At 62.6% G+C, this 57,671-nt stretch carries 51 protein-coding genes (1 of these 51 running past the window's edge); 41 read left to right on the top strand and 10 right to left on the bottom strand.

The window, feature by feature from the left end:
• The 11 genes from EGJ68_RS15090 to EGJ68_RS15040 all read left to right on the top strand — a co-directional run.
• Nucleotides 1–1,005: the 3' portion of a hypothetical protein gene (locus EGJ68_RS15090; protein WP_123035399.1), read on the top strand. Its footprint begins 588 nt before the window's first position; the window shows 1,005 of its 1,593 coding nt (coding positions 589–1,593); its start codon lies off the left edge, out of view; the stop codon is at nucleotides 1,003–1,005.
• Between the two features lie 95 nt (nucleotides 1,006–1,100).
• The gene (locus EGJ68_RS15085; protein WP_123035398.1) at nucleotides 1,101–2,009 is read left to right on the top strand and encodes a peptidylprolyl isomerase; all 909 of its coding nucleotides are present in this window, start codon (nucleotides 1,101–1,103) and stop codon (nucleotides 2,007–2,009) included.
• A 23-nt stretch (nucleotides 2,010–2,032) separates the two neighbouring features.
• Entirely contained in the window at nucleotides 2,033–3,226 is a 1,194-nt protein-coding gene (locus EGJ68_RS15080) for a sulfotransferase family protein (protein WP_123035397.1), read from the top strand.
• A 41-nt stretch (nucleotides 3,227–3,267) separates the two neighbouring features.
• The gene (locus EGJ68_RS15075) at nucleotides 3,268–5,454 is read left to right on the top strand and encodes a glycosyltransferase (RefSeq protein WP_158283694.1); all 2,187 of its coding nucleotides are present in this window, start codon (nucleotides 3,268–3,270) and stop codon (nucleotides 5,452–5,454) included.
• An 11-nt stretch (nucleotides 5,455–5,465) separates the two neighbouring features.
• Nucleotides 5,466–6,572 carry a hypothetical protein gene (locus EGJ68_RS15070; RefSeq protein ID WP_123035395.1) on the top strand — a complete coding sequence of 369 codons (1,107 nt, stop codon included), beginning with the start codon at nucleotides 5,466–5,468 and terminating at the stop codon, nucleotides 6,570–6,572.
• Between the two features lie 11 nt (nucleotides 6,573–6,583).
• Nucleotides 6,584–7,828: an AmpG family muropeptide MFS transporter gene (locus tag EGJ68_RS15065; protein WP_123035394.1), complete on the top strand. Its 1,245-nt coding sequence runs from the start codon at nucleotides 6,584–6,586 to the stop codon at nucleotides 7,826–7,828.
• Nucleotides 7,825–8,523: a sulfotransferase family protein gene (locus EGJ68_RS15060; RefSeq protein WP_123035393.1), complete on the top strand. Its 699-nt coding sequence runs from the start codon at nucleotides 7,825–7,827 to the stop codon at nucleotides 8,521–8,523. Before EGJ68_RS15065 ends, EGJ68_RS15060 begins: the two co-directional genes overlap by 4 nt.
• Nucleotides 8,524–8,615: 92 nt before the next feature.
• Nucleotides 8,616–9,608, top strand: coding sequence for a glycosyltransferase family 2 protein (locus EGJ68_RS15055; protein WP_123035392.1), 993 nt, complete (start codon nucleotides 8,616–8,618; stop codon nucleotides 9,606–9,608).
• A gap of 9 nt (nucleotides 9,609–9,617) precedes the next feature.
• A complete protein-coding gene (locus EGJ68_RS15050; RefSeq protein ID WP_123035391.1) occupies nucleotides 9,618–10,406 on the top strand; it encodes a class I SAM-dependent methyltransferase in 789 nt (262 codons plus the stop codon).
• A gap of 2 nt (nucleotides 10,407–10,408) precedes the next feature.
• On the top strand, nucleotides 10,409–11,473 hold the full coding sequence (locus tag EGJ68_RS15045) for a phytanoyl-CoA dioxygenase family protein (RefSeq protein ID WP_123035390.1): 1,065 nt from the start codon (nucleotides 10,409–10,411) through the stop codon (nucleotides 11,471–11,473).
• A gap of 23 nt (nucleotides 11,474–11,496) precedes the next feature.
• A complete protein-coding gene (locus EGJ68_RS15040; protein WP_123035389.1) occupies nucleotides 11,497–12,390 on the top strand; it encodes a glycosyltransferase family 2 protein in 894 nt (297 codons plus the stop codon).
• 22 nt (nucleotides 12,391–12,412) lie between these two features.
• Here EGJ68_RS15040 and EGJ68_RS15035 read toward each other — a convergent pair whose 3' ends face one another.
• From EGJ68_RS15035 to EGJ68_RS15025, 3 genes are read right to left on the bottom strand one after another with little or no spacing between them, the layout of a single operon-like run.
• The gene (locus EGJ68_RS15035) at nucleotides 12,413–13,816 is read right to left on the bottom strand and encodes a sulfatase family protein (RefSeq protein ID WP_158283693.1); all 1,404 of its coding nucleotides are present in this window, start codon (nucleotides 13,814–13,816) and stop codon (nucleotides 12,413–12,415) included.
• Between the two features lie 10 nt (nucleotides 13,817–13,826).
• Nucleotides 13,827–15,014 carry an acyltransferase family protein gene (locus EGJ68_RS15030; protein WP_123035387.1) on the bottom strand — a complete coding sequence of 396 codons (1,188 nt, stop codon included), beginning with the start codon at nucleotides 15,012–15,014 and terminating at the stop codon, nucleotides 13,827–13,829.
• Nucleotides 15,008–15,346 (bottom strand): MGMT family protein, encoded by a 339-nt coding sequence (locus EGJ68_RS15025; protein WP_199228067.1) that lies wholly within the window; start codon nucleotides 15,344–15,346, stop codon nucleotides 15,008–15,010. The genes EGJ68_RS15030 and EGJ68_RS15025 overlap by 7 nt, the downstream gene beginning before the upstream one ends.
• Nucleotides 15,347–15,500: 154 nt before the next feature.
• Between EGJ68_RS15025 and EGJ68_RS15020 the strand changes: the two genes are divergently transcribed.
• Nucleotides 15,501–16,499 (top strand): phytanoyl-CoA dioxygenase family protein, encoded by a 999-nt coding sequence (locus EGJ68_RS15020; RefSeq protein WP_123035386.1) that lies wholly within the window; start codon nucleotides 15,501–15,503, stop codon nucleotides 16,497–16,499.
• Between the two features lie 15 nt (nucleotides 16,500–16,514).
• Here the strand turns inward: EGJ68_RS15020 and EGJ68_RS15015 are convergent, their stop codons facing one another.
• The gene (locus EGJ68_RS15015; protein WP_123035385.1) at nucleotides 16,515–17,474 is read right to left on the bottom strand and encodes a phytanoyl-CoA dioxygenase family protein; all 960 of its coding nucleotides are present in this window, start codon (nucleotides 17,472–17,474) and stop codon (nucleotides 16,515–16,517) included.
• Between the two features lie 158 nt (nucleotides 17,475–17,632).
• Here EGJ68_RS15015 and EGJ68_RS15010 point away from each other — a divergent pair, with 158 nt between their 5' ends.
• The 21 genes from EGJ68_RS15010 (at nucleotide 17,633) to EGJ68_RS14910 (ending at nucleotide 40,023) form a co-directional block, all read left to right on the top strand.
• Nucleotides 17,633–18,046 (top strand): FxsA family protein, encoded by a 414-nt coding sequence (locus EGJ68_RS15010; protein ID WP_123035384.1) that lies wholly within the window; start codon nucleotides 17,633–17,635, stop codon nucleotides 18,044–18,046.
• Between the two features lie 226 nt (nucleotides 18,047–18,272).
• On the top strand, nucleotides 18,273–18,563 hold the full coding sequence (locus tag EGJ68_RS15005) for a co-chaperone GroES (RefSeq protein ID WP_027949676.1): 291 nt from the start codon (nucleotides 18,273–18,275) through the stop codon (nucleotides 18,561–18,563).
• A gap of 49 nt (nucleotides 18,564–18,612) precedes the next feature.
• On the top strand, nucleotides 18,613–20,268 hold the full coding sequence (gene groL, locus EGJ68_RS15000; protein ID WP_123035383.1) for a chaperonin GroEL: 1,656 nt from the start codon (nucleotides 18,613–18,615) through the stop codon (nucleotides 20,266–20,268).
• Between the two features lie 147 nt (nucleotides 20,269–20,415).
• Nucleotides 20,416–21,039 carry a urate hydroxylase PuuD gene (locus EGJ68_RS14995; protein WP_123035578.1) on the top strand — a complete coding sequence of 208 codons (624 nt, stop codon included), beginning with the start codon at nucleotides 20,416–20,418 and terminating at the stop codon, nucleotides 21,037–21,039.
• A gap of 122 nt (nucleotides 21,040–21,161) precedes the next feature.
• Complete coding sequence (locus tag EGJ68_RS14990) at nucleotides 21,162–21,953, top strand: hypothetical protein (protein WP_233248851.1); 792 nt, start codon at nucleotides 21,162–21,164, stop codon at nucleotides 21,951–21,953.
• Nucleotides 21,954–21,975: 22 nt separating this feature from the next.
• The gene (locus EGJ68_RS14985; RefSeq protein WP_123035382.1) at nucleotides 21,976–23,499 is read left to right on the top strand and encodes a fumarate hydratase; all 1,524 of its coding nucleotides are present in this window, start codon (nucleotides 21,976–21,978) and stop codon (nucleotides 23,497–23,499) included.
• Between the two features lie 19 nt (nucleotides 23,500–23,518).
• A complete protein-coding gene (sbcB, locus tag EGJ68_RS14980) occupies nucleotides 23,519–24,961 on the top strand; it encodes an exodeoxyribonuclease I (RefSeq protein WP_123035381.1) in 1,443 nt (480 codons plus the stop codon).
• 90 nt (nucleotides 24,962–25,051) lie between these two features.
• Nucleotides 25,052–26,074 (top strand): aspartate carbamoyltransferase, encoded by a 1,023-nt coding sequence (locus tag EGJ68_RS14975; RefSeq protein ID WP_123035380.1) that lies wholly within the window; start codon nucleotides 25,052–25,054, stop codon nucleotides 26,072–26,074.
• A complete protein-coding gene (locus tag EGJ68_RS14970) occupies nucleotides 26,064–26,684 on the top strand; it encodes an NUDIX domain-containing protein (RefSeq protein ID WP_123035379.1) in 621 nt (206 codons plus the stop codon). Before EGJ68_RS14975 ends, EGJ68_RS14970 begins: the two co-directional genes overlap by 11 nt.
• A gap of 91 nt (nucleotides 26,685–26,775) precedes the next feature.
• Complete coding sequence (murJ, locus tag EGJ68_RS14965; protein ID WP_123035576.1) at nucleotides 26,776–28,299, top strand: murein biosynthesis integral membrane protein MurJ; 1,524 nt, start codon at nucleotides 26,776–26,778, stop codon at nucleotides 28,297–28,299.
• 91 nt (nucleotides 28,300–28,390) lie between these two features.
• Nucleotides 28,391–29,353, top strand: coding sequence for a bifunctional riboflavin kinase/FAD synthetase (ribF, locus tag EGJ68_RS14960; protein ID WP_123035378.1), 963 nt, complete (start codon nucleotides 28,391–28,393; stop codon nucleotides 29,351–29,353).
• A gap of 27 nt (nucleotides 29,354–29,380) precedes the next feature.
• A complete protein-coding gene (gene ileS, locus EGJ68_RS14955; protein ID WP_123035377.1) occupies nucleotides 29,381–32,185 on the top strand; it encodes an isoleucine--tRNA ligase in 2,805 nt (934 codons plus the stop codon).
• Entirely contained in the window at nucleotides 32,178–32,684 is a 507-nt protein-coding gene (lspA, locus tag EGJ68_RS14950) for a signal peptidase II (protein ID WP_233248850.1), read from the top strand. The genes ileS and lspA overlap by 8 nt, the downstream gene beginning before the upstream one ends.
• A complete protein-coding gene (locus tag EGJ68_RS14945) occupies nucleotides 32,681–33,136 on the top strand; it encodes an FKBP-type peptidyl-prolyl cis-trans isomerase (RefSeq protein ID WP_123035375.1) in 456 nt (151 codons plus the stop codon). The genes lspA and EGJ68_RS14945 overlap by 4 nt, the downstream gene beginning before the upstream one ends.
• Nucleotides 33,136–34,086 carry a 4-hydroxy-3-methylbut-2-enyl diphosphate reductase gene (ispH, locus tag EGJ68_RS14940; protein WP_123035374.1) on the top strand — a complete coding sequence of 317 codons (951 nt, stop codon included), beginning with the start codon at nucleotides 33,136–33,138 and terminating at the stop codon, nucleotides 34,084–34,086. Before EGJ68_RS14945 ends, ispH begins: the two co-directional genes overlap by 1 nt.
• A 74-nt stretch (nucleotides 34,087–34,160) precedes the next feature.
• On the top strand, nucleotides 34,161–34,727 hold the full coding sequence (locus tag EGJ68_RS14935) for a GspH/FimT family protein (RefSeq protein ID WP_123035373.1): 567 nt from the start codon (nucleotides 34,161–34,163) through the stop codon (nucleotides 34,725–34,727).
• Nucleotides 34,724–35,293 carry a type IV pilus modification protein PilV gene (gene pilV / locus EGJ68_RS14930; protein WP_158283692.1) on the top strand — a complete coding sequence of 190 codons (570 nt, stop codon included), beginning with the start codon at nucleotides 34,724–34,726 and terminating at the stop codon, nucleotides 35,291–35,293. Before EGJ68_RS14935 ends, pilV begins: the two co-directional genes overlap by 4 nt.
• Nucleotides 35,290–36,300 (top strand): PilW family protein, encoded by a 1,011-nt coding sequence (locus tag EGJ68_RS14925; protein WP_123035371.1) that lies wholly within the window; start codon nucleotides 35,290–35,292, stop codon nucleotides 36,298–36,300. The genes pilV and EGJ68_RS14925 overlap by 4 nt, the downstream gene beginning before the upstream one ends.
• A gap of 50 nt (nucleotides 36,301–36,350) precedes the next feature.
• Nucleotides 36,351–36,839, top strand: coding sequence for a hypothetical protein (locus tag EGJ68_RS14920; protein ID WP_158283691.1), 489 nt, complete (start codon nucleotides 36,351–36,353; stop codon nucleotides 36,837–36,839).
• 20 nt (nucleotides 36,840–36,859) lie between these two features.
• Nucleotides 36,860–39,562, top strand: a complete 2,703-nt coding sequence (locus EGJ68_RS14915; RefSeq protein ID WP_123035369.1) for a PilC/PilY family type IV pilus protein — start codon at nucleotides 36,860–36,862, stop codon at nucleotides 39,560–39,562.
• Nucleotides 39,559–40,023: a type IV pilin protein gene (locus EGJ68_RS14910; RefSeq protein WP_123035368.1), complete on the top strand. Its 465-nt coding sequence runs from the start codon at nucleotides 39,559–39,561 to the stop codon at nucleotides 40,021–40,023. The genes EGJ68_RS14915 and EGJ68_RS14910 overlap by 4 nt, the downstream gene beginning before the upstream one ends.
• Nucleotides 40,024–40,030: 7 nt before the next feature.
• Here the strand turns inward: EGJ68_RS14910 and EGJ68_RS14905 are convergent, their stop codons facing one another.
• Both EGJ68_RS14905 and EGJ68_RS14900 read right to left on the bottom strand, forming a co-directional pair.
• Nucleotides 40,031–41,404, bottom strand: a complete 1,374-nt coding sequence (locus EGJ68_RS14905; protein ID WP_123035367.1) for a sigma-54-dependent transcriptional regulator — start codon at nucleotides 41,402–41,404, stop codon at nucleotides 40,031–40,033.
• 4 nt (nucleotides 41,405–41,408) lie between these two features.
• Complete coding sequence (locus tag EGJ68_RS14900) at nucleotides 41,409–42,971, bottom strand: sensor histidine kinase (RefSeq protein WP_233248849.1); 1,563 nt, start codon at nucleotides 42,969–42,971, stop codon at nucleotides 41,409–41,411.
• 233 nt (nucleotides 42,972–43,204) lie between these two features.
• On the opposite strand from EGJ68_RS14900, the gene EGJ68_RS14895 reads away from it, so the two are divergent.
• Nucleotides 43,205–44,836 carry an NAD+ synthase gene (locus EGJ68_RS14895; RefSeq protein WP_123035366.1) on the top strand — a complete coding sequence of 544 codons (1,632 nt, stop codon included), beginning with the start codon at nucleotides 43,205–43,207 and terminating at the stop codon, nucleotides 44,834–44,836.
• A 9-nt stretch (nucleotides 44,837–44,845) separates the two neighbouring features.
• Here the strand turns inward: EGJ68_RS14895 and EGJ68_RS14890 are convergent, their stop codons facing one another.
• Nucleotides 44,846–45,730, bottom strand: coding sequence for an outer membrane protein assembly factor BamD (locus tag EGJ68_RS14890; protein ID WP_233248848.1), 885 nt, complete (start codon nucleotides 45,728–45,730; stop codon nucleotides 44,846–44,848).
• Between the two features lie 89 nt (nucleotides 45,731–45,819).
• Between EGJ68_RS14890 and rluD the strand changes: the two genes are divergently transcribed.
• The 3 genes from rluD (at nucleotide 45,820) to clpB (ending at nucleotide 50,203) form a co-directional block, all read left to right on the top strand.
• Nucleotides 45,820–46,794, top strand: coding sequence for a 23S rRNA pseudouridine(1911/1915/1917) synthase RluD (gene rluD / locus EGJ68_RS14885; protein ID WP_123035364.1), 975 nt, complete (start codon nucleotides 45,820–45,822; stop codon nucleotides 46,792–46,794).
• On the top strand, nucleotides 46,754–47,530 hold the full coding sequence (gene pgeF / locus EGJ68_RS14880; RefSeq protein ID WP_123035363.1) for a peptidoglycan editing factor PgeF: 777 nt from the start codon (nucleotides 46,754–46,756) through the stop codon (nucleotides 47,528–47,530). Before rluD ends, pgeF begins: the two co-directional genes overlap by 41 nt.
• A 96-nt stretch (nucleotides 47,531–47,626) precedes the next feature.
• Complete coding sequence (gene clpB, locus EGJ68_RS14875) at nucleotides 47,627–50,203, top strand: ATP-dependent chaperone ClpB (RefSeq protein WP_123035362.1); 2,577 nt, start codon at nucleotides 47,627–47,629, stop codon at nucleotides 50,201–50,203.
• 25 nt (nucleotides 50,204–50,228) lie between these two features.
• On the opposite strand, the gene EGJ68_RS14870 is transcribed toward clpB, so the two are convergent.
• Complete coding sequence (locus tag EGJ68_RS14870; RefSeq protein WP_269845676.1) at nucleotides 50,229–50,552, bottom strand: type IV pilin protein; 324 nt, start codon at nucleotides 50,550–50,552, stop codon at nucleotides 50,229–50,231.
• Between the two features lie 83 nt (nucleotides 50,553–50,635).
• Nucleotides 50,636–51,094: a DUF4124 domain-containing protein gene (locus EGJ68_RS14865; RefSeq protein ID WP_233248847.1), complete on the bottom strand. Its 459-nt coding sequence runs from the start codon at nucleotides 51,092–51,094 to the stop codon at nucleotides 50,636–50,638.
• A gap of 505 nt (nucleotides 51,095–51,599) precedes the next feature.
• Between EGJ68_RS14865 and EGJ68_RS14860 the strand changes: the two genes are divergently transcribed.
• Nucleotides 51,600–53,345, top strand: coding sequence for an acetolactate synthase 3 large subunit (locus tag EGJ68_RS14860; RefSeq protein ID WP_123035359.1), 1,746 nt, complete (start codon nucleotides 51,600–51,602; stop codon nucleotides 53,343–53,345).
• A gap of 1 nt (nucleotide 53,346) precedes the next feature.
• Entirely contained in the window at nucleotides 53,347–53,838 is a 492-nt protein-coding gene (gene ilvN / locus EGJ68_RS14855; RefSeq protein ID WP_123035358.1) for an acetolactate synthase small subunit, read from the top strand.
• A 254-nt stretch (nucleotides 53,839–54,092) separates the two neighbouring features.
• On the opposite strand, the gene ilvC is transcribed toward ilvN, so the two are convergent.
• Nucleotides 54,093–55,565, bottom strand: coding sequence for a ketol-acid reductoisomerase (gene ilvC, locus EGJ68_RS14850; RefSeq protein ID WP_123035574.1), 1,473 nt, complete (start codon nucleotides 55,563–55,565; stop codon nucleotides 54,093–54,095).
• A 106-nt stretch (nucleotides 55,566–55,671) separates the two neighbouring features.
• Here ilvC and ilvY point away from each other — a divergent pair, with 106 nt between their 5' ends.
• Together ilvY and pssA are read left to right on the top strand one after the other, a co-directional pair.
• Nucleotides 55,672–56,580 (top strand): HTH-type transcriptional activator IlvY, encoded by a 909-nt coding sequence (gene ilvY, locus EGJ68_RS14845; protein ID WP_123035357.1) that lies wholly within the window; start codon nucleotides 55,672–55,674, stop codon nucleotides 56,578–56,580.
• 34 nt (nucleotides 56,581–56,614) lie between these two features.
• Nucleotides 56,615–57,472 carry a CDP-diacylglycerol--serine O-phosphatidyltransferase gene (gene pssA / locus EGJ68_RS14840; RefSeq protein ID WP_123035356.1) on the top strand — a complete coding sequence of 286 codons (858 nt, stop codon included), beginning with the start codon at nucleotides 56,615–56,617 and terminating at the stop codon, nucleotides 57,470–57,472.
• Nucleotides 57,473–57,671: the final 199 nt, after the last annotated feature.

Here is a 57,671-nt window from a genome sequence, read left to right as displayed (position 1 = left end):
CGCATCGCATCTACTGGCACCACGCTGGCACTGAACGAGTACGAAGCTCCAGAGAACGCCCTGAAAGTATCCTACTTCGTACGTGACGCCGGCAGCGGCCGTGAGTTTGGCAATAGTGCAACGCACATCGCCAACTTCCTGGTAGATGCCTCCATCACCAACCAGCAGTTTGGTCTGTTCTCGGGCGACCTGCTCGGCTTCGACTACCCTGACCTGAACGGTGGCGTAGGCGCTGGTCTGGATCGCGATCGCTTCAAGGAGCTGCGTGCAGTTCTCGGCGGCGCTTCTGTGATCAACGACTGGTCTGCCAACGCTGACCTGAACGTGGGCACTGACTGGGTTATCACTTTCCCCGGCCAGTACACCATGCTGGATCTGCCTCACTACTTCGCGTCACTGCTGACTGCAGGTACTGACGATGCAATCCCTTGCTTGGCAGGCGCGCCGATTGCGGCGAACACGTTTGACTCAACTGGCTCTGTCGACTCAGATGACTTCAGCGTTTCAGGCGCATGTGACCACCGCGATATCCCGGCCGTAGCCACGTTCGACGTGTACGACCGTGAAGAGCAGCAGCGTTCACAGCCCGATGGCGAGCTGGTTGTATCTCCTGCCCTGCCGGGTCAGGTAGTTCAGACTCTGCTGCCTTTCGAAGTTAACGTGGTTCAGTGGGGCGCCGAGCCCGTACTGGGCAGCGAGAACTCCGACATCGTGGTTGCTGTGCCCGACAGCCCCTTCGGTTGGGCCGAGCTGAACGTTCGCAGCGCTTCTAGCAAAACTCAAGCGGTCTGTGAAGCTTCTGCCAACAGTGCGAACTTCAACATCGGTGAAGGCCTTGATGCGATCGTTGGTGCAGTTGTGGCCTACGGCTGTGACTCTACTGATGTGAATGCCAACGAGATCCCGAAAATTGGTTTCGTAGCTTGGGAGCGTAGCTTCCCGGCTAACCCCGACTCCAACTACGGTCGTATCGTTGAGCACTCTTACGGTGGTGTAGGTAGCTAAGTAGCTCACCGTAATAGCGTCGCAATACGCTGTTGTAGTAAAATGAAGGCCGGCACCGAAAGGTGCCGGCTTTTTTTATTGTCTGAGGTTTTTGCATGCTACTTTTCCGTTTTCTCAGCCCCGTTGTGCTGTTGCTGGGCGTTGCCCTGAGCGCCATTGCCGATGAGCCCGTTGCCATCGCGGACGGCGAAACACGTATCAATCGTGCCGAACTGGAGCAGGTGGTGGCGCGCTGGAGTGCCGAGATGCGCTCGGCGGCAGCCAACGATTTGGGTGACCGCATGGAGTTGCTCAATATTGCCATGATGAACAAGCGCCTTGCCGCATCTGCGGATGAAGCGACCCCCGAGACACACGGGGATGACTACTGGAAGTTGCACTTCCAATTGCAGGGCCTGAAACGCCGTTTCGCTATCGAGCAATTGGTCAAGTCCATTGATGTGCCCGACATGTCCGCTCTGGCCGAGGAGCGCTACACCACGGACAAGGATAAGTTCGCCTTTGTCCCGGAAAAGCGCCTCACCTCCCATATCCTGTTTGTGTGCCCCCCGGGCCAGTGTGATCGCGAAACGGTGCGCCCCGTCGCCCGTGAGGTCCTGGCAGAATTGCGCGCCGGCGCTGATTTCGAAGCATTGGTGGCCGAACATTCACAAGACCCTGGCTCGCGTGACAAGGGTGGCCGTTTCGACAAGTGGTTCAGCCTTGGCGAGAAAGGTGTGGAGCCACGCTACACCGGTGGCGCTTTTGATATTGCTGAAGTGGGTGGCTATTCCGATTTGGTCGAAACCCAGTTCGGCGTGCACATCATCCGTCTGGATGACATACAGCCTGAACATTACCTGCCCTTTGAGGAGGTGCGACTCGCGATTCTCCAGAGCCTGAGAGCCGAATATCAAAAACTCGCGGTACAGGATTTTGAGGCCGGTCTCATGATTTCGGATGAGGCGTACATCAACGGTGATATCGTGGACGAGCTGCTCGCCCCCTACAAAGCCGAGCCCTGATTGGGCTCGCGCGCCTGAACGCCATGTCATCCGTTAGCCAGCCGGCTGAGGCACGCACGCTCCTGTTCGTCGTCGGTATGCACCGTTCCGGCACGTCAGCCCTGTGTGCCGCATTGCGCGCCTGTGGTGTAACCTTTGGTGAGCAGCTGTTGGCACCGATGGCCGGTGTCAACGACGAGGGCTTCTGGGAAGATGCCGAGGTTGTGGCCGCCAACGAGGCGCTACTGTCCGCTGCGGGTGCTCACTGGTACTCCCTGGCTTTGCCGGGTGGTGAGGCGGGCTGGCCGACCGCTGCGCTGGCACACTTCCGGGAGCAGGCCGGGGCGATCTTGCAGCGTGGCTTCGGCCCAGGTAGGGTGCAAGCGGTAAAGGACCCACGGTTTTGTATCACGCTGCCACTGTGGTTGCAGGCGTGTGCCGAACGGGGGGTCAAGGCGCAGGTGTGTACGGCGTCGCGGGCGCCACTGGAGGTGGCGCAGTCACTGCAACGCCGGGACGGCTTTCCGCTGGGCTACGGTTTACGGCTTGATCTGGCTTACCGCAAGGCGCTCGCGCCTGCACTGCCGTCAGGTTCACTGACCGTGAGTTTCCCGGAGCTGGTCGAGGATCCGGTCAAGGTCATGTTGCGGCTTGCCGAAAGTGTTCCGCTGGAGACAGGTCCGAATGCTGTGGCAATGGCTGTGCGAGGGGATTTACGTCACCACAGTGCGCCCGCCGCGAGCGAGCCATTGACGCAGCCGGTATTATCTGCCGCGGAGTTGCCGGCGCTGGAGGCCTGCATAGAGCGTCATTATCCCACCGACGCCATGCTGGCGGAGTGCGTGACCGGGTTTGTGACGCGCGGTGCTCAGCTGACTGCAGTCGGCGATGCCCATAGCCTTTCGCTGGAGACCATTGCGGCAAAGGATGAGGATATCAATGCGCTGGCGGCGGAACATAGGGAAGCCCTGGCGACCATTGCCGAGCGAGACCAGCAGATCGTCGATCTCGACAGCCGTCTGCAGGGCACGGGGGAGTGGCTTGAACGCGCGCTGGCCACCATAAAAGAGCGCGACGCGCAGGTTGCCGAGCTGGATCGCAGGCTGGCTGAAATAGGCGGTTTACACAGCCATGCCCTGGAAGTGATCGCTGAGAAGGATAGAGAGATTGCCGATATCTACGCCGTGCCGGTGATTGGCCTCGCTCTGCGGGGAGCGCGCCGGTATCGCCGGCAGTAGCGGTTTGAGCAGGCAGTTAATGACGTCAAACAGGAGTGGGCGTGCGCAGCGTTGATGTGGTAGTGCCGGTGTATACCGGCGTGGAGGAAACGCGGCGTTGCCTGGCAACCGCACTGGCGACGATTGATCCCGAGTGGGCGCGGCTTGTGCTGGTCAATGATGGTTCGCCGGACCCCGCCATCACCGCGCTGCTGCGTGATTTTGCCGCGCGCCACGCCACGGTCGTGTTGCTGGAGAACCCCGAGAATCTCGGTTTTGTCGCCACCGCCAATCGCGGCATGCAGCACGATGTTGAGCGCGACGTACTGCTGCTGAACAGCGACGTGGAGGTGGCCAACGACTGGCTGCATCGCCTGCGCGAGGCGGCCTACCACCACCCGCGTGCGGGCAGCCTCACGCCCTTCGCCAACAACGCCACCATCTGCAGCTTTCCCAATTTCTGTAAAGACAACGCGCTGCCGTTCAACCTTGATCTGGCGACAATCGACCGCGTATTCGCAGAGCAATACACCGCCGCCGATGCCTTCGAAGTGCCCACCGGCGTGGGCTGTTGCATGTACTTGCGCCGCGATTGCCTGAACGAAGTGGGTTACTTTGATGTGGAGACGTTCGGCCGCGGTTACGGTGAAGAGAACGACTGGTGCCAGCGCGCCAAGCGCGCCGGCTGGCGCAACCTGCACCTCGCCAATTGCTTTGTTTACCACAAGGGCGGGGTGAGTTTCGCCGAGGAGCAAACGCCCCGCGTGGCCAGGGCGATGGCGCTGCTGGACGCGCGCTACCCGCAGTACCATGCCGACATTCAGGCCTACGTGGCGAGTGACCCCGCGTGTACCGCGCGCACTGGAGCTGTGCTTGCCCTGTTTGCGGCGCAGCAACGGCCCAAGGTGGTCTGTCTGTCACACAAGCTGGGTGGCGGTGCGCAACAGCATGTGGACGAACTGGCCGCCCTGTATGCAGACGAAGCGCTGTTCGTGCAGCTGACACCCGCGCTGGAAGGGCAATCGGTTACGCTGAGCGTGTTCGATGCCGGGGTACGGCTCGCCGATGGGCTGCATTTTTCGGTAGAGGCTGAATTTGATGCCCTGGTCGCGCTGTTGCGCGACTTGGGTGTCGGCCACGTACATTTTCACCACACCATGGGCTTGCACCCCCGGCTCTGGATGCTGGCTGAAGCGCTGGGCTGTCACCACGACGTGACGGTGCACGACTATTATCTGATCAACGGCAACCCCACGCTCACGGATGCGGATGCGCGCTTCGTCGGCGATGGCAGTAGCGATTTTGACGCACGTTGTGCCGGTCACTACCCGCTGCCGGCAGGCGTTTCGGCGCCGGAATGGCGAGCCGGACAAAGCCTGCTGATCGAGCAGGCGTCGCGGGTGATTTTCCCCTCGGCCGACTGCGCCGCCCGTTTCCAGGCGTTTTTCAGTGTGCGTGAGGCTGTGGTCGCCTGGCATCCGGATTTCCTCGCCTCCCAGCCCTATCCGCAACCGGTGTGGCGCCATGTGCCGCCGCGCCCGCTGAAGGTGCTGGTCGTGGGTGCGATCAGTCGGGAGAAGGGCGCCGACGTACTCGAGGCCGTGGCGGATGAACTGGCGGCCTCGGGTCGCGTCGAGTTCCATTTGCTGGGCTATGCCTATCGCGCGCTGGGTAAGTCCGTCATCACGCATGGCCCCTATGCCAATGCCGATGCCTGGCGCCTGATTGAGGACATTGCCCCGGATGTTGTGTGGTTTCCCGCCCAGTGGCCCGAGACCTACAGCTACACACTGAGCCTGGCCCTGCATCTCGGCTTGCCTGTCGTGGTGCCTGACATCGGCGCGTTTGTTGAGCGCGTAGCAGGACGTCCGCTTTCCGCGATCATGCCGTGGAACAGTTCCACCGCGCAGTGGCGCGAGCTGTGGCAGGCGTATGCCGCAGGCGAGCAACCGGGCACTGCGCCGCTGCTCCCTGTGCAGACGCCCGATGCGTCGTTCTACCAGGGGGCCTATCTCGCCGCCGTGACGCCGCGCAGTGCGGCATTTGCTCCGGGGCGTATTGCATCCCTGGTGGGCAACTTGCACACCGGCGTTGCGCAGTTGAGTCGATCTGAACGCCTGCTTGGCGTTATCTGGCGCCTGAGCCGGCACCCCTTGGTGGCACGCCTCGTGTCCTGGGTGCCTTTCCGTGTGCAGCAGGCGATCAAACGCCGCTTCTCGGCGCGGCCCATGCACGATATCGTGCGCTGACGGAACGGTTTATGGCAACGGTTTACCTTCACATCGGCGCGCCCAAGACGGCCACCTCCAGCCTGCAGGCGATGCTGGCGGCACATCACGACATCCTGCTGGCACAGGGCATTCTGTATCCTGCGACCTGCCGCCACGGCGACGCCCACCACGTGCTGGTCGCGGACCTCATCGACAAGTACCAGGCGAACCCGATGCCGGACATCTGGTATGGCAGCTTTCCGCGCGGTGAGGCCTGGCAGCGCCTGCGGTCCGAGCTCGCCGCTGCGGGTCCTTCCGTGCATACGGCGATCGTCAGTTCCGAGCTGTTTTTTGGTCAGTCGATCAACATAGAGCGCATGCTGGGCGATATCCAGACGGCACTGGCCGGCCATGAGGTGCGCATTCTCATGTATCTGCGGCGCCAGGATCAGTTGTATGCCTCATTTTACAACCAGGATGTGAAAGGCGCCCGCCAGTGGCCGGGCAGTGCCTATGAGTTCTATGAAACCCACCAGATTTTCCAGCGCGACTATGACCAGGTTGTGGATATGTGGGGCGCTGCATTTGGTCACGCCAACCTGCGTGTGCGCCCGTTTGAGCCGGCACAGTGGCCCCACGGCGATATGGTCAGGGATTTCTGTCAGGTCACCGGGCTGCCACCGCTGCGGGCGGTGGGGGGAGAGCCCAACGATGGCCTGGGCGCCAATCAGCTCTACATCAAGCGCTGTCTCAACCACATCGGGTACGACAAGGCGGACAACGACCGCGTGGTTGGTCTGCTGCTGAACCTCTGTGCCGAGCCGCCGCTGAAAACGGTGCGTTACGTCAATATGGGCTGTTACGGCCGTCTGCGCGAGCGCTGGACCCGCACCAACCAGCGTCTCGGCGCTGTGGTGGGTGACGGCGGCAACTTTTTCCATGCGCCGGTGCCTGAGCCCGCTGCTGTGCCCGAGCACGCGCTCGAGCGCACGGTCCTGAGCGGGTTCCTGCAGCGCTTGCTGCGCGCAGGGCAGGCCGGCCATCTGCACACGGTGCGTGGACTGTTCGCCCGCGCCGCCCTGCTGGTTATTGCCGAGCAGGGCCTCTGGGATGCGGTGCCGCGCGCTGACAGAGTCACCCTGGAATCCTGGGTGTAGATGCGGTGGGCATGAGCGCAGCAAACGGTGGCTGGCAGTCCGCGGTGTTCAACCGCCGTATGCTCGTCTGCGTGTTCACGGGCCTGGCTTCGGGCATGCCCTTGTACGTCCTCCTGCAACTGGTGCCGGCCTGGTTGCGTGACCAGGGCGTTTCCCTCGCAGAAATCGGTTTGTTTGCCCTGGTGGGCATTCCTTATGTGTGGAAGTTTCTCTGGGCGCCGTTGATGGATCGCTGGATCCCGCCGCTGCTGGGCCGGCGTCGGGGCTGGATGTTTTTGTGCCAGCTGGCGCTGATTGCCTCCATCGGTGTGCTGGGCGCGTTCAACCCGCAGCAGTCCACCTGGGTGATTGCCTGGCTTGCCTTTGGTGTGGCGTTTTTCAGTGCCAGCCAGGATGTGGCTCTGGACGCTTTTCGCCGGGAAATTCTTCCGGATCGTGAGTTGGGTTTGGGTAACGCCATTCACGTGCAGGCCTATCGGATATCCAGTTTGATTCCGGGCTCCCTGTCGCTGATCCTGGCCGACATTCTGCCCTGGAGCACCGTGTTCTGGATAACCGCCGCGTTCATGCTGGTGGCGTTGTGCACGAGCCTGCTGGTGGATGAACCGGACTCCGAGTTGCCCACCGGCACGGGGCTGCGGGAGGCGGTGGTCGCGCCGTTTTCGGAGTACCTGCAGCGCCGTGGCTGGGCGGGTGTCTGCCTGGTGATCGGCTTCATGGTGCTCTACAAGATCGGCGACAACATGGCCACAGCGCTGGCGACCCCGTTCTATATCGATATGGGGTTTACCATGACGGAGATCGGCGTGGTGGCCAAGAATGCGGCGCTGTGGCCGGCGATCGTGGGCGGTTTAGTGGGCGGCGTGGCCATGTTGCGCTTGGGGATAAACCGGTCGTTGTGGGTCTTCGGTGTCGTTCAGTTGCTCAGCATCCTCGGTTTTGCCGTGTTGGCTGGCAGCGGTCCGCTGCTCTGGTTGCTGGCGGTGGTCATCGCGTTTGAGTACCTGGGTGTGGGCATGGGCACGGCGGCCTTTACCGCGTTTATTGCCCGTGAGACCAGCCGCATGTATGCGGCGACACAGTTCGCCCTGTTTACCGCTATTGCCGCCTTGCCCAGAACGTTTGCCAACGCCAGTACCGGTGTCATTGTCGAGGCGGTAGGCTGGCAGCCGTTCTTCCTGCTCTGTACGCTGCTTGCGGTGCCTGGCATGCTCTTGCTGCTGTGGGTGGCACCCTGGCGGGAGGCCTCGGTATGACCGCGCAACCCCGGCGTGTGATCGCCATACTCGGCATGCACCGCAGCGGCACCAGTTGCCTGACGGGCTCGTTGCAGGAGGCGGGCCTGGAACTCGGTGAGCACCACACCTGGAACCCCTATAATCGCAAGGGCAACCGGGAAAACCAGGATTTTGTCGACTTGCACGACACGATTCTGGCCGCCAATGGCGGTGCCTGGGACAACCCGCCAGCCACCGGCGAATGGTCACCCGATCATCGTGAGCGCGCCCGTGAACTGCTCGCGGAGTATGCGGACGTAGAGGCACTGGGGTTCAAGGACCCCCGCTGCCTGTTGTTATTGGCGGGCTGGCGTGAACTGGTGCCCGGCCTGGAGCGGGTGGGTATTTTTCGCCATCCTGATGCCGTTGCCGCGTCACTCGCGAACCGCAGTCAGATTCCGCGCGAGCAGGCATTGTCGCTCTGGTATGCCTACAATCGCCTGCTTTTCCGGGAATATCGGCGACAACCTTTCCCGCTGCTGTGTTTCGATGACGGGGAGGAACCGTTCAACCGGAAGGTGGACGCCGTGATCGGCCGTTTGCAGCTGCGCCCCGTGGCCTCCCCGGCCCGCTTTTACGACAACTCGCTGAAAACCCACGACGGTGGTATGCCGCTGCGCCTGCCATGGAAAGTTCGCTATCTGTATCGCCGTTTGCGGTGGGCAAGCCTGTGAGTATGACAACCTGTTCCGCGGATAGCGTGGCGGTAAGGCAGCCAGTCCGTTACTATCTGCACACGCCACTGAGGCCGCCAAACGGATAATAAATGCTGGCACGTTTTCTCAAAAAAGATGATCGCACTGCGCGCGGCAAGGATGTGCTCACTGTCAGCTTTGTGGTGATCGTCTACGATATGCCTTTGCAGGCCGAAAACACCGTGCGCTCACTTCTGCCCGGCTACCAGTTGGGTGTCAGCGGTGACGAGTACGAGGTCATTGTGGTGGAGAATGCGTCGGCCAACACCATGCGTCCGGAGTTCCTGCAGGGCCTGCCAGCCAACGTGCGCTATTTCCTGCGTGAGAACCCCGAATCCAGCCCGGCGCGGGCCATCAATTTCGGCGCGGAACAGGCGCGCGGTGAAAACATCTGCGTCATCATTGATGGCGCGCGCATGCTCACTCCGGGGGTGGTGCGCACCATTCTCATGGGACACCGGCTGAGTGACAGCGCGGTGGTGGCAATTCCCGGCTATCACCTGGGGCGTGAACTGCAACAGGAGGCGGTGAACAGCGGCTACAGCCTGGAGCAGGAGCGCACCCTGCTCAGCTCGATCGCCTGGCCGGAGGCCGGTTATCGCCTCTTTGATATCGCCTGCTTCAGCGGCTCAAGCGCGCCGGGCCTGTTCATGCCCAACAGCGAGAGCAACTGTATCAGTATCCCTCGCGAGATCTGGCAGGGGCTGGGTGGGTACGATGAGCGCTTCGACTTGCGCGGCGGCGGTTTGATCAACCTCGACCTGTACAAGCGGGCCTGCGAATATCCGGGGGTACAGCACATTATCGCGCCCGGCGAGGGTACCTTCCATCAGTTCCACGGCGGTGTCACCACGGGCGGGCAGAGCCGTGAGAAGCGTGAGGCGTATATCGAGCAGAGCAAGGCCCAATACCGTGAGCTGCGCGGGGAGGAGTTTGTCAGCCCCACCAGCCAGCCCCTTTACCTTGGGGAGATTCCCGAGCAGGCGCAGAAGTTTGTGCATTATTCCGCCACTCGCGTGCTGATGGCGCGTGGCGAAGCCCCCCTGACCCATGGCCCGGCCTGAGGATACCCAGTGAGTAGCAAGATCTATTTCCCGCCTTCGTTGCAGCGCTTTGAACCCCGGCGCATGGTGTTCAGTACCTGGGTGGATCACCTGCCGTTTGCCTACGACCTTGTGACGGCCATTCGGCCCGGACTGGTGGTGGAGTTGGGCGTATACAACGGGCTGTCGTTTTTCACCTTCTGCCAGGCCATGGTAGAAAATGATATTGACGGTGTCGCCTATGCCATCGATTGCTGGGAAGGCGATGAACATACCGACGCCTATGACGACTCGGTGTACCAGGACGTACAGCAGCATGCACGTGAGCACTATCGCGGTATCACCTACCTGCTGCGCATGTATTTCAACGAGGCCCTGCGCCACTTTGAAGACAACAGCATCGATCTCCTGCATATCGATGGCTTACATACCTACGAGGCGGTCAAGGAGGACTTCAGCAACTGGTACCCGAAAGTGCGCCCAGGTGGCATTGTGTTGTTTCATGATGTGATGGCCAAACTCAAGGATTTTGGTGCGTGGAAGTTCTTCGAGGAGCTGGAGGCGAGTCACGGGGAGATTTTCAAGTTCAATCACGGGTTTGGCCTTGGGGTGCTGCGCAAACCCGGTGGTGCGCCGGTGCAAACAGAGCTCACGGAGCTGCTGTTTTCCGGCGAGCCAGAAACTGAAAAACGCCTGCGCCAGTTCTACTCCCACGCAGCGCACTTCCTCGAGGCGCGCCGACAGGCCAAGCGTTTCAAGCCGAAGGACAGTGCCTACGCCCCCAAGGGAGGGCAGGGCAAGCAGGCCGAGGAGAACTGAGCATGCCGGAAGTCGAGGCGGCGAGCGATACACTGCTGGCACAGGCTCTTGCTTTTCGGGAGCAAGGCGACTGGTCTCAGGCGCTGGCCTGCCTGACTCGCGCCAACGCGCAACACCCTTCTGCAAGCTTGCAACAGCAGCTGGTCGACTGGCGTATCGAGGCTGGTCGCAGTCCTTCCGCAGCATCGGCGGGGGAGGCTCACACTGCAGTGGGGCATGCCTCGCACCCCCCCGGCGCTGACACTGGTGCCAGTGCCATTCCCGAGGTGTCGCCCGGCGAGCTGACAGCAGCACGATTGCATGAGGCCATTCACGGCAGCGGCGCCCTGATTGTGCGCGGTTTGCTGGAGGCATCTGTCGCGGAGGAATTACGCGAGCAGATTGAGCGTGTTGTGGGCGCCCGGGAGGATCCCGAGAATTTTCCCTCGGTGGAACCCGAAGCGGCCTGGTACGCGCGTTCGCCTGAGATCCGGGGTGCGCCGGCGCAGCTTTTCCGTCGTCCTGGGCAAGCTGCTGAAAGCAGTTCCATATGGGTTGCCGATTCACCGCGCATGGCCTGTGAGTTGCTGGCGCTGTATGAACGTCTGGGCTTGCCTTCGTTACTCAAAGCCTATTTTGGTGAGCCGGCCAGGTTATCCGTCAAGAAGTGGGTTTTACGTAAAATGGCGCCGAAAAAAAACGGCAACGCAGGCTGGCACCAGGACGGTCGCTTTCTTGGCGAACACATCCGCTCGGTGAACCTGTGGCTGGCGCTGAGTGATTGTGGTGGCGGGGCGCCGGCGCCGGGCATGGACCTGCTGGTTGACGGGCGTCGGGAAATTCATCCCACGGGCACCGATGGTGCCTGGTTCGACTGGACCGTGGGGCCCGAGCGCGTGGCCCGACTGGCAACCGAGGCACCCATAAGCCAGCCCCGTTTCGCACCGGGTGATGCGCTGTTGTTTGATCACTTCAGCCTGCATCGCACCGCGCTGGAGGATCACCACAACGCCCTGCGCTATGCGATCGAGGCCTGGTTTTTTGCTGCCTCGACGGCACCGGCGCGGCAGCAGCCGCTCTACATCTGACCCGCGGAGCGCGCTCGCCCAGCATGCAACTGTCCGTTATCGTCATTGCTTATGCCATGCAGCGCGAAATGCCGCGCACCCTGCAGGCGCTTGCGCGCAGCTACCAGACGATTGGCGCTGACCTCGACTACGAGGTGATCCTGGTGGACAACGGCTCGCCGGAGCCGCTGCGGACAGATGCGCTACCCGACGATGTGCCGGTGCAGCTGCTGCGCATTGAAGGCGCCGCGCCGTCCCCCGCCCAGGCGCTGAATCGCGCGGCGGAGCTGGCACGCGGTGACGTACTCTGCCTGATGATCGATGGTGCACACCTGCTCACCCCGGGCGTGTTCGAATGGGCCCTGCGCGCCTTTGCCGCCTTTCCCTGCCCGGTGGTGGCGGCCCGCTATTTCTATATGGGGCCGGGTGAGCAACCCGAGACTGTGTTGCAAGGCTACAACCAGGCAGCCGAGGACGCCCTGTTACAGCACATTGACTGGCCGCGCGACGGTTATCGACTGTTCGAAGTGGGCACGCCCCTGTCAGGGGGGGCCGCCAATATTACCTGGTTCAACCGCATGTTCGAGTCAAACTGCCTGTTCATGACCCGCGAGCACTATTTTGCCGTGGGCGGCAGCGATGAGCGCTTTGATCTGCCGGGCGGTGGCTTTCTCAACCTGGACCTGTATAAACGGGCGCTGGACGCCGCGGGCGCGGTGTCGGTGCAACTGGTGGGGGAAGGCAGCTTTCACCAGGTGCATGGCGGGACCACGACCAATAGCGAGCGCCTGGCGCGCGAGGCGAAACTGGCAGACTATCGCCGGCAATACGAGACACTTCGCGGCCACAGCCAGCTATTGAGTGACAAACCCCTGCAGTTTCTGGGCCATTTGCCCACCCAGGCGTCCAAGATACACCTGCGCAAGCGCCGGGGGTGACCGCGTTGGGCGCCGTGTGCTGTCAGCCCGCGGCCTGACGCCATAGTGCCGGCACAGGTCGCGCCAGCATGGCACTCAGCTCCTCTACGTTGGCCTCGAGCAGTGCACGGTACTCGGGTTGGTCAGCAAGGTTATGCGCTTCCCCGGGGTCCGTTTCCAGATCGTAGAGAATGTGTACATCCGCCACCGTGTGCCAGATGTGTTTGTAGCGTCCACGCCGCAACATCGGGAACCCTTCCAGGGTGCCGCAAAATACGGGTCGCTCAGAGGGTTGCTCGCCCCCCGCGAGCACGCGCAGCAGGCTTCTGGAGTCCAGGTCATTACAGGGGCTGGGCAGCCCCACCAGATCGAGTACGGTGGCAACGTAGTCAAAACTCTGCACTGGCTGGGTCACCCTGCGACCACCAGTGACCCCGGTCCCTGCCATGAAGAAGGGCACGCGGGCGATGTCATCGAAGGGTAGCCAGGGAATCTTGCCGAGGAAACCGCGGTGGCCGCCGTAGTCGCCGTGATCAGAGAGGAAGATCACCAGTGTGTTGGTGAGATCCACATCTGCGAGCAGCTCACCGATCTTGTCGTCCACATGGTTGATGCCGGCGCGTATCGCGGCGAGTACCTGGGGCAGGTGCTCGGCGGGGTGGTGGTCCACGCGATCGGGCTCAAAAAACGTGCCGCGCGGTTGGCGCACGGTGATGTTGGAAAAGGGCCAGGGCAGGCCGTTGTTACTCTCCATGCCGGATTGCGGCAGCGCCTGGTCTGCCGCGTGATAGCGCGAGGCATAGGGCTCGGGAGGGCTGTAGGGCGTGTGTGGGTCGGTGTAGGAAACTACTGTAAACCATGGCTTGTTGCGCCGGGCCGGAGCGCCAAGGAAGTGCCGGGCGTGATGGGTGATCCAGTGCGTGGGATGATACTCCTGCGCATAGGGGAAAACGCGCGGCATGCCTGGTCGGTGGAAGCGCACATCTTCGCGACCGGTGCCGTTGATCCAGCGGCGGTAGTCGTCGGCTTCATCACGTGGATAGCCTGCGGGCAGGTGTTCGCACATGGCCATGGTGTCAAAACCGTGCTGGGCACGTATGGGCGAAAAATGCATTTTGCCGAACAGGGCTGTGTCGTAGCCCGCATCCCTCAACGCATGCGCCAGCGTCCAGTACCCCTCGGTCAATGCCAGGCCACTGGCCGTCTTGGCGCGCGGTCGGTCGCCACCGCCACGGGGTACACGGTGAGGTAATAGCCCCGTGAGCAGGGAGGAACGTGCCGGGATACAGGCGGTGTCGCTGCTGTAGGCGTGCTCGAAGATCACGCCACCTGCCGCCAGCGCGTCCAGGTGCGGCGTGTCAGTTGCCTCTCCCTGACGCCGGTAACCGAGGGAGTCGTAGCGCTGCTGATCCGTCATCAACAGGAGGATGTTGGGTGTTTGGGGCATGGGGTTGATTCTACACGGGTAGCGCGCGTTTACGGCGCAGGAAAGGCTTTTCCAGCCACTGATAGCTTGCCAGGGAGAGCGCCAGCGATAGCGCGAGCGCTGCCGCAGGCATGAGATAGAGCCAACCTGAAGCATGGTACGCTGCGGCTCCCATGGATTCGCGCATGGGATAGATCAGGTAGAACAGCACGGGCACATGTACCAGGTACAGTGAATAGGAGAGCTTGCCGACAATTGCCAGCGCACGATTCACCAGCAGGCCTTTCGCGGGGACATTCCCGAGCAGCAGGCAGAGGATGATAACCGCCCAAAGTGCCGCCTCGTAGCTGTGGTGGATGTGCCAGCTGCGTTCTGCAGCCCCCGTTCCCATCTGTGTCACAGCCAGCAGAAGGCGCTCGAGTAGTGCGAGGGCTGTCAGCAGCAGCAGTAAAACGCACCAGCGCGCAAGCTGGGGCTGCCGTGACACGGCCGATGCCTGCAACAGGCGCAGCCAGATTGCCGCCGCCACTATACCGGCAAGGAAAGCGGGCGCGCGCGCAAATACCGATTTGGTGAGCAAGAATGATTTATCGCTGGCCAGTGCCCCAAAGAGCACGAGGTTTGCATAGCAGGCTGCCCAGGCCAGCAGCAGGGCGATGCACAGCAGGCGGGGCCAGCGGCCTCGTGTCCAGAGCACCATGCCGACCGGGAGCAGCAGGTAGAATTGCACCTCGGTCACCAGCGTCCACCAAACGACACTGTAGGGGAATGCCTGAAAGCCAACGAACTGGAACAGGGCTGCCCGGGCGACGGTGGCGGTATTGCCGGTGAGCAACCAGGTCAGCAGCAGGGCAATGTAGTAGAGCGGCACAATGCGCAGTGCCCGAGCTTTGAAGTAGGCGCCCAGTAGCGGCTTCGGCTGCGTCGCGTCGGCGGCGTGGCGCAGCCAGGGCAGGGAGAGCAGGAAGCCACTCAAGACAAAAAACAGGGTGACGCCGGTGTTGCCACCTGCAATCAAGGAAAGCCCCGGCGCTGGACTGGTGGGCAACTGCAGGCTGCTGAGCCCCCAGGCGTGGAACAGGAACACCAGCAATATCGCCAGGCCTCGCGCACAGTCCAGCTCACGCAGGTAGGTGCGACGGTCGCGCAAGCCCTCGGCGAGATCCAGTGTTGAAGTGACCGTTGCTCCGCTGGGAGTGGCCCCGGAGGGGTTCAGCATGGCGAGCCGGTTTCCGGCCTCCAGCGGTAGGTGGCGAGAGCGATACGATCGCCAGTGCGCAGGGGCACGCCCTCACGCAGAAGCCGCTCGCGTTGCAACCGGCCTGCAGCGGAGTCCGCGGGCAAGGCCACTTTGCCGGCGCTGTTGATCACGCGGTGCCAGGGAACACGCGTATCGCCAGGCAACTGGCGCAGGGCCCAGCCCACCCGTCGCGCCGCGCGCCCGAGCCCCGCGAAACGCGCAATGTCGCCGTAGGTCGACACCCGGCCCCGGGGGATGCCGGACACGACCTGCCAGATGCGTTGGTTGGTGCCTCGCGTGCCTGTTTCCACGAACCGTCTCACATTGCGCCAGGCGCGTATGGTGTTATGTTTTGCCGCCGGGGGCAAGCCATCGGCACAGCCCTGACCCTGCGGGCGCGCCACACTTTACTTCGCTGCGCGCACTGCGCAAGATTGGCGCTGTTGAGTCCAGTGATGACCGCCCATGACGTCCGATATACCCGAGTATCTCCCGCTCAAGGTTGCCAATGCGCTGCTGCCGGATGCGCCTGCCTTGCGGGCGCACATGGAGCAGGACGGCTACCTGTTCCTGCGCGGCTTGTTGCCGTTGGATGTGCTGCATGCCGTGCGTGAGGACGTGACCGGCGTGTTGCAGGCGATCGGCTGGATACGTGGCGGGCCAGAGCGGTTGGCGGCGCAGGCGCAGGTGCTGCCCTGCCGCGAGGGCGAGCCCCGTTATTTTGAAGCCCTTGACCGAATCCAGCGGCTGGAGAGCTTCCACTCCCTGGCTCACGAGCCGGCATTGCTGCAACTGATGACCCTGTTACTGGGGGAGGGAGCGTTCCCGCACCCCCTCGGCGTCATGCGCCTGGTCTTCCCCGACAACCCCGAGGTCACCACGCCACCCCATCAGGATTTCCGGAATAATCAGGGCACCCCGCGTCTGACCGCAGCCTGGATACCACTGGCTGACTGCCCCCTGGACAGCGGCCCGCTGGCGATTCTGCCCGGTTCACACCGCAGCGGGGTGTTGCCCTTGTCATTTCACCTCGGCCCCGGGAACCGACAGGCAGTACTGCCGGATGAGCTGGCCGCTGCGCGCTGGGCAACAGCGGATTTTTGCGCCGGGGATGTGCTGTTGTTCCCGGCACTCACGGTACACCGTGCCCTGCCCAACCGGCACCCGAGCCGCATGCGCCTGTCTGTGGACTTTCGCTACCAACCGGCCGGAGAACCGCTGACGGAACAATGCCTGCAGCCGCATTTTGCACGCCAGTCCTGGGATGAGATCTATCGCGGCTGGCACTCGTCTGATCTGCAGTATTACTGGCACAAACGGCACTACACGGTGGTGCCCTGGGATGCATCGCTGCACGCCCTGCCCGAGGAGCACTGGGATCAGGCGCTGCGTGAAGACATGATCTACGAGCGGGTGCGGCAACGGCGTTTCCGCAGTCGCGCACAGCCTCGGGACGAAGGTTGAGTCGCGCCGCCTCGTCTACCAGGTGACTGGTACCTGGTTCAGGGGGGCAGCGCTCTGGCCGAAGAACCAGGTCTCGATGGCATAGCGCGGGCGCTGGAAATCGCTGCGGTACTGGGTACGGTGCAGGAAAAGGTGATCGAACAGCAGTGCATCGCCCGCGTTGAATACCGGGGCGATGGGCGGTGTGTCACGGAAGTGGTCGTTGACCGACTCCGGGCTCACAGACCAGTCGAAGAGTGCGCCATTGGCCGCGACAATCTCCGTCAGGCGCGTCGGCACCACGTCCATGCCGGGCGCCCCGGTGTCTCCGCCGCAGCGTGTAAGCGGTATCCAGAGGTTGATGCTGTTGATGTCGGCGCCCATGAAGGCGCCATCCTGGTGCCACCCCGCTTGGTGCACGGGCAAACGGGTCTTGCGCAGGACCCATTTCTTCACCGACAGGCAGGGCGCCTCACTGAGGTAGTCGGTAAACAGCGCTTTCAGGCCAAGGCTCTCGTACAGCTGAAGCAGGACTTCTGCCACGCTGGGCGCTTCGGCGCACATGGCAGAACCGGAGTCGCGGTGGAAGGCCCGTGAGCGCCCCAGCTCGCCGCCGGGCATTTTCTCGCGCAGGGCATCCGGCGGGGCGTAGTAATGCCGGGTGAACGGTTCCGCACCATCGCAGGCGGCGGTCACGCGATCAATGGCCCGCACCAGCTCGGGGTGTAATGCCTCGGGGAGCAGGTTGCGCACCAGCAGCGCACCGTGGGTGCGCACCGCATCGCGCAATACGTCAGCGGTGAGATTCCGGGCCTGAATTTCCGGCAGGCCATGGCCTGGCGGCCCTGCGGGTTCCGGTTCTGTCGCCCTCGTCGTGCCTCTGGCGGGAGCGGGTGTTGTGGGTCGCCAGTTGCGTATCCGCAGTGACAGGCGCTGTGCGTCGTCTTCCACGCAACGGCTTTCCAGTTCGGTCGCCTTGGGTGGCGGTGAGTGCATGGGGGGTGGCTCCTGCCGCGTGCGAGGGCGGCCGCGGATGATCATTCACGCCGGTATGGTCGGGCTTTTCGCGGGAAGGGGCAAGTCGGCGTTGGTTGCGGCACGTTGTATTTCAACTTTCAGCCCCCATACTGTGTAGTCAGGAGGGGCGTCCTATCATGCGATTGTTGATTCTGTTGTTGCCCTGGCTGGAGCTGCTTACCCTGATCCAGCTGGGCATTGAAACCAGTGCGTTGACCGCGCTGGCCTACGTGCTGTTCACCCTGCTGCTGGGGTTCTGGCTGCTGCGCCGCCAGGGTATGGATATTTTCCAGAGGCTGCGTGACGCCCAGCAGGGCGCGGTGCCCGGGCCACAGCTGTTGCTGGACGACATGGCGATGGGCCTCGCAGCGGTATTGCTGATGGTGCCGGGACTGTTGTCGGATGTGGCCGCCCTGGTGGTGATGATCGGGCCATTGCGACGGCGTCTGGTGCGCTGGCTGAGTGGCCCGCAGGCTCAGGCCTATCGCCCGGAACAGGACAGCGCCGGTCCCACAACGCTGGAGGGGGAGTACCGGCGGGTTGACGAGTAGCACCCCTAACTCTCTGAAAAATAGACCTAAAGTGCTTCGGACTCGAATGCGTTTACGAGGCGTTGCCCAGCGCTGGTGCCGGTGTGTCAATAAATTTGGCACTCTCGGAAAAAGAGTGCCAAAACTCCCTTGAATTCCTTCCGTCAGCCCCAATATCCCGAGCAAGCCCCGAAGGGGTCTGCCCAACGCGGGCCTGTATAACACTGTAATCAGGAGAACGTGATCGATGAAAATTCGTCCGCTGTACGACCGTGTGGTCGTTCGTCGCAAGGAAGAGGAAGAAACTACGGCTGGTGGTATTGTCCTGCCGGGTTCCGCCAAGGAAAAGCCGAACCAGGGTGAAGTGATTGCGGTAGGCGACGGCAAGGTGCTGGAAAACGGCGAGCTGCGCGCCCTGGCCGTCAAGGTCGGCGACAAGGTGGTGTTTGGCCAGTACGCCGGCAGCAACACTATCGAGGTCGATGGTGAAAAACTGATCATCATGGGTGAAAGCGAAATCTTCGCGATCGTCGAGTGACTTTCAGCCGTTTCCCAACAATCTAGTATCGAATTAAAGGATTCTGATCATGGCAGCTAAAGATGTAATTTTCGGCGATGACGCGCGCCAGCGCATGCTGAAAGGTATCAACGTACTGGCCGACGCAGTAAAGGCCACCCTCGGTCCCAAGGGCCGCAACGTTATTCTGGACAAGTCCTTCGGTGCCCCTACCGTCACCAAGGACGGCGTATCCGTCGCCAAGGAAATCGAGCTGAAGGACAAGTTCGAAAACATGGGCGCACAGATGGTCAAGGAAGTCGCCTCGCAGGCGTCTGACCAGGCTGGTGACGGCACCACAACCGCCACCGTGCTTGCACAATCCATCGTCAACGAGGGCCTCAAGTCCGTCGCCGCCGGTATGAACCCGATGGACCTGAAGCGCGGGATCGACAAGGCAATTGCAGCCGCTGTTGCGCAAATTCAGGATGCCGCCAAGCCCTGTGAAGACAGCAAGGCAATCGCTCAGGTGGGCACCATCTCCGCCAACAGCGACCACGCCGTCGGTCAGATCATTGCGGAAGCGATGGACAAGGTTGGCAAGGAAGGCGTTATCACGGTTGAAGAAGGTTCCGGCCTGGAAAACGAGCTGGATGTGGTAGAAGGCATGCAGTTTGACCGCGGTTACCTGTCGCCCTACTTCATTAACAACCAGGAGAACATGAGTGCTGACGTCGAGTCGCCCTTCATCCTGCTGGTCGACAAGAAAATCTCCAACATCCGCGAAATGCTGCCTCTGCTGGAGCAGGTCGCCAAGTCGTCGCGTCCGCTGGTGATCATCGCCGAAGACGTTGAAGGTGAGGCGCTGGCCACCCTGGTGGTCAACAACATGCGCGGCATCGTGAAGGTTGCGGCGTGTAAAGCACCCGGCTTCGGCGATCGTCGCAAGGCCATGCTGCAGGACATCGCTATCCTGACCGGTGGCACGGTGATCTCCGAGGAAGTGGGCATGGACCTCGAGTCCACTACGCTGGAGCACCTGGGCAGCGCCAAGCGCGTGACCATGGACAAGGACAACACCACCATCATTGATGGCGCCGGTGAAGTCTCGGCTATCGAAGCCCGCGTCAAGGAAGTGCGTGTACAGATCGAGAACACCTCTTCCGACTACGATCGCGAGAAGCTGCAAGAGCGTGTTGCCAAACTGGCTGGCGGTGTTGCCGTGATCAAGGTAGGCGCTGCCACCGAGATCGAGATGAAGGAAAAGAAAGCCCGCGTTGAAGATGCTCTCCACGCAACGCGTGCGGCGGTAGAAGAAGGCGTGGTCGCTGGCGGTGGTGTTGCGCTGGTGCGTGCAGTCGACGCAATTCGCGACCTCAAGGGCGACAACGAAGACCAGAACCACGGTATTGCAGCAGCGCTGCGTGCCATGGAAAACCCGCTGCGCCAGATTGTAGCGAACGCGGGTGGCGAAGCCTCAGTTGTGCTGGACAAGGTCCGTCAGGGCAAGGGCAACTACGGCTACAATGCAGCCACCGGTGAATACGGCGACATGATCGAGATGGGTATTCTTGATCCCGCCAAGGTCACCCGCACGGCACTGCAGGCTGCAGGCTCCGTGGCCGCGCTGATGATCACCACTCAGGTGATGATCGCCGATTCACCGGAAGACAGTGCGTCATCCGGTGGTGGCATGCCTGATATGGGCGGCATGGGTGGTATGGGCGGCATGGGCGGCATGATGTAAGCCAGGCACTTCCCCTACCTCTGAAAACCCCGCCTTGTGCGGGGTTTTTTTTGTCTGCTGGCATCGGCACGGGGGCAGTTACGCAGACGCTGGCAGCGTGTACAATCAAGCCGGTAACATAACGACAACAAGGAAACTCTCATGAACATGTTTATTGTCGATTTCGTTTTTCGTTGGGCGCACGTGCTGTTCGGTATCACCTGGATAGGCATGCTGTACTACTTCAACTTCGTGCAGACCGAGTACTTCAAGGAAGCCGAGGCGGGCGCCAAGGCGGACGCCATGAAGAAGCTCGCGCCGCGCGCGCTGTGGTGGTTCCGTTGGGGCGCCATGTTTACCTTCCTCACCGGTTTCATTCTGCTTATGGCGGCGCGTCCCTTTGGCAATATGGGCGCCAGCGCGTTGATCCTCATGGGCTCCCTCACCGGCACTTTGATGTTCCTGAACGTCTGGCTGATCATCTGGCCCAACCAGAAAATTGTGCTGGGGCTGGCAGAGGGTGACGGTCCGGTTGCCGCGGCAAAGGCAGGCCTGGCATCGCGCACCAACACCCTGTTTTCAGGGCCTATGCTGTTCGGCATGCTCGGTGCCAAGCACGCGCCGTTCATCACGCCCAGCACCACGGGCCTGATTGCCTGTGCCGCCCTGATTCTGGCGCTGGAGGCCAACGCGCTGTTCGGCAAGCAGGGCCCCATGACCAAGGTGGTCGGGGTGATTCACATGAGCATCCTGCTCACCGGTGTGGTCTGGGCGCTGCTCGCCTTCCTGTAACGCCCTCTGCGCCGGGCCGCCATGTGCGCCCGGCGCAAGCCTGCTTCTTCCGCACTTGCCGCTCTGCAACAGCAGGGCTGCCCATGTATAATGCCCCCCACATTTCACGCCAGTGACCTACCATGTCTCAGGACGATATCGATCATATGCCGCCCATTGTCCCCTCGCGGGAGACCGGGCAGGAACCTGTTGCACCCAAACCGCGTGGCAGCAAGCCGGACAAGGGGCGCGCGGGCAATACGCGGCCGCCGGCTGGCGGTGGGGGTGGCACTGCGGGTGGCGGCAGCAGCCTCCTTTTGCGTTTGATGCTGGTCATCGCCCTCGCCGTGGCGGGTGTCGCCTGCGCCTGGGCCTATCAGCTGCAACAGGCGCTGGACAGCAGCGCGGCACAGATGGAGCGCTATGCCAAGCGTATTTCCGATCTGGAGGACCGGCTTTCAGATACCGATGAGGGCCTCAGCCAGAACACGCAGGCCATGGCGGTCAAGATCAAGGAGCTCTATTCCGAAGTCGACAAACTGTGGGCCTCTGCCTGGCGCCGGAACAAGGCGGCTATCGAGGAGCTGGAGAAAACCAGTGCCAGCCAGGTGAGGAAAGTCGCTGCCGCCGAGAAAACGCTGGCCGCTAATGCCGAGCAGATCAAGAGCGCCTCCGGCGACATCGCGCGCCTGAAAAGCGTGGCGGGCGACCTGGAACGCCTGATGGCCAGTGCCAAGGCCAATCAGGCCGAGGTGGAACGCGTTGCCGACAGCGTCAACCGGGTGAACGTGGAGCTTGCCAAGCTGAACAAGCGGGTGCAGGAAAACGAGGACTGGGTGAACTCCATCAACACATTCCGCGGCCAGATCAACCGCTCGATTACTGACCTGCAATCTTCCGTGCGCAATCTGCAGTCAGCGCCCTCGACTCCCTAGACCGACAGCAAGGACTCCTGCCATGACCGTTATCCGTCAGGATGATTTTATCGACAGCGTCGCCGACGCCCTGCAGTTCATTTCCTACTACCACCCGCTGGACTTCGTACAGGCCGTGCACCGGGCCTGGGAGATGGAGCAGAACCCGGCCGCGAAGGATGCCATGGCGCAGATTCTGATTAATTCCCGTATGTGCGCCCAGGGTCATCGTCCCATCTGCCAGGATACCGGCATTGTGACCGTGTTCCTGAAAATTGGCATGAACGTGCGCTGGGACGCCACGCTGTCGGTAGCGGATATGGTAAACGAAGGTGTGCGCCGGGCGTACACGCATCCGGACAACGTACTGCGCGCGTCTATCCTTGAGGACCCGGCCGGAGCGCGGCGCAACACCAAGGACAACACCCCCGCCGTGATCCATATGGAGGTGGTGCCGGGCGATACCGTGGACGTGCAAGTGGCCGCCAAGGGCGGTGGCTCGGAAAACAAATCCAAGCTGGCCATGCTCAATCCCTCTGACAGCATTGTGGACTGGGTGGTGAAGACCGTGCCTACCATGGGTGCTGGCTGGTGCCCGCCGGGCATGCTCGGCATCGGCATCGGCGGCACTGCAGAAAAAGCGGCACTGATGGCGAAGGAGTCCCTGATGGACCCGGTCGACATCCATGAGCTGCGCAAACGCGGCCCCGCCAACCGGGCCGAGGAGCTGCGCCTGGAAATCATGGATGCGGTCAACCGGCTGGGCATTGGCGCCCAGGGCCTGGGTGGCCTCACCACCGTGCTGGACGTCAAGATCCGGGATTACCCGACCCACGCGGCGTCGCTGCCGGTGGCGATGATCCCCAACTGTGCGGCCACCCGCCACGCGCATTTCGTGCTTGATGGCAGCGGCCCCGCACTGCAGACCCCCCCCAACCTCGACGATTGGCCGGAGATTACCTGGGAGGTGGGTGAGCAGGTGCGGCGTGTCAACCTGGACACGGTGACGCCGGAGGAGGCAGCCCAGTGGCAGCCGGGCGATACCCTGTTGTTGTCGGGCAAGATGCTGACTGGGCGCGATGCCGCGCACAAGAAAATGAAAGAGCTGATCGACAGTGGGGAAGGTCTGCCGGCGGAGGTCGACCTGAAGGGCCGGTTCATCTATTACGTGGGCCCCGTGGACCCGGTGCGCGATGAGGTTGTCGGGCCTGCAGGCCCCACCACATCAACCCGCATGGACAAGTTCACCGACTTTATCCTCGATAAAACCGGCCTGCTGGGCATGATCGGCAAGGCAGAGCGCGGCCCCACCGGCATTGAAGCGATCAAGAAGCACAAGGCGGTGTATCTTATGGCGGTAGGGGGTGCGGCCTACCTGGTGTCGAAAGCCATTACCTCGGCGCGTGTGGTGGCCTTCCCCGAGCTGGGCATGGAGGCCATCTACGAATTCGAGGTGCGGGACATGCCGGTCAGTGTGGCGGTCGATTCGCGCGGTGTTTCCGTGCATGAAACCGGTCCGCGCATCTGGCAGGCGAAGATCGAAGAGCAGGCGCTTGAGCTGATCTGAGCCGCGCGCTCACATTCTCATGGCAACCTTCTACTGGCACGACTACGAAACCTTCGGGGCCGATCCGGGCTGGGACAGGCCCGTACAGTTTGCGGGCCTGCGTACCGATGCCGATCTCAACGTCATCGGTGACCCACTGGTACTGTATGCCCGCCCCGCGGACGACTTCCTGCCACACCCCATGGCCTGCCTGATCACCGGCATCACCCCGCAACTCGCGTTGGAAAAGGGCGTGCCGGAGTGCGAGTTCATTGCCCGCATCCACGCCGAGCTGGCTCAGCCCGGCACCTGCGCGGTGGGTTACAACTCACTGCGTTTCGACGATGAAATTACGCGCCACACGCTCTATCGGAACTTCTTCGACCCCTATGCCCGTGAATGGCAGAACGGCAACTCCCGTTGGGACATTATCGACCTGCTGCGCACGGCCTGGGCGCTGCGCCCGGAGGGTATCGAGTGGCCGCGGCGCGAGGACGGGCATGTCAGTTTCAAGCTGGAGCAACTGACGGCAGCCAATGGCATTGCACACAGCGCCGCCCACGATGCCCTGGCCGATGTTGAGGCGACCCTGGCGATGGCGCGGCTGGTGCGTGAACGGCAACCCAAGCTGTATGCCTGGGTTCTGCAGAGTCGCGACAAGCGTTGGGTGCAGGGGCAGTTGCAGGTGGGCGGGTTGAAACCCGTTGTGCACATTTCCGGGATGTTCGGCGCCGAGCGCTTCAATACGGCGCTGATCGTGCCGCTGGCAACACACCCGAAAAATCGCAACGAGGTTATCTGTGTCGACCTCAACGACGACCCGGCGCTGTTGCGCGAGCAGCCGGTGCCGGTGCTGCAGCAGACGTTGTTTGCGCGCCGCGAGGCCTTGGCCGAAGGGCAGCAGCGTCCAGGCCTGAAGACGGTACACACCAACCGCTGTCCGGTGCTGGCGCCAGCGAGCATGGTGACCCCCGAGGTCGCTGCGCGCATTGGCCTGGACGGTGCGCGCTGCCGGCGGCATCTCGCGGCCCTGCGCGACTGGCACCAGGCCGATGCGCAGGGCATGATCGAGAAATTGCAGGCCGTGTACGCGGGGCGCGAGTTCGCACCGGTCACCGACCCCGATCGCATGCTCTACAGCGGCGGATTTTTCTCCGATGCGGACCGGCGTGCGATGGATAAGGTGCGCGCCGCCAGCCCGGACGCGCTGGCTGGAGAGTCCTTTGTGTTTGAAGATGCCCGCCTGCCGGAGATGCTGTTTCGCTATCGTGCGCGCAACTTCCCGCACACCCTGTCGGCCAGCGAGCGCGCCCAGTGGGACGAGTTCCGGCTACAGCGTATCGCCGAACCCGATGCCGCTTCCGCGCTCGGCATGGAGGCCTATCAGGAACTTGTCGACGCCCTGCTGCAGGAGGAGCGTCCGGCGCGCGAGCACGCGGTGCTCGAGGCCCTTCTGGAATACGGTGACGCGCTGCTGGCCTGAACGGGCCATGGGCAAGCGGCCAGCGCAGGCCGTATAATAGCGGCGCGCGAGTGCGAGGTACCGCGCTTTGCCAGATTCGGGAGTGTTTGCGTGCAGTTTGCCGGTAGTCATATCCTCTCCATCGCCCAGTTTGAGCGCCCCGACGTGGAACGGGTGTTTGCCGTAGCAGACAGCATGGAGCCTTACGCCCACCGCCGGCGCGTTACCCGGGTGCTCGATGGCGCTATCCTGGGCGCCATGTTTTTCGAGCCCAGCACTCGCACGCGAGTCAGCTTCGGTAGCGCGTTCAACTTGCTGGGCGGGGAAGTGCGCGAAACCACCGGCTTCGAACAGTCGGCCATCGCCAAGGGCGAGTCCCTCTACGATACCGCACGCGTGCTCAGTGGCTACTCCGACGTCATCGCCATGCGCCACCCACAGGAGGGCTCTGTGGCCGAGTTTGCGGCCGCCAGTCGTGTGCCCGTGCTCAATGGGGGTGATGGCAGTAACGAGCACCCCACGCAGGCCCTGCTCGATCTTTACACCATTCGCAAGGAACTGGCGGCGCGCGGTCGCGACGTCGACCGGCTGCGTATCGCCATGGTGGGTGATCTGCGCCACGGGCGTACCGTGCACTCGCTGTGCAAGCTGTTGTGCTTGTTCAAAGGTGTTCAGGTGGTGCTGGTGTCCCCCAGCGAGTTGCGTATGCCTGGGGCCATTGTGGAACAATTGCGCGCCTCCGGTCACGAGGTGCTGGAGTCCGAGGCGCTGGAAACCAGCATCCAACATGTCGATATCGTGTATTCCACCCGTATTCAGGAGGAGCGTTTCAGCTCCCAGCAGGAGGCGGACCTCTACCGCGGCCGGTTCCGTCTCAACCAGAGTATTTACACCGAGCACTGCGAACCCAACACGGTGATCATGCACCCGCTGCCGCGCGACTCCCGAGTGACGGCGCGGGAGCTGGACGACGACCTGAACGATAACCCCAACCTCGCCATCTTTCGTCAGACAGACAACGGCGTGTTGGTGCGTATGGCGCTGTTTACCCTGGTGCTGGATGTGGTGGAGCAGGTGCACAAGCACGCGCGCGACGTGAACTGGTACACCGGCGGGCGTTTCGATGGCCTTTGAATTGGCCTTCTCCGGCGCCGCTGCACGTGTATTGCAGAGCGAGGCGGCCTTCAGCGGGCATTTTTCCGTGCGCCGCCTCACTCTGCAGCACCGCCTGTTTGCGGGCGGCTGGAGCGAGCCGCTGGTGCGCGAGGTGTTCGAGCGTGGCGATGCCGTGGCCGTGCTGCCCTATGAACCGGAAACTGACTGCGTCATTCTCATAGAGCAGTTTCGCCCCGGTGCCCTGCGCGATGCGCACAGCCCCTGGATGCTGGAGGTCATCGCCGGTGTTGTTGAGGCGGGCGAAACGGATGCGGAAGTCGCCCATCGCGAAGCCGCGGAAGAGGCGGCCTGTGAGCTGGCTGAGCTGCTTCCCATCGCCAGCTACTATCCCAGTGCAGGGGCGTGTTCCGAGCACGTCCGGCTGTTCTGTGGCCGCGTCAGGGCGGCGGACGCCGGTGCCGTACACGGCGCCCGCGATGAGGGTGAGGATATTCTGGTGCACCGGATTCCCCGCAGCGAGGCACTGGCGCTGCTCGCGGCGGACCGCGTGCCCAATGGCCACACGCTGATTGCCCTGCAGTGGCTGCAGTTGCAGGGCGAGTCGCTGCGGCAACGCTGGCTTTCCTGATGGCCGGCGTGCCGTGACGTCGCCCACCCCACCCGGTAAGCCGGAACCCGCTGCGCCGGGACTGCTGCGTTCCAGTGCCGTGGTGGGCAGCATGACGCTGCTCTCGCGTGTACTCGGTTTGTTGCGCGATGTGGTGATGGCGGCCGTGGTGGGTGCCAGTGCCAACGCCGACGCTTTCTTTGTGGCCTTCAAGATTCCCAACTTCCTGCGCCGGTTGTTTGCCGAGGGTGCCTTTGCGCAGGCGTTCGTGCCGGTGCTCGCCGATTACCGCGAGGACGGCAGCGTGGCGGCGGTGCGAGCACTGGTAGACCGCGTGGCCGGGGTGTTGGGTGGCACCTTGCTGGTGGTCACCGCACTGGCCATGCTGGCAGCACCGCTGGTGGCCATGGTGTTCGCGCCGGGTTTTGTCGCAGACCCGGGCAAATTCGACCTTACGGCGCAGATGATCCGCATCACCTTTCCGTATTTGCTGCTCATCTCCATGACCGGTTTTTGCGGCGCCATCCTCAACAGCTACGGTCGCTTCGCCGTGCCGGCTCTGACGCCGGTCTTTCTCAACCTGTCCCTGATTGGCGCGGCACTGATTGCTGCCCCGCAGCTGGACGAACCGGTGTTCGCACTGGCCTGGGGGGTGGCGCTGGCGGGTGTGGTGCAGTTGCTCTTTCAACTGCCATTTTTGTATCGGCTTGACCTGGTGCCGCGGCCCCGCTGGGACACGCGCCACCCGGGGGTGCGGCGTATTCTCAAGCTGATGGTGCCGGCACTGTTCGGCGTGTCCGTCAGCCAGATCAACCTGCTGCTGGATACGGTGTTGGCCTCGTTTCTACCCACGGGCAGCGTATCCTGGTTGTATTACTCGGACCGCCTGATGGAGCTGCCGCTGGGTGTATTCGGTATTGCCATTGCCACGGTGATTCTGCCCAGCCTGTCGGCGCACCGCGCGGGGTCGAGGATGCGCGAGTTCGGGCTGACACTGGACTGGGCAGTACGCTCCGTGCTGCTGATCGCCGTGCCGGCGGCGGTGGCGCTGGCGGTGCTGGCACAGCCGATTCTGGTGACACTGTTCCAGTATGGGGCGTTCAGGCCCCAGGACGTGGCAATGTCGGCAATGAGCCTGACGGCTTACAGCCTGGGCCTCGCGGCGTTCATGCTGATCAAGGTGCTGGCGCCGGGGTATTTTGCACGCCAGGATACCGCGACACCGGTGCGGTTTGGCATCATTGCCATGGCGGCCAACATGGTGTTGAACCTGTTGTTCGTGTTGCCGCTGATGTTCTGGTTCGATGCCGGGCACGTTGGCCTTGCCCTGGCCACCAGTGTGGCCGCCTACCTGAATGCGGGGCTGTTGCTGCGCGGGTTGCTGCGCGCCGGCGTATTGCAGCTGCAGCCCGGTTGGGGCGCCTACGCCGGCCGCCTGCTGCTCGCCACCGCGGCGATGGTGGGCGCGCTGGTCCTGCTCAGTCCGTCCGTGGAGAGCTGGCTGCAGTGGGCGTTGCCCGTGAGGGTGGGGCGTCTCGTCCTGGTCTGCGGCGTCGGTGGCGCGACGTATCTTCTGGTGCATTTTCTGCTGGGCACGCGGTTGCATCACCTGCGCACGCCGCCCGCGAGCAGCTGAGCGCCGGGCAGCGCAGCACTGCCCGGCATAGGCTAGGGCGGCACTTTTCGCTATACTCCTGCGTTTGCTTTCACAGAGTAAGCCTGACCTCATGGAGCTGATCAGAGGCCTGCATAATCTGGGGCCGCAACACCGCCCCTGCGTTGCGACCATCGGCGCTTTTGATGGGGTGCATTTCGGCCACCAGGCCGTGATACGCAAGCTGCAGGCCAAGGCGGAGGAGCTGGGGCTGCCGGCAACGGTAATTGTGTTCGAACCGCTGCCGCGCGAGTATTTCGCGCCGCTGGGGGCGCCCGCCCGCATCATGAGCTTCCGGGAGAAGTTCTGTGCACTGGAGCGCCTCGGTGTGGACCGCGTGTTGCGTATTCGCTTCACGCCCAGCCTGCGCAGAATGTCGGCCCAGGCCTTTGTCGACGAGGTGTTCGTACAGGGACTGGGTGTGCAGCATGTTGTGCTGGGTGATGACTTTCGTTTCGGCAACGACCGGCAGGGCGATTACGCGTTCATCAAGTCTCAGGGGCGGCGCTACGGCTACGAGGCCAGCGCAACCGAGACCTGTGAGCTGGGTGACGAGCGAGTGAGCAGTACACGCATCCGCAAGGCGCTTGCGGATGGCGACTTTGCGTTGGCGGAGCGGTTGCTGAGCCGGCCCTACCGCATGAGCGGCAAGGTGATTTATGGTCGCCAACTGGGGCGCGAGCTGGGCTTCCCAACGGCAAACCTGCAGTTGCATCGCTTGCGCTCGCCCCTCTCCGGTGTCTTTGCGGTGACGGTCACCGGCGCTGGCCTGGAGAGTGCGCCGGCGGTGGCGAATGTCGGCACGCGGCCCACGGTGGCAGACAGCATACAGGCCAACCTCGAGGTGCACATACTGCAGGGGAGCCCACAGCTGTATGGCCGACACCTGGAGGTGACGTTTCTGCACAAGCTGCGGGAGGAGCGCAAGTTCGACTCGATCGGGCTGCTGCGGGAGCAGATTGGGCAGGATGCTGATGCCGCCAGGGCGTGGCTGGAACAACATATGAGCAGCCCTGCGCCAGATGGCGTGGGCTGAACCGACAGATACGGGACTAGAGCTTGCATGAGTAACTACAAGGACACGCTGAACCTGCCGCAGACCGGGTTTCCGATGAAGGCGAGCCTCGCCCAGCGTGAACCACAGCGCATTCGCCAGTGGCAGGAGAACGGCCTCTACGGCAAGATCCGCGCCGCGCGTGCCGGGCGCCCGCTGTTCATCCTCCACGATGGCCCGCCCTATGCCAACGGTGACCTGCACCTGGGGCACGCGGTCAACAAGGTGCTGAAGGACATCATCGTCAAGTCGCGCTCGCTGGCGGGTTTCGATGCCCCCTACGTGCCCGGCTGGGACTGTCACGGCCTGCCTATCGAACTCAATGTGGAAAAGAAAGTCGGCAAGCCCGGTGTGAAGGTCTCGGCGGCCGAGTTTCGCGAGAGGTGCCGCACCTACGCCGCCGGACAGGTGGATCGCCAGCGTCAGGATTTCATCCGCATGGGCGTGGTGGGTGACTGGGACAACCCCTACCTGACCATGGATTTCCAGTTTGAAGCCGATATCGTGCGCACGCTGGGGCGCATTATCGACAACGGCCACCTGCACAAGGGCTTCAAGCCCGTGCACTGGTGCCTGGATTGCGGCTCTGCGCTCGCGGAGGCGGAGGTCGAGTACCAGGACAAGCGCTCGACGGCCGTTGATGTCGCATTCGTCGCGCTCGACCCTGCGTCTATCGCGCAGGCCTGCGGCAGCGATTATAGCGGCGAGATCGCGGTCCCGATCTGGACCACAACCCCCTGGACGCTGCCGGCCAACATGGCGGTCTGTCTCCACCCGAGCCTCGATTATGTCCTGTTGGCGGGTAACGGGCGTGCGCTGGTGGTGGCAGAGGCGCTGGCCGCCACCGTGGCGGCGCGCTACGGCCTCGATGGGGTGACCGTGCTTGGCCGCTGCAAAGGCCAGGCACTGGAACACCAGCGTTTGCAGCACTGTTACCAGCCTCGCGATGTCCCCGTCGTGCTGGGTGAGCATGTCACCACGGAAGCGGGCACGGGGGCCGTGCACACGGCACCGGCCCACGGTCAGGACGATTTCGTGGTGGGGCAGGCCTACGGACTGGCCGTGTACAACCCGGTGGCGGGCAATGGTGTGTACCTGCCGGATACGGCCTGTTTTGCCGGCCAGCACGTATTCAAGATCGACCAGCCCATACTGGAGTTGTTACGTGAACGCGGCGTGCTCCTGCACAGCGAAGGTTACGATCACTCCTACCCCCACTGCTGGCGACACAAGACGCCCATCATTTTCCGTGCCACACCCCAGTGGTTTGTCAGCATGCAGCAGAACGGTCTGCTCGGCGGTGCTCTGGCGGCGGTTGAGGAGGTGCAGTGGGTGCCGGAGTGGGGCAAAGCGCGTATTGATTCCATGCTGGCGCAGCGCCCCGACTGGTGCATTTCGCGTCAGCGCACCTGGGGCTCGCCCATCACCCTGTTTGTACACCGGGAGACCGGCGACCTGCACCCGCGCACCGCGGAGCTGGTTGAGGCTGTCGCCCAGCGCATTGAACAGCGTGGTATTGAGGCGTGGTTCGATCTCGAGCCCGGGGAACTGCTCGGCAGTGAGGCACAGGATTACGACAAGGTGACCGACACCCTGGACGTCTGGTTCGATTCCGGTGTGACCCATGCTTGTGTTCTGCGTCGGCGCGAGGGCCTGCGGGCGCCAGCGGATCTGTATCTGGAAGGGTCGGACCAGCACCGGGGCTGGTTCCAGTCCTCGCTACTCACCGGCATCGCCGCGTTCGGTGAGGCGCCCTACCGTCAGGTGCTGACGCACGGATTCACGGTAGATGCCCAGGGGCGCAAGATGTCCAAGTCGTTGGGCAATGTTATCGCCCCCAATACCGTCATGAACGACCTGGGTGCGGATATTCTGCGCCTGTGGGTTGCCGCCACCGATTACCGCGGTGAATTAACGGTGTCGGATGAGATTTTCAAGCGCACGGCGGATTCTTATCGCCGCATTCGCAATACCGCGCGCTTCCTGCTCTCCAACCTGAACGGTTTTGAGCCTGCCGAGCATGCACTGCCGCTCGCGGAGTTGATCGCTCTGGACCGCTGGGTAATCGACCGCGCGGCGCGTTTACAGGTGGAAATCGAGGCGGCTTACGACAGCTACCAGTTTCACGTGATCTACCAGAAGCTGCACAATTTCTGCAGCAATGACCTGGGCGGCTTTTATCTGGACGTCATCAAGGATCGTCAATACACCACGCAGGCGGACAGCCGCGCGCGGCGTTCGGCACAAACGGCGCTCTATCACATTGCGGAGGCGCTGGTGCGCTGGGTCGCGCCGATTCTCAGCTTCACGGCCGAGGAAATCTGGGAAAATCTGCCCGGTGAGCGCCCCGAGTCGGTGTTTCTCGGCGAATGGTACTGCGGCCTTGAACAGCTCGACGATAATGCGGCCATGGGCGCAGCCTACTGGCAACAGGTCATGGCGGTGCGCAGCGCCGTGAACCGCGAAATTGAAGTGCAGCGCGCCGCCGGCCTGGTGCGCGGTTCCCTGGACACCGAGGTGACACTCTATGTTGCCGCGCCCTTGCGGACACTTCTGGAAAGCCTGCAGGATGAGTTGCGCTTTGTGCTCATCACCTCTGGCGCCTCGCTGGCAGCATTGGAAGACGCCCCCGCCACGGCCGCGGCGACCGAGTTGGACGAGCTGCGTTTGCAAGTGCATGTCAGCGAGGCAGAGAAGTGCGAGCGCTGCTGGCACCGCCGCGATGATGTGGGGCAGCACAGCGGCCATCCCACCTTGTGCGGTCGCTGCGTCAACAATGTCGATGGCCCCGGGGAGCAGCGCCACTTTGCGTAAATTGCATCCGGTTATCTGGTGGTATGCGCTGGCGCTGCTGGTTATTGTGCTCGACCAGCTGACCAAGGTTGCGGCGGAGCAGTATCTGACCTACGCCCGCCCGCTGCCGGTCACCAGCTGGTTCAACCTCACCCTGCAGTACAACCCGGGTGCGGCCTTCAGCTTCCTGAGTGATGCCGGGGGCTGGCAGCGCTATTTCTTCAGCGGTATTGCGGTGGTGATCAGCGCGGTGCTGGTCGTGTGGCTTTATCGACTGCCCTCAGGCCAGCGCCTGCTGCCGGCAGCGCTGGCCTTGATTCTCGGCGGCGCGCTTGGCAACCTCTGGGATCGTCTGGTGCTGGGCCACGTGGTGGACTTTATTTCGCTACACTACGCAGGTGCATTTTTCCCGGCATTCAATATCGCCGATTCGGCGATTACCGTGGGTGCCGGGCTGATGATTCTCGACAGCTTCCTGGCGCCGCGCCAGGGGCAAAGCGGAGGGACAGGACCCCAGTGACAAACAGTGATGTAGCAGTAGGTGAGGGCACGCGCGTGTTCCTGAATTTCTCTGTCAGCCTGGAGGACGGCTCTGAGGTGGATAGCAACTTTGGCGGCGAGCCGGTCAGTTTCGTGGTTGGCGATGGCAACCTGCTGCCCGGTTTCGAGCGGGTGCTGATGGGTATGGAGCCGGGGCAGCGGCATGTGTTTACCGTGTCGCCCGAGGACGCTTTCGGTCAGCCCAACGACAACAACGTGCAAACGGTGGCGCGCGATCATTTCGACGACGATGTGGCTCTGGAGATCGGTCTCGTATTTTCGTTCGCAGACGCCGCCGGAGGCGAGCTGCCGGGGCTGATTGTGGCCTTTGATGAGGACGAGGTGACGGTGGATTTCAACCACCCGCTGGCAGGTCGCAGGATTCTGTTTGATGTGCAGGTACACCGGGTCGAGCCGGCCGAGTTGCACTGATGGACATCCGTCTCGCCAATCCCCGAGGGTTTTGCGCAGGTGTGGACCGCGCTATTGATATCGTCAATCGGGCGCTGGAGATGTTCGGCTCGCCGATTTATGTGCGCCACGAGGTGGTGCACAACCGATTCGTGGTCGACGACCTGCGTGACCGTGGCGCGATCTTCGTGGAGGAGCTCGACGAGGTCCCCGATGATTGCATCGTGATCTTCAGTGCCCACGGCGTGTCGCAGGCGGTGCGCAAAGAAGCGGCGGTGCGCGGTTTACGCGTGTTCGATGCCACCTGTCCGCTGGTGACCAAAGTGCATATTGAAGTGGCGCGCTACAGCGATGATGGCAGCGAGTGCGTCCTCATCGGGCACTGCGGTCACCCGGAAGTCGAAGGCACCATGGGTCAGTTCGACCGCAGTGCTGGAGGGGATATCTATCTGGTAGAGGACGAGGCGCAGGTAGCGTCGCTGGTGGTGCGCAACCCCCAGCGTCTGCATTACGTCACCCAGACCACGCTGTCCGTGGATGATACATCCCGGGTCATTGATGCCCTGCGTGCGCGGTTTCCCGCAATACAGGGCCCGCGCAAGGACGATATCTGCTACGCCACACAGAATCGGCAGGACGCTGTGAAACAACTGGCGGCGGAGTGTGACCTGGTGCTGGTGGTGGGCTCCCCCAACAGTTCCAATTCCAACCGCTTGCGGGAATTGGCCGAGCGCATGGGCGCAGTGGCCTACCTCATCGACAGTGCCGACGATATCTGTCCAGAGTGGTTGCAGGGGCAAACGCGGGTCGGCGTGACTGCCGGTGCCTCGGCGCCGGAGGTGCTGGTCAACGAGGTCGTGCTGGGTCTGCAGGCCCTGGGTGCTAACCCGCCGGTGGAGCTGGTTGGGCGTCCGGAAAACGTCACCTTCTCACTGCCCCGCGAGCTGCGCATACCCGCCCGTAACGTCTGATTTAGTCAAAACCATCCGGACGCTGGCGCGTCGCCGCTCCCCCGCTAAGCTTTGTGCTGGCAGGGAGGCTGTGTATGAACAGGATGTCGCAACGCGGCCCGCACCGCGGGCTTACCTTGGTGGAATTGCTGCTGGTGGTGGCGCTGCTCAGCGTCTTGCTGCTGGTTGCGGTGCCGGGGTTTCAGGCGGTGCAGCAACGCCTGGCGATCAGGGCCGAGGCCGGTCGCCTGTTTATGGCGCTGAATCTCGCCCGCAGTGAGGCCGTCAGTCGCAATCAGCCGGTAACACTGTGCCCCTCCGACTATGCCCGCAGCGGCGTTGTGCGCTGTGGCGGTGACTATCGCCGGGGCTGGGTGCTTTTGCGCGGTGTGCACACCGCGGGAACGGCGACGCGGGATGTACTCTTGCGCGCCTGGGCGCCCATGTCCCCCACGCTGCATCTGCTCGATCGAGCGGGGGTCCGGCACGTTGTCGCACCCATCAGCTTCATGCCTGATGGCACGGCGGGACGCAACCGAACCCTCATGGTCTGTTCGCACCGTCTGCCCGCACTGGCGTCATGGAGTGTCATCATGAACGTGGTCGGGCGCGCGCGCCTGATGCGGGCCTGGGGCGAGTGTCCCCGCGAGGCCGTGGTATGAAGCGCCGTGAGGAAGGGCTCGGGTTCATCGAGCTGTTGATCGCGCTGCTGCTGTTCAGCGTGGGCGCGTTGGGTTTGCTCACCGTACAGCTGGTGTCCTGGCGCACGAGCATCGAGGGCGCACAGGTAAGCCAGGCGACAGCCCTTGCCCGCGACATGCTGGCGCGCATCGACAGCAATCCCGATGCCCTGCGACGCTATGTGCGCAGTGAGCTTCGCTCCGACAGCCCGGCCACGGCGGACCTTGTGATGTGTCACACGGCCGCAGCGGATGACGCCGCAACGCCGCGCTGTGACCCGGCGGCGCTCGCTGCCTACGATTTGCTGCAGTGGCTGGGATTGCTCGCCGGTGGGCCAGAGTCGGCCACGGGTCTGCCGGAGCCGGTTGCCTGTATTGTGGCGCAGGAGCAGCGGGTAACCGTGGCCATCGCCTGGCGCGGGCCGCGCGCCGCGGCATCTCCGGTTCGCTCACGTTGTGGTGCCGGGCTGGGCCGCTATGGGCCGGATGACCAGTGGCGCCGTGTGGTCGCGCTGCGCACCTGGTTTCCTGCCGGGGGCTTACCATGATGCATCATTTACCACCCTCGCACCGCCTGCGTGGCGTATCGCTGCCCGCGCTGCTCATTTCCATGGCCCTGGGTTTGCTACTGGCCGGCATGCTGGTGTGGTCCTATGCAGAGGCGAGGCGTCAATTCCTGATTGCCGACGAACTCGCCCGTATGCACGAAAACGGGCGTTTTGCGCTGGCGCTGCTGCGCAGGGAACTGATGTTGGCGGGATTTCTGGGCGGGCTTGCACCGCATGTGCGGCCATCGCTACCCGCGTTCGTGCCCGGCTGTGGGGTGGCGGCACGCTGGCCGCTGGCCGCTTTCCGCGCCCTCGACATGCAGGTCGATTACAACGGCGGTGCACCACAGACAGTCAGCGGGACAGTCCTCGATTGTCTGCCGTCGTCGATGCTGGAGCGCGGCAGTGATCTGCTGGCGGTACGGCGCACCGCAGGCGAGGCCACGCTCAGCAACGGACAGCTCGCGGGCGCAGCGGGAGGAGTGGATCAAGGGTATTGGTACCTTCGGCTCGCAGCGGGCGGTGCCCGGGCACAATGGTGGCAGGCCGGACGTATTGCCGCGGCGGAAGCGCGTCCCGGAAGTGGTGTGGATTACTGGCGTCTCCTCGCCCGCGTGTTTTACGTGCGCCGGTACTCGATAGCCCCGGCAGACCGCATTCCAACACTCTGTGCGGCGGCACTTGCACCTTCCGGGGTCTTCAGCCAATGCCTGGTGGAAGGCGTGGAGCGCCTGCATATCGAGCTGGGAGTGGACCACAATGGTGACGGTGCACCGGATTACTATGCGGTGGAGCCTGATACGGGCCAACTGCAACAGGCGGTGACCGCGCGCATTGCGCTACTTGTGCGCAGCGTAGCGCCGGTAGCCGGGTACTCGGGGCCACGACAGCACACGCTGGGACAGCTGGCGTTCACCGCCGATTCCGACGGGTATGTGCGCCGCGTGTTCAGCACGACGGTGGCCCTGCGCAATCTGCACCCGTCGGTTGCGGGAGGGTCGGCCTGATGTGCCCCTATGGGGCAGGCCCTGATTCACGGGGCGGGGGATTTATTCTCTTGCTGACACTGGTGCTGCTGGGCCTGATCAGCGTTGTGTCCGTTGTGATGCTGCGCAGCAGTGCGCTGGAACTGCGCATGAGTGGCAATCTCCTGCAGCGTGAAGAGGCCTTGCAGCATGCGTTGGGGGTTGCCGCCATGATCAGCAGCAGCGCAGAGCCCTTTGTCGCCATGCAGCAGGCCGGACATGACCTGTGCAGCCTTACGCACAGCTGCGCCGAACGACTCAGTCACCGGCTGGACGCGCTGTTGGATGGCGCCGGCCCCGAGGCACAACGGTTGCAGACCAACTTCGAGATACACCGCCACGGCCCGCTATTGTCGGGCGCATCGCTACCGCGGATGCAGGAGGCACACGCATCCGGCGTTGGTGCGGCCTCATTTATTCGCTTTGAGGTGCGCGTCAGGGTAGGGGATGCGCGGGGGGATACGCCGCGGGCCCAGGTTGTGCAGGGTGTTCTCTTGCGCTGGTTGGGTGACCCGGCTTAGTGAAAGGGAGGGTGGTCATTATGCAAAGATGTCTGGCACAGCTGATTCTGGTCTTTCTCTGGCAGGCTGCAAGCACTGTGTGGGCCGACGACTTGGACGCCTGGTGGACGCCTGCGGATCGCACGGTGTTGAGTCTCGAGCTGGTGCAGGGGGAGGAGGTAATGCCAGCGCTGTGCACCCTCGGGCAGGACTGTCGTCAACGCTTTACTGCATCGGCTTACAGGAAGCTGCGACAGGAATACCCGGACGACATGCCTGTGAGTGTGAACACTGCGGTCATGGCGATCGTCCGTTCCGTTATTGAGCGCTTGCCGCCCCAGCTCACTGTCGAGGTCGCGCAACGTCGCTCGCCGATTTCCGCAAGTGGCGGGTCGCGCCTTGTCTATCTCGCTCGCGGTGCAGAAAACGCCGCGGCTCGAAGCATCGCAGGGGGCTGTCTGCGCCAGTTTGCGCTGTCGCTGAGCGATGATCCCGAGCCGGATGCACTGGCGCTGTCATTCGATGACCCGGTGCTGGCGGAACGTCGCCTCGCCGAGGCCTTGCTCGGTTTTGCGCGGACAACGGGGAGTATGGTGTCCAGCACTTTCCCGGTTGTTGCAGGTGGGCAACCGGGCGCTGTGGCCCTGCTGCTTGGGATGTTTGATGCGGGCCCCGATGCGCACTGGGCGGGCAATATCAAGAAAGTGTTGATACCGCAGGCAGGGGGACTGCCTGAGTCGCTTGCGATGCCACCAGCCGCCCTGGTGGAGGACGCGAGGGGCCGGCCTGCGCTGGCGTCCTTGGGCGACGGCGGCGGCAGGCTCCGGGCAACGGCGCTGACCTACTGGACGGACCCGGCACAGGTGCTGAGCGGCCTTGCGCCGCCCGTGCAAGCCGGGGCAGATGGTGATGCCGTGCGTCGCGGTGGCGCGGGGCAGCGGGTTGCCGCGGGTGTGCCACCCGCCAGCGCCGCCGCTGCGGCCGTTGGCAGGGACCTGTTCACCGAGCTTGCCGCTGAATCACGCCAGGTGGCGGGGTCCCAGCCTCTCTTGCCACTGCGCGCCGACCGGACCAGCGTGGCGCTCGTGCGTGAAACCCTGCCGCGAGTAAATGACGCCGAGGCGCTTGAACGCCTGCGCTGGCTGTTGGGCGAGGATGTGGACGAAGCGCCGCAGCAGGCGCGGCCGTGGCTGCTCGGGCCGGTATTTCATTCCCGCCCTCTGGCGCTGGACTACGGTGCAACGGGTGCCGGGTATACAACCTCCAACCCCAATGTACGTATCTTCTTCGGCAGCGCCGACGGCATTCTGCATGTGGTGGAAAACACGGATGCTGCCGGGCGTGAAAGTGGCCGTGAGGTCTACGGCTTCCTGCCGCGGATATTGCTTCCCCGGCAGCTGGAGCGCCGGGCCGGGGAGGTGCGTGACAGTATCGACTACGGCGTTGATGGCAGCCCGGTGGCGTTGCGTGTCGATCGCAATGGCGATGGGCGTATTCGCGCGCAGGACGGCGATGAGGCGCTGGTGTTTTTTGGCCTGCGTCGCGCAGGCAGTGGCTACTACGCACTCGATGTCACGGACGTGGACAGGCCGCCCCGCTTGCAGTGGTCGCTTGCGCGCACACGCGGCGGCGATTTTGACCACCTTGCGCTCAGCTTCTCGACGCCTGTGGTCGGCCGCGTGCAATTTGGCGGCACGGTGCGTGATGTATTGCTGTTCGGCGGTGGCTATCACGGTGGTCGTGATGCGGTCAGCGGAGAGCCCCTGGGCAAAGACGCCGCTGCGGGAGATGACCCGGTTGGCAATGCGGTCTATATCGTCGACGCGAGAACCGGGGAGCTGGTCTGGAAGGCCGTCTTGGGCGATACCGTGGAGGCGGGCAACACGCGGTTTGCACACCCGGACATGCGCGACAGTGTTGCCTCGGATCTCGCGGTCATGGTCGATGCTGCGGGTCTCATCCATCGCGCCTATGTCGGTGATACGGGCGGTCGCATCTGGCGCATTGACCTGCCACCGGGTATTGCCGGTAATCCCGACCACCGCGCTCAGCACTGGTTTGTGTCGGTCTTTGCCCAGCTGGGTGCAGAAGAGGCAGGCCCGCAAGACCGGCGTTTTTTTCACGCACCCGCCCTGGTGCGCACCGTCGACCGCGGGGGTTTGCCGGTGGATGGCCTGCTCGTCACCAGTGGCAATCGGGCCAGCCCGTTGGCCACGGGTGTGGAGGATTATGCGTTTTATCTGCGCGACCGCCTGATCGTCAGCGGCGATGCCCTGGCTCGGCATCGCACTCCCCTGGAAATTGGTCAGCTGGTTTCCGTTGCAGCCTGCGAGGAAGCAGCGGGCGAGCGTTGCGCCGCGGCGCACGGTGCTGGCTGGCGGTTGGCGTTGGCGTCTGCGGGCGAGAAGGGCTGGGGTCGGCCGCTGGTTGACGGCGGCCGTGCCCTGTTCAGCAGCTTCCTGCCACGCACCGGCGCCTGCGAAGCACCGCCGGGCCGAGGGCGTATGTACGCGGTGAATCTCGCGGATGGCACAGCATTGGGCGGTCAAACGCCGGGCTGGGATGCGGGGGTTGGTATGCCCGCGGAGCTGCAGCGTGTGGGCAACGCCATTCTTCTCCCCGCGGAGCCCCCGGTCATTGTTGGGCCCGATAGCGGCCTTGTTCCGGGCACTGTCGTGCAGGCGTCCCGGGCCCCGCGCCTGGTGCGCACTTACTGGCGTGAGCCGGGCGTTGACCCGTTGTGACGCGTTCGCGGCAAGCCCTCAAGCTGCCCGGGGTGGTGGGTGTGAGTTTGCTGGAACTGCTGATCGTGTTGGTGGTGCTCTCGGTACTGCTGATGTTGACGGTGCCGCTTTACAGCGAGCAGGTCTTCAGGGGGCGGCGTATTGTCGCCAGTAGCGCGCTATTGGCAATCGCCGGGCGGCAGGAGGAATTCATGCTTTACCATCGCCGCTACGCTACCGACCTTGCCGAGCTGGGGTTCAGCAAGCCTCAGGGGGTGGGGCTGGGTCAGGATGGGCAGGAGGTGGAGAGCGCTCCGCTCTACGAACTTGCCCTCGCGCCCGTCGATGATCCCTATCAATTTCGCCTTGTGGCTCGCCCTGTGGGGCCACAGGCGGGGGATATGCGCTGTGGAACCTATACCCTCAACGCTACCGGGGTGGCTGCCAATAGCGGGTCAGCCGGCCCTGATGCTTGCTGGTGAGCTGTCCTTAGTCTTCAATATGCAGTTGTTGCAGCCGATAGCGCAGGCTGCGGAAACTGATGCCCAGCAGGCGCGCCGTGGCAGTCTTGTTCCATCGGCATTGTTCGAGGGCTGTTTGCAGAATGCGCCGTTCAATATCCTCCAGATAGCCTTCGAGGTTACCGTAGGCCGCGGCGACTTCCAGTGGCGCTTCACCGGGCGGCCCGGGGCTCTGTTGCGCAGCCGGCTGCGCGTTGAACTGCAGGTCGTCTGCGCTGATGGTGTCGCCGTCGGCCAAGGCAATGGCGCGTTCGAGTATGTTCTCCAGTTCACGCACGTTGCCGGGAAAACTGCAGCGCTGTAGTGCGGTCATGGCGCTGGGGTCGATGGTCGGAACGCTGATGTCAAGCTCGCTGCAGATACGTTGCAGCAGGGCATGCGCGAGCTCCGGGATATCGCTGCTGCGCTCACGCAGACTGGGGACGTGCAGGTCGATGACGTTGATACGGTAGTAGAGATCGTTGCGGAAGTGACCTGCAGCGACCTCGGTGGCAAGGTTCTTGTGTGTTGCACTGAGCAGGCGCACATCGGTGGCCTGTTCGCTGCTCGCCCCTACCGGGCGCACGGCTTTCTCCTGAATTGCCCGCAGCAACTTTACCTGCATGGCCAGCGGCAGATCGGCGACCTCGTCGAGAAACAGGGTGCCGCCCTCGGCGGCCTGAAATAGCCCCAATTTGTCCCGATTGGCGCCAGTGAAGCTACCTTTAAGGTGCCCAAAAAACTCGCTTTCCATCAGATCCTGCGGTATGGCGCCGCAGTTCACGGCGACAAACGGTCTTGCTGCCCGCGGCCCGTTGGCATGAATCAGCCTGGCCACAACTTCCTTGCCCACGCCGGATTCTCCCTGGATATGTACGGGCGCCTGGCTGCGGGCGAGCTTGACGACCTTCTTTCTCAGCGCGACGATTTGCGGGGCACTGCCCACCAGCCGCAGATCACTTTCATCCGCCTCGGGTTCCGCCGCAGTGGCGCCGTCTTTCAGGCGCAACGCGGAACTCACCAGATTGCGCAAGCGCTCCAGCTCAATCGGCTTGCTGATGAAATCGAAAGCACCGGCCTTCAGTGCGGCAATCGCTGTTTCCACGCTGCCATGTGCGGTAATCATGGCCACCGGAATGTCTGGAAACTCCTGCTGGATATATTCAACCAGGTGTATGCCATTGCCGTCAGGCAAGCGCATGTCGGTCAGGCAAAGGTCGGGTTGCAGTTCCGCAATGCGTTGGCGGGCCTCGCCCAGTGTGGCGGCGCTGAAAGACTCCAGGCCCATGCGGCTGAGCGTAATGGCCAACAGCTCGCGAATATCGGGTTCATCATCAACGACAAGAACAGTTTGTGCGACCATGGCGCTACAGGTCCCTCTGGTTCAGTGCCACCCGGAAGCAGCTTTCTCCACGTGCCGTGGTGCGATAAAACAGGTCGGCATTATTCATTTCACACAGCTCCTTGCACAGGAACAAGCCCATGCCGCTGCCCTCGGTGACGGTGGTGTAAAACGGCTCAAACAGCAGAGCCTGCTCTTGTGCGGGTACGCCGGCTCCGGTGTCGATAACGTCAATCAGGCACTGGTGTTTACTGAAATCCAGGCTGACTTCAATGCGTGCTGTTTCCTTGTCTGTGGCCATCTTACTGTGACGTAGAGCGTTGTCCAGAAGGTTGCCGAGCACACGCTGCAGGTTCTCCTGGTCAAACTCCACCAGCAGATCGGGGTAACTGCAGTCGACGGTGACCTCGGCGGTGTCACGCCCGGAGTCAAGGTAGTTGCCAACAAAGTTGGGCAGCCATTCCGCGAGCAGGATGTACTCGGGCTTCGGTGGCTCGCGGCGCGAAATCTGCAGCACGCTTTCCACCGTCTGGTTTACCCGCCGGCTGTGTTGTTGAATGATGTCGGTGAGGCGGCGGTCGGCTTCCGACAGTCCGGCCGACTCCCGCAACAACTGCGCGGCATGGCTGATGGCGCCCAGCGGGTTGCGAATTTCGTGTGCGATGCTCGCGGTGAGACGGCCCAGCGAATTCAGCTTCAGCGACTGCGCATAGCGGGTGACCGGTGTGTAGTCCTCAATGAACACCAGTGCCTCGCGTTCGGAGCCGGACTGCAGCTCCCGAAAGTGGGCAATGACCGTGGGCGCTTCCTCCGCCACGCGGAATGGATGCGCGCGATGCAGGTGTGCTTCCCGCCAGTGCTGGAACTGCTCCGCAAGCTCTTCACTGTAGTCGCGCAGCTTCCGTCCTTGCTCCATGGTAATCGGTCGCTCGGGTGACAGCATGACACTGGCGGCCTTGTTCATCACGCGCACGGCACCACTGTCGGTGACCAGCAGTATGCCGGTTTGCATGTGCTGCACGATCTGTTCGTTGAGGCGCTGCAGGTTGTACAGGTCGCTGGCGCGGCTGCGAGCCAGTTCTTCGGCTCGCCCCAGGCGCATAGCAACGAATTGCACCATCAGTGACACTCCGAAAATCAGCAGGCCCAGCAGTCCGGCCGGGAATAGCGCGTTGATCTCCAGGCTGTCACGCAGTATGAGCCAGACGGTGTCGGAGAGAATGGCCAGAGAACTGATGGCCGCGAGCAGGGTGGCGAGCGTGCGATTGGGAATGATCACCGACGATGCGGCCACGGTGATCACCAGCAACACGGGCAGGCCGCTGATCATGCCGCCACTGGCATCTGCCATCAGCACCAGGGCGACAATGTCGACCAGAAATACAGCAAAGAGGGCGCGCTGGTTGAAGCGCCATTGCCAGGCCAGCGCGGCCAGCAGCAGCGCGCTGGAGGCGAGATACGCCGATGCGACACCGAGATAGAGCGCCGGGTTGAGTGCGCCCACCAGTGGCCGTGTATTCGGGCTGATAAGCATGATCAGCAATACCACCGACAACATGGAACGGTAGGCGACATAAATGCGAAACAACAGAACGTTCTGTTGCGAGACGGCTTGTGGGGGCGGTCGGGTTAATATTGCGGGTCGAGTCACGCGGCAAGCTGGCCTGAGTCTGTTGGAGCAGCTAGTGTAACAGCACCTGCCCGGAGGGAACGAGGCGCCGCAATGCCGCTGCGGTGTGCGAGTAATTCCTGCGCAGGTCTGGCAGCCGGCGCCGCTTTCCCGGAAAATACGGCTTTCTTTTCAGCAAGTGCGGAATGTCGATGTCCAGCCTCAGTATTGTCATGGTGCAGATGAACACCCTCGTGGGTGACTTTGAGGGCAATACCGCCCAGGTCATTGAAGCCATGCGGCGCGCGGAGGCAAAAGTCGCTGCGCCGGTGCTGGTGTTCCCTGAGCTGACGCTCAGTGGCTATCCACCGGAAGACCTGTTGCTGCGCCCGAGCATTGAACTGCGCGTGAACCAGTCTCTGCAGGCGATCAAGGCGGCGATGACCGGTGACGCCTGGCTGGTGCTCGGCTACCCGCGCAGGGAAGGCATTGCTCTTTATAACGTTGCCGCTGTGCTGCACGGCGGCGAGATCGTTGCCGAGTACCGTAAACAGTGCCTGCCCAACTATCAGGTATTCGACGAAATGCGCTATTTCCAGCGCGGTGACAGCCCTTGTGTCGTGCAAATTCAGGGTATAAGGGTTGGCTTGACCGTGTGTGAGGACATCTGGGAGCCCGGGCCGGTGCGCGATGCGGCACAGGCCGGTGCCGAGCTGGTATTGAATTTGAACGCGTCGCCCTATCACCGCGGCAAACGCATTGAGCGCTGGGAACTGGTGGCGGAACGCGCGAGTCGCAATCGTTGCCCGATCGTTTACGTAAACCAGGTCGGCGGCCAGGATGAGCTGGTGTTTGATGGTGGCTCCTTCGCCGTCGATGACGAGGGTGAGCGGGTAGTGACCGCGCCGAATTTTGTCGCCGGTGAGTACTGGCTGACCGCTTCCCGTGAAGGGGAGCGGGTGTGTCTCGCTGGTGAGGATCAGGCGCCGGCACTGGATGAGCTTGAGGCCACCTGGCAGGCGCTGGTGCTCGGGCTGCGCGACTACGTCAACAAGAACCGTTTTCGCGGGGTGGTGTTGGGGCTCTCAGGCGGCATCGACTCAGCACTGACGTTGGCGGTCGCTGTAGAGGCACTGGGGTCAGACCGTGTGGAGGCGGTGATGATGCCTTTCCGCTATACCGCACAGATGAGCGTCGAGGATGCCGCAGAGCAGTCCGCCCTGTTGGGCGTGGCGCACAAGGTCATCTCCATTGAGCCTATGTACGAAGCGTTCATGGCGGCGCTGGAGGACGAGTTTGCCGGCACGCGCGCCGATACCACCGAAGAAAACCTGCAGGCGCGCTGCCGCGGTGTCCTGCTGATGTCCATTTCCAACAAGAAAGGCTTGCTGGTGCTGACCACCGGTAATAAAAGCGAGCTGGCGGTGGGTTATTCAACGCTGTATGGCGACATGGCGGGAGGCTTTGATGTGCTCAAGGACGTCCCCAAAACGCTGGTATTTGAACTTTCACGTTACCGCAACAGCATCGCACCCTGTATTCCACAGCGCGTGATCGACCGCCCGCCATCTGCCGAGCTGGCACCGGACCAGAAGGACGAAGACAGCCTGCCGCCTTACCCTGTGCTGGATCGGATTCTGGAGCTGTATGTCGAGCAGGACTTCAGTGCGGCGGCCATTATCGCCTCGGGAATGGACTCCGAGCAGGTGCACCGGGTGTTGCGGCTCGTGGACCTGAACGAATATAAGAGGCGGCAGGCGCCCATTGGTGTACGCATTACCCGGCGCGGTTTTGGCAGAGATCGTCGCTATCCCATTACCTCGGCGTGGACGCCGGGCGACTAGGGAACGCGCCTAGCGGTAGAGGTCCCGGGTATCAAATTCGGGCACTTCCGGCGGATCGAACAGGCCTAGCGTAAGCCGGTTCACGATGGAGCGCTCTGGCCCGTCGAGGGAGTAATCCGAGCGGAAGTTGCCGTTCTTGTCCAGCGCGGGATAGTCGGGGTAGTTCAGCTTCAGCACATCGATGGCATCCTCGGCAAGGTCGTTCATACCCAGCAGAATATAGCCCTGTGCCATTACCGCCAGGCCATCGGCTACCGCCGGTGTGCGCTGGAAGTTCTCAACCACGTAGCGTCCGCGGTTGGTGGCGGCGAGATAGGCGCCGCGCCGGAAGTAGTAGTTGGCCACAAGGATTTCGTGTCGCGCCAGCAGGTTGCGCAGGTGCACCATGCGCGCTTTGGCATCGGCGGCATAGGGGCTTGCCGGGTAGCGCGCGACCAGTTGGGCGAACTCGGCGAAGGCCTCCCGGGCGTGTTTCATATCGCGGCTGCTTTCGTCGGTGGGCAGGAAACGCGCGAAAATGTCCGATTTTGCCGAGTAGGCGGAAAGCCCTTTCATGTAGTAGGCATAGTCGACACTGGGGTGTTGCGGGTGGAGGCGAATGAAGCGGTCGGCGGCCTCCACGGCAGCCTCGTGCTCATAGGCTCCGTAGTGGGCGTAAATCAGTTCCAGCTGCGCCTGCTCGGCGTATTTGCCAAACGGGTAACGCGACTCCAGCAGCTGCAGGCTGCGCACAGCCAGGTCGTAGTTGCGGCTGCGCAGATAGCGCTGGGCATTCTCGTACATCTGCTGCTCGCCGCTGTCGGCGGACAGGTCGTCGAGTTCGTCGTTTCCGGCGCACCCCGCCACAAGCAGGGCGAGGAGCAGCAGGAGCGGGGTGATTTTCAATGATTTCAACAAGGTGGTAACCGCTGGCGTGATAGACTGGGAACGTACAATAGCCACCATTTAACCACATCGCCCGCGGGGCATAAACAGGAATTCCGATGTCAGAGAGGATCCAGGACAACGCCGAAGTGGATGTCGCGCTGGATGGCGAGCGGCTGGATCAGGCCGCCGCCAAGCTGTTCCCGGAATATTCCCGTTCCCGGCTGCAGACCTGGATCAAGCGCGGTGAACTGTTGGCCAACGGCAGGGTTTGCCGCCCTCGCGACAAGGTCTACGCGGGCACGGCGCTTACCGTGGATGCCGTGCTGGAAGATGAGGTCAGCTGGCAGCCGCAGAACATAGCGCTGGATATTCTGTATGAGGATGACAGCATCCTCGTGCTGAACAAGCCCGCAGGCCTGGTCGTGCACCCGGCGGCGGGGCATGCCGATGGTACGCTGGTCAACGCGCTCCTGGCACACCACCCGGCCATGGCCCAGTTGCCCCGGGGGGGCATCGTGCATCGCCTGGATATGGAAACCTCGGGGGTGATGGTGGCGGCGAAAACGCTGGCGGCGCATCACCACCTGGTGGACCAGCTGCAGGCGCGCACCGTCAAGCGCCAGTATTGTGCGGTGTGTATTGGGGCCATGACCGGTGGTGGCACGATTGACGAGCCCATCGGCCGGCACCCTCGCCAGCGCAAGAAAATGGCGGTGGTCAGCAATGGCAAGCCCGCGGTCACTCATTACCGCGTGGCGCGTCGGTACGCGCATCATACCCGCATCACGGTGAACCTCGAGACCGGCCGCACGCACCAGATCCGGGTGCATATGGCTTTTCGTCACTATCCCTTGATTGGCGACCCGGCCTACGGTGGACGCCCGCGTATTCCGCGTGGTGCCTCGGAGCGCCTGATCAGCATGCTCAGGGGCTTTCCCCGGCAAGCCCTGCATGCGGAGTCGCTGGGGCTGTTGCACCCGGTTAGCGGCGAGGACATGCAGTTCGACTGTCCACTGCCGGAGGACATGCAGACGCTACTGGCGGTGCTGGATGAAGAAGACAGTGCCCAGTCCCGCCCTGATTACACCTGACTGGCCGGCGCCCGCGGCGGTTTCGGCGCTGGTCACGACCCGCAGCGGAGGGTTCAGCCGCGGGCCCTGGCAGGGGTTCAATCTCGGTGATCATGTTGGCGACGAGGCGGATGCCGTTGCTGCCAACCGGTTGTTGCTGCAGGAGCAATTGGGTGCTGGCACCCGCGTACAGTGGCTGCAGCAGGTGCATGGTACTGCGGTGGTGCTGGCCCCCCGGGCTCAAGGCGTACCGGTAGCGGATGCCAGCTGGTCAGGCGATCCGGGCGTTGCCTGCGCAGTACTCACGGCGGATTGCCTACCCGTGCTGCTGTGTGATCGCGCGGCGACCGTAGTGGCGGCAGCCCATGCGGGCTGGCGTGGCCTGGCAGAGGGCGTATTGGAAGCGACCGTGCGCGCGCTGCCGGTGCCCGCAGCCAGCCTGCTGGCCTGGCTGGGCCCCGCCATAGGGCCCGCGGCGTTTGAAGTGGGGGCCGAGGTGCGAGATGCTTTTCTCGGCGCGGATGGGTCCGCGGCTGTGCTGGAGGCATTCACGCCGGCCCAGCGCCAAGGCCATTACTTTGCAGACATCTACCGCTTGGCGCGTTTGCGTCTTCAGGCGGTGGGTGTAACCGCAATCTATGGCGGCGGTTTCTGCACCGTCGACGATGCCGCGCGCTTCTATTCCTACCGTCGTGACGGCGTTACCGGCCGCATGGCGAGCTTGATCTACCTCAATGCCTCGGCCGATCACGGCTGATCCCACACTTGAAACAGGGTTTTTTCACCCCATCTATTGCTCATGGATTGATGCATGGCCAGCGCCCAAAGTTGGCAAGCAAGGAGATACTGAGTAATGAGAATGGACAAACTGACCAACCAGCTGCAGCTCGCACTGGCCGATGCCCAGTCACTGGCTCTGGGCAAGGATCACAATTTCATTGAGCCTGTGCACCTGCTCGCTGCGCTACTGCAGCAGCAGGGTGGCTCAACGCGCCCGCTGCTGCAAAAGGTGGGCGCCAATGTGGCTGGCCTCGCGGAGGGCGTAAACAGCGCCGTTGAGGCGCTCCCCAGGGTGAGTGGCAACGCGGGCGATGTGCACGTTTCCAACGATCTGACCCGTATCCTGAATGTCAGCGACAAACTGGCACAGAAGGGTGGTGATACCTACGTCTCCAGCGAGCTTGTGTTGCTGGCGCTGGTGGAAAACAAGGGCACGGCCGGCGAGCTATTGAAGCAGCATGGGGTGACCGCACTCGCCTTGCAGGGCGCGATAGAACAGATGCGCGGAGGTGAAGCTGTGAATAACCCGGAAGCTGAGGAATCCCGCCAGGCGCTGGACAAATACACCATCGACCTCACCGAGCGCGCGGAACAAGGCAAGCTGGACCCGGTGATTGGCCGCGACGATGAAATTCGTCGCACTATTCAGGTGTTGCAGCGTCGCACCAAGAACAATCCCGTGCTCATCGGCGAGCCCGGCGTGGGCAAGACCGCGATCATTGAAGGGCTGGCGCAGCGCGTCATCAACGGTGAAGTACCGGAAGGCCTGAAAGACAAGCGGATTCTGTCACTGGACCTCGGTGCCCTGCTGGCGGGTGCCAAGTATCGCGGTGATTTCGAGGAGCGCCTGAAAGCGGTACTCAACGAACTCTCGAAGCAGGAAGGCCGTGTCATCCTGTTCATCGACGAGCTGCACACCATGGTGGGGGCCGGCAAGGCCGAGGGTTCCATGGATGCCGGAAACATGTTGAAGCCCGCCCTGGCCCGCGGTGAACTGCACTGTGTGGGCGCTACAACGCTGGATGAGTACCGCAAGTACATCGAGAAGGATGCAGCCCTGGAGCGGCGCTTCCAGAAAGTGCTTGTGGATGAGCCGAGCGAGGAAGACACCATTGCCATTCTGCGCGGCCTGAAGGAGCGCTACGAAGTGCACCACTCGGTCGACATTACCGACAGCGCCATTATCGCTGCGGCCAGGCTTTCCACCCGCTACATCACCGACCGTCAGTTGCCGGACAAGGCCATCGACCTGATTGATGAGGCCGCCAGCCGTATCCGCATGGAGATCGATTCCAAGCCGGAGTCCATGGACCGCCTGGAACGCAGGCTGATCCAGCTCAAGATCGAGCGCGAGGCCGTGAAGAAGGACTCCGATGCGGGTGCCCGCAAGCAGCTGGAGCTGCTCACCGAGCAGATCGACAAGGTCGAACGCGAATACTCCGACCTGGAAGAGGTGTGGAAGGCTGAGAAGGCCTCGTTGCAGGGCGAGGCGCAGGTCAAGAGCGACCTTGAGCAGGTCAAGCTCGAACTCGAGGCCGCGCGCCGCGCCGGCGACCTCACACGGATGTCCGAGCTGCAGTACGGGCGCATTCCCGAATTGGAGAAACAACTGGCGTCTGCACAGGCAGCTGAAACCGAAGAGCGCACCCTGCTGCGTAACAAGGTCACTGATGAAGAGGTGGCCGAGGTGGTTTCCCGCTGGACGGGCATCCCCGTTTCCAAGATGCTGGAAGGTGACCGCGATAAGCTGCTGCGCATGGAGGACTTCCTGCACCAGCGGGTGGTTGGGCAGGACGAGGCGGTGAAGTCGGTGTCCGATGCCGTGCGCCGCTCGCGCGCGGGCCTGTCGGACCCCAATCGTCCCAACGGTTCCTTCCTCTTCCTCGGGCCCACGGGCGTGGGCAAGACCGAACTGTGCAAGGCGCTGGCCGAGTTTCTGTTCGACAGTGAGCAGGCGATGGTGCGCATTGATATGTCTGAGTTCATGGAGAAGCACTCTGTGGCCCGCCTGATCGGTGCCCCGCCCGGCTATGTGGGCTATGAGGAAGGCGGTTACCTGACTGAGGCCGTGCGCCGTCGTCCTTACTCGCTGCTGCTGCTGGACGAGATCGAGAAGGCCCATCCTGACGTGTTCAATATCCTTCTGCAGGTGCTGGACGATGGTCGCCTGACCGATGGTCAGGGCCGTACCGTCGACTTCCGCAACACGGTGATTGTGATGACGTCGAACCTGGGGTCCGACCTGATTCAGGAGATGGCGGGCGAAGAGCATTACCCGGCGATGAAGGCCGCGGTCATGGGTGTTGTCGGGCAGCACTTCCGCCCTGAGTTCGTCAACCGCATCGACGAGACGGTGGTGTTCCACCCGCTGGCGGCAGAGCAGATCCGGCATATCGCCGATATTCAGCTGCAATGGCTGCGCAAGCGTCTTGCCGAGCGCGAGCTGGCTATCGAGATTACCGATGCCTTCATGGACCGCCTCGCTGCGGTGGGTTACGACCCTGTTTATGGGGCCCGCCCGCTGAAGCGCGCCATCCAGCAAGAGCTGGAGAACCCGCTGGCCCAGCGTATTCTTTCGGGTGAGTTCGTGGCGGGCGACACCATCCTGGTGGATGTGGCTGGCGAGGGCAGCGCGTTCAGCAAGGCCTGACCGCAGCGCCAGGGTCTGGGCCGCGTCAGCGTGACCAGCAATCCGCCCCCGCCCAGGGGGGATCGACCAGGACACCCTCTTGGGTAATCGCGAATGTTCCACAGGCGTCGCCCACCTGGCGACCTTGTGGCACGGCCTGCATGGCATAGTTGTGTGTATCCGGGCCCTCCGGTAGCACTTCCGGGATATTGCGCAGCACATAGTGGCCCGCCAGCGAGCGTCCATCGGGGTGCAACCAGATGTCCGCAACGCTGCCGAAGCGACCGTGGGCTGCATGCCAGCGTTGCTGCAGGAGGTGTGCGCGCAGCAGGCTGTTCATGGCGTCACTGCGTCGGCTGCTGGAGAGCAGGGGGTCAATGGCATAGGTCAGCAGCAGAAAACTGACGAGCGTCGACGCCAGGATGACCGCGGTGATTTTAAACCTGCGCCTGGTCAGTCGCAGAATTGCCGGATGGCTTCTTCTGCCTTGGCGCGCTCTGCGGCCACCTGTTCCTCATCGAGGTAGCGCAATTCCCCCTGATCGTTGCGCAGGCGAATGCGCCCTGGTTTGTTCAGCGTGGCGAGGTTGTTGCGCGCGGTCTGGCAGAACTCGGGGTTTTTCTTGCTCCGGGCCATGTCGGCTTCGTCAATCTGGTCAAACTGGTTGCCGGGGCGGGGAACGACCTCTGGCGGCACGGCGCCCTCGTCGGCACTCACCACGCGCTTGAGCCCGGAGCGCGAGGAAATCACTTCGTATTCCGTGCCCTTCGGCGGCGGACGATCGCTGTATACCGGGTTTCCGCGGCCGTCCTGCCAGCGGTAGTGGGTGTCTGCGGCGGCCAACTGCAGGCTGGCCGTGGCCAACAGCATTATCAGGGCGCTGCCGAGACCCTTGCGGAGTGTTGCTTTCACACGCGTCGTCCCTGTCTTGGAAGGCGTTTGTCGTTAAAGTACCCCAGCCCGCGCGGTGGCGCAATGCGCCCGGTCAGGCAAATGCTGCCAACTGGCGACTTTTCACGTTGACAAGCCCTGCCGTCGCACCAACAATAGGCCGGTCTCTTGAGTGGTAACGACTAATTCCGGGTACCCCCGGCCACTGGTCCACCGCTGTGTTGTCATTATTCACAGCGGCTGTTCATGAGTCCCGTAATCAACCTGCGCCCTACTGGCGGGGGTTGAGGGCCAGACACTGCGCTACCTCGCAGGGCGACCGATACACGGGTGTTCGTGATCGATTTCCTCCGCGGAGCTCCCGGTTCATGCCGGTGGCGGGTCTCGAGCACTGTGTCGCGCCCAGGGGGTGGCGTCGCCAGTCAGGCACCGGGTCAGGTGCTTGGCTCCGCAACGTCCACACAACAACTTGAACTGCTTCGGCGAGGGTTACGCGCCGGGCGTTTACGTTAGTGGGAGAGACATTGTGGAGCTGTTATCTGGCGGTGAGATGATCGCCAAAGCGCTTGAAGATGAAGGCGTAGAGTACATATTCGGCTATCCGGGCGGTGCGGTCCTGCACATTTACGACGCCCTGTTCAAAACCTGTAAAGTGCCTCATGTATTGGTGCGCCACGAGCAAGCCGCCACGCACGCCGCCGATGGCTATGCGCGCGCTACCGGCAAGCCGGGGGTGGTACTGGTGACCTCGGGGCCGGGCGCGACCAACGCGATAACCGGCATCGCCACGGCCTACATGGACTCCATTCCCATGGTCGTACTGTCGGGGCAGGTTGCCACGCACTTGATTGGCGAAGACGCCTTTCAGGAAACCGATATGGTGGGCATCTCGCGCCCGATTGTGAAGCACAGCTTCATGGTGCGCCATGCCGAGGACATCCCGGCGACCATCAAGAAAGCCTTTCACATCGCTACCACTGGCCGCCCCGGCCCTGTGGTGATCGATATTCCGAAGGATTGCACCCGGCCCGACGCCAAATTCGAATATCACTACCCCGATAACGTGAAGTTGCGCTCCTACGCGCCCGCTCAGCGCGGTCACACCGGGCAGATCCGCAAAGCAGCCAAATTGTTGCTGAGCGCCAAACGCCCCGTGATCTACGCGGGCGGTGGGGTGATTCTGGGCGAAAGCAGTGAGCTGCTGACCACGCTGGCGCGGACACTGAATTATCCGGTGACCAATACCTTGATGGGTTTGGGCGCATACCCCGCAACCGACCGCCAGTTTCTCGGCATGCTGGGCATGCACGGGTTTTATGAAGCCAACATGGCCATGCACCACAGCGACGTTATTCTCGCGGTGGGCGCACGCTTCGACGACCGCGTGACCAACACCGTTTCGCGCTTCTGCCCCGGTGCCAAGATTATCCACATCGATATCGACCCCACCTCCATCTCGAAAACGGTGGCGGCGGACATTCCCATTGTGGGCCCCGTACAGTCGGTGCTCGAGGACCTGCTGGACATTATCGGCAGCCTGCAGGACAAGGACGCGCAGCAGCCGGATACCGGTGCGCTCGGGCGCTGGTGGCAACAAATTGAGGAGTGGCGCGCCAAGCACGGTTTATGGACCGGGCGTCGTTACGGTGAAAGCGACCGCATCATGCCCCAGCAGGTCATCGAAAGCCTGTACCGCGTGACCGGCGGCGATGCCTATGTCACGTCAGACGTTGGCCAGCACCAGATGTTCGCGGCGCAGTACTACAAGTTCGACAAGCCCCGACGCTGGATCAACTCGGGGGGCTTGGGAACAATGGGCTTTGGCCTGCCAGCCGCGATGGGTGTGAAGCTGGCCTTCCCGGATATGGACGTCGCCTGTGTGACCGGTGAGGGCAGTATCCAGATGAACATTCAGGAGCTGTCGACCTGCAAGCAGTACAGCACACCGATCAAGATCATCAACCTGCGCAACAACTACCTGGGCATGGTCAAGCAATGGCAGGATATGCAGTACGAAGGGCGCTATGCCATGAGTACCTACGAGGACTCCCTGCCCGACTTCATCAAGCTGGTCGAGTCCTACGGCCACGTGGGCATTCAGGTGACCCGCCTGGAGGAGCTGGATCAGCGCATGGAGGAAGCCTTTGCCATGAAAGACCGGCTGGTATTCCTCGATATCTTTATCGACCCCATGGAGCACGTTTATCCCATGCATGTCGCCCCCAACGGCGCCATGAAGGATATGTGGCTCAGCAAAAACGAGAGGACCTGACATGCGACGCATTATTTCCATCCTGCTGGAAAACGAGCCGGGTGCGCTGTCACGGGTAATCGGCCTGTTTTCCCAGCGTGGCTACAACATCGAAACGCTGAACGTGGCACCGACGGAAGATCTCACCCTGTCTCGCCTGACGTTGACCACCACGGGTGATGACAAAACCATGGAGCAGATCACCAAGCAATTGAACAAGCTGGTGGATGTGGTCAAGCTGGTCGATCTCTCTGAAGGCGCGCACATCGAACGCGACCTGATGCTGATCAAGGTGCGTGCGAGCGGTACCATGCGCGATGAGATCAAGCGCACGACGGATATTTTCCGTGGCCAGATTGTGGATGTGGGGCCCAATACCTACACCATCCAGCTCACCGGGACGGGGGAGAAGCTCGATTCTTTCGTGGCGGCGATGGCCGAGGCGGACATTCTCGAGGTTGTGCGCTCGGGGGTGGCGGGGATCTCTCGTGGGGAGAAAGTGCTCAGGCTCTAGGGTGCTGGGTTGGGTGGCGAACGCGAGGGCCGCAAGGGCCGGGCGGGAACCGCTACGAGCACATCCATGTGCGCTTGTAGACGGCCATCCATGGCCGTCGACATTCCCGGCAAGCCCCGCGGGTGCCAGCGTCCGCCACTCCCCCGATCCCGGCACGAACCAAAACCAGCTACGGCCCGAGCCTGCCCCGAACTACCATCACCACAAAAAAGGGCCCCGAAGGGCCCCCACACATGTGCCAGCGCCTGAAACCCTCAGACGATACGCTTCATCGACGTCATGTAGCCACGCAGCTTCTTGCCCACGATTTCCACCGGGTGCGCCCGGATCTTCTCGTTGACCGCAATCAGTTCCCGGTTGTCGACCGTGTTGTCGCCCGCGATCGTCTTGCCGATAACGTCAGTGTCGATATTCGCCATAAAATCCGCCAACAGCGGGCGGCAGGCGTGATCGAAGAGGTAGCAGCCGTATTCCGCCGTATCCGAAATCACCACGTTCATCTCGTAGAGCTTCTTGCGGGCAATCGTGTTGGCGATCAGCGGCGTTTCATGCAGTGACTCATAGTAGGCAGACTCGTCGATGATGCCGGCCGCGACCATGGTTTCAAACGCCAGCTCAACCCCCGCCTTGACCATGGCGATCATCAGGATGCCATTGTCGTAGAAGGCCTGCTCGCTGATTTCCGCGCTGGTGTTGGGCGTGTTCTCAAACGCCGTTTCCGCCGTGGCTGCACGCCACTTAAGCAGGTTGGCGTCATCGTTGGCCCAGTCTTCCATCATCGTACGCGAGAAGTGCCCTGTCATGATGTCGTCTTGGTGCTTTTCATACAGCGGACGCATGATGTCCTTGAGCTCTTCGGCCAGATAGAAGGCGCGCAGTTTGGCGGGGTTTGACAGGCGATCCATCATGTTGGTGATGCCGCCGTGCTTGAGGCCTTCGGTCACCGTCTCCCAGCCGTACTGGATCAGCTTGGAAGCGTAGCCGGGCTCGATGCCTTTTTCGATCATCTTGTCGAAACAAAGAATGGACCCGGTCTGCAACATGCCGCAGAGGATGGTTTGTTCACCCATCAGGTCTGACTTCACTTCCGCGATGAACGAAGATTCCAGGACGCCGGCGCGGTGCCCGCCGGTGCCGGCGGCGTAGGCTTTCGCCAACTCCAGGCCTTCGCCGCGCGGGTCGTTTTCGGTGTGTACCGCAATCAGGGTGGGTACGCCGAAGCCGCGCTTGTATTCCTCGCGAACCTCGGTGCCGGGGCACTTGGGGGCGACCATAATGACTGTGAGGTCTTCGCGAATCTTCATGCCTTCTTCAACGATGTTGAACCCGTGTGAATAGGCCAGGCAGGCGTCCTGCTTCATTAGCGGCATGACTTCGGCAACCACAGCGCTGTGCTGCTTGTCGGGGGTAAGGTTCAAGACCAGGTCTGCCTCGGGGATGAGCTCTTGATAGGTGCCCACGGTGAAGCCGTTATCGGTGGCGTTCTTCCAGGACTGGCGCTTTTCGGTGATGGCGCTGTCGCGCAGGGTGTAAGAGACATCCAGCCCACTGTCGCGCAGGTTGAGGCCCTGGTTGAGGCCCTGTGCGCCGCAGCCGATGATGACCAGTTTTTTGCCGCGCAGTTTGTCCACGCCATCAGCAAACTCTGCCGCGTTCATGAAACGGCATTTGCCGAGTTGGTGCAGCTGCAGGCGCAGCGGCAGTGTGTTGAAGTAGTTCTGTCCCATGGTATGGCCCTGATTTGAGTGATTTACGTGCATCATACGGCAATGCGAATTTTGCGCAAAAAGCTATATGGTTGAAACTGTTTTGCGAATATCGCAAAATAAGTCCATGGATACTAAAGCGCTACAGGTTTTCCTGTCGGTCGCCGACAGTCTCAACTTCAGCCGCAGTGCTGAGCGGCTGCACATGAGCGTGAGCGCTGTCAGTCGTACTGTGCAGCGCCTGGAGGATGAGCTTGGTCAGCGTGTGCTGGAGCGTGATCAGCGCAACATGCAGCTCACCCCGGCGGGGCGCACGCTGCGTGACTACGCGCAACGCAGCGTGTCGGACTGGCAAAGCCTGCGGCGGCAGATGCGAGGGGATCAGCAGCTTGCGGGGGAAGTGAACCTCTACTGCTCGGTCACAGCCAGTTACAGCATTCTCGCCCCCATTCTTGAGGCCTTTCGTCAGCGTCAACCAGGGGTGGAACTCATGCTGCACACCGGGGACCAGGCCGACGGTGTTGAGCGCGTGCTGACCGGCCAGGAGGATGTTGCCGTCAGCGGTCGTCCGGGGTATCTGCCGCCGCGCCTGGCCTTCCTGTCACTGTTACAATCCCCTATGGTGGTCTGCATGCCCGCGGCGGATTGCGCCGTGCGGCGCATGCTGCTGGCCAGCGATATGTCTGCCGCGGATTTTGACTGGTCGAATATCCCATTTATTGTCCCCGAGCGCGGCGTCACCAAGGATATGCTGGACGCCTGGCTGGAGCGGCGTGGCAGTCGACCGCGCATCTATGCCCAAGTGGCGGGGCACGAGGCCATTGTGGCGATGGTGGGCCTGGGTTTGGGCGTGGGTATCGCGCCTGAGCTGGTGATCCAGGCCAGTGGTATGGCATCACGGGTGACGGCGGTGCCGGTGTGGGAACCGCTGCCGCCACTGGACATCGGTCTGTGCAGCCTGAACAGCCGGCTTGCCGACCCCAGGGTTCGCTCGCTGTGGGATGTGGCCCGGCAGACCTACGAGGCCGCGCTTTGATATACTCGCGGCACATTGTTAAACAGGTAATGCCATGAGTGACAAGGTGGAGGACGAGTCGGCGAAGGATGCAGGCCAGGATGCGGGCCTGCAGGGTGTGGCACCTTCGCTGGATCTTATCGTTGACGAGCATGAGGAAGAAGTCTCTGAAAACGGCCGTACCGTGCGCCGCAAGGGAATTTACCTGTTACCCAACCTGATGACGACCGGAGCCCTGTTCGCCGGTTTTTACGCGGTGGTTGCTGCCATGCGAGGTGACTTCGAGAGCGCCGCGATGGCGATTTTCTTCGCCATGATTTTCGACGGACTCGACGGGCGCATCGCGCGTATGACCAATACCTCGAGCAAATTTGGTGCCGAATACGACAGTCTGTCGGATATGGTGTCGTTTGGCGTGGCGCCGGCGCTGGTCATGTTCAGTTGGGCGTTGGGCGAACTCGGCAAGTTCGGCTGGAGCGCCGCGTTCGTGTACGTTGCCTGCGCGGCGTTGCGTCTCGCGCGTTTCAACACCCAGATCGACACGGCGGACAAGAACTATTTCACGGGGCTGGCCAGTCCGGCAGCGGCTGCGGTTGTGGCCAGTACAGTCTGGGTGTGTCACGACCTGGGCTGGACCGGGCAAGACTTGCCCATGGAGGTTGCCGTGCTGGTGGCCCTGCTGACCACCGTGTTGGGCCTGCTGATGATGGCGAATTTCCCCTATTACAGTTTCAAGGGCGTTGATTTCCGTGGTCGTGTGCCGTTCGTGGCGATGATTGTGCTGGTGCTGGTGTTCAGTCTGGTCACCTTGGACCCACCGAGTATGTTCCTGCTCGCTTTTCTCGTGTACGCCGCGTCTGGACCGATAATGCAACTGCAGCGCTGGCGCAAGGCGCGTCAAAACAAGGTCTGATAGGGTGTTCAATGCTGCCTCCGGGGCGCGTGTGGCACCGGGTTCCAGCGTGCTCCCAAAATACTTTTAAATATTTTCGCAAAAGCCCTTGCAGGGCATTCGTCGATACGTATAATGCGCATCCTCGGTTGGGGGCAACCACCAACGGGAACACGGCAGCCAAAGCGCTTCCGGGCTATTTAACAAAGAAACGAAGACA

The sequence above is a fragment of the Haliea alexandrii genome (assembly GCF_003719295.1).
GTDB classification, from domain to species: Bacteria; Pseudomonadota; Gammaproteobacteria; order Pseudomonadales; family Halieaceae; genus Haliea; species Haliea alexandrii.
The sequence above is the reverse complement of the archived record's forward strand: the minus strand, read 5'-3'. Positions and strand labels throughout refer to the sequence as shown.

Coding starts and splice junctions, on each gene's coding strand:
- rluD (WP_123035364.1), top strand. CDS start 45,820: ATGTCAGAGAGGATCCAGGACAACGCCGAAGTGGATGTCGCGCTGGAT.
- EGJ68_RS15005 (WP_027949676.1), top strand. CDS start 18,273: ATGAAAATTCGTCCGCTGTACGACCGTGTGGTCGTTCGTCGCAAGGAA.
- ribF (WP_123035378.1), top strand. CDS start 28,391: ATGGAGCTGATCAGAGGCCTGCATAATCTGGGGCCGCAACACCGCCCC.
- EGJ68_RS14990 (WP_233248851.1), top strand. CDS start 21,162: ATGTCTCAGGACGATATCGATCATATGCCGCCCATTGTCCCCTCGCGG.
- EGJ68_RS14935 (WP_123035373.1), top strand. CDS start 34,161: ATGAACAGGATGTCGCAACGCGGCCCGCACCGCGGGCTTACCTTGGTG.
- pssA (WP_123035356.1), top strand. CDS start 56,615: ATGAGTGACAAGGTGGAGGACGAGTCGGCGAAGGATGCAGGCCAGGAT.
- EGJ68_RS15085 (WP_123035398.1), top strand. CDS start 1,101: ATGCTACTTTTCCGTTTTCTCAGCCCCGTTGTGCTGTTGCTGGGCGTT.
- EGJ68_RS15010 (WP_123035384.1), top strand. CDS start 17,633: ATGCGATTGTTGATTCTGTTGTTGCCCTGGCTGGAGCTGCTTACCCTG.
- EGJ68_RS14985 (WP_123035382.1), top strand. CDS start 21,976: ATGACCGTTATCCGTCAGGATGATTTTATCGACAGCGTCGCCGACGCC.
- ilvY (WP_123035357.1), top strand. CDS start 55,672: ATGGATACTAAAGCGCTACAGGTTTTCCTGTCGGTCGCCGACAGTCTC.
- EGJ68_RS15015 (WP_123035385.1), bottom strand. CDS start 17,474: ATGCACTCACCGCCACCCAAGGCGACCGAACTGGAAAGCCGTTGCGTG.
- EGJ68_RS14895 (WP_123035366.1), top strand. CDS start 43,205: ATGTCCAGCCTCAGTATTGTCATGGTGCAGATGAACACCCTCGTGGGT.
- EGJ68_RS15035 (WP_158283693.1), bottom strand. CDS start 13,816: ATGCCCCAAACACCCAACATCCTCCTGTTGATGACGGATCAGCAGCGC.
- EGJ68_RS15045 (WP_123035390.1), top strand. CDS start 10,409: ATGCCGGAAGTCGAGGCGGCGAGCGATACACTGCTGGCACAGGCTCTT.
- ispH (WP_123035374.1), top strand. CDS start 33,136: ATGGACATCCGTCTCGCCAATCCCCGAGGGTTTTGCGCAGGTGTGGAC.
- EGJ68_RS15020 (WP_123035386.1), top strand. CDS start 15,501: ATGACGTCCGATATACCCGAGTATCTCCCGCTCAAGGTTGCCAATGCG.
- EGJ68_RS15055 (WP_123035392.1), top strand. CDS start 8,616: ATGCTGGCACGTTTTCTCAAAAAAGATGATCGCACTGCGCGCGGCAAG.
- sbcB (WP_123035381.1), top strand. CDS start 23,519: ATGGCAACCTTCTACTGGCACGACTACGAAACCTTCGGGGCCGATCCG.
- EGJ68_RS14995 (WP_123035578.1), top strand. CDS start 20,416: ATGTTTATTGTCGATTTCGTTTTTCGTTGGGCGCACGTGCTGTTCGGT.
- EGJ68_RS14915 (WP_123035369.1), top strand. CDS start 36,860: ATGCAAAGATGTCTGGCACAGCTGATTCTGGTCTTTCTCTGGCAGGCT.
- EGJ68_RS15070 (WP_123035395.1), top strand. CDS start 5,466: ATGGCAACGGTTTACCTTCACATCGGCGCGCCCAAGACGGCCACCTCC.
- EGJ68_RS14925 (WP_123035371.1), top strand. CDS start 35,290: ATGATGCATCATTTACCACCCTCGCACCGCCTGCGTGGCGTATCGCTG.
- ilvC (WP_123035574.1), bottom strand. CDS start 55,565: ATGGGACAGAACTACTTCAACACACTGCCGCTGCGCCTGCAGCTGCAC.
- clpB (WP_123035362.1), top strand. CDS start 47,627: ATGAGAATGGACAAACTGACCAACCAGCTGCAGCTCGCACTGGCCGAT.
- groL (WP_123035383.1), top strand. CDS start 18,613: ATGGCAGCTAAAGATGTAATTTTCGGCGATGACGCGCGCCAGCGCATG.
- pgeF (WP_123035363.1), top strand. CDS start 46,754: ATGAAGAAGACAGTGCCCAGTCCCGCCCTGATTACACCTGACTGGCCG.
- pilV (WP_158283692.1), top strand. CDS start 34,724: ATGAAGCGCCGTGAGGAAGGGCTCGGGTTCATCGAGCTGTTGATCGCG.
- EGJ68_RS14970 (WP_123035379.1), top strand. CDS start 26,064: ATGGCCTTTGAATTGGCCTTCTCCGGCGCCGCTGCACGTGTATTGCAG.
- EGJ68_RS15080 (WP_123035397.1), top strand. CDS start 2,033: ATGTCATCCGTTAGCCAGCCGGCTGAGGCACGCACGCTCCTGTTCGTC.
- ileS (WP_123035377.1), top strand. CDS start 29,381: ATGAGTAACTACAAGGACACGCTGAACCTGCCGCAGACCGGGTTTCCG.
- EGJ68_RS15030 (WP_123035387.1), bottom strand. CDS start 15,014: ATGCTGAACCCCTCCGGGGCCACTCCCAGCGGAGCAACGGTCACTTCA.
- EGJ68_RS15060 (WP_123035393.1), top strand. CDS start 7,825: ATGACCGCGCAACCCCGGCGTGTGATCGCCATACTCGGCATGCACCGC.
- EGJ68_RS15040 (WP_123035389.1), top strand. CDS start 11,497: ATGCAACTGTCCGTTATCGTCATTGCTTATGCCATGCAGCGCGAAATG.
- EGJ68_RS14905 (WP_123035367.1), bottom strand. CDS start 41,404: ATGGTCGCACAAACTGTTCTTGTCGTTGATGATGAACCCGATATTCGC.
- ilvN (WP_123035358.1), top strand. CDS start 53,347: ATGCGACGCATTATTTCCATCCTGCTGGAAAACGAGCCGGGTGCGCTG.
- EGJ68_RS15065 (WP_123035394.1), top strand. CDS start 6,584: ATGAGCGCAGCAAACGGTGGCTGGCAGTCCGCGGTGTTCAACCGCCGT.
- murJ (WP_123035576.1), top strand. CDS start 26,776: ATGACGCTGCTCTCGCGTGTACTCGGTTTGTTGCGCGATGTGGTGATG.